49 protein-coding genes (2 of these 49 running past the window's edge) are annotated in these 57,530 nt (G+C 72.3%); 37 read left to right on the top strand and 12 right to left on the bottom strand.

What is annotated here, in order from left to right; genetic code table 11:
* On the top strand, window positions 1-155 hold the final stretch of the coding sequence (locus AB0O28_RS21870) for a lectin (protein ID WP_363642866.1). Its footprint begins 2,716 nt before the window's first position; 155 of the gene's 2,871 nt are visible here — the last part of the coding sequence; its start codon lies beyond the left edge, outside the window; its stop codon occupies window positions 153-155.
* 118 nt (window positions 156-273) lie between these two features.
* Window positions 274-2,085, top strand: a complete 1,812-nt coding sequence (locus tag AB0O28_RS21865; protein WP_363642864.1) for a ThuA domain-containing protein — start codon at window positions 274-276, stop codon at window positions 2,083-2,085.
* 166 nt (window positions 2,086-2,251) lie between these two features.
* Here AB0O28_RS21865 and AB0O28_RS21860 read toward each other — a convergent pair whose 3' ends face one another.
* Together AB0O28_RS21860 and AB0O28_RS21855 are read right to left on the bottom strand one after the other, a co-directional pair.
* Window positions 2,252-3,265: a LacI family DNA-binding transcriptional regulator gene (locus AB0O28_RS21860; protein ID WP_363642862.1), complete on the bottom strand. Its 1,014-nt coding sequence runs from the start codon at window positions 3,263-3,265 to the stop codon at window positions 2,252-2,254.
* Window positions 3,266-3,444: 179 nt separating this feature from the next.
* On the bottom strand, window positions 3,445-5,244 hold the full coding sequence (locus AB0O28_RS21855) for a ricin-type beta-trefoil lectin domain protein (RefSeq protein ID WP_363642860.1): 1,800 nt from the start codon (window positions 5,242-5,244) through the stop codon (window positions 3,445-3,447).
* Window positions 5,245-6,244: 1,000 nt separating this feature from the next.
* Between AB0O28_RS21855 and AB0O28_RS21850 the strand changes: the two genes are divergently transcribed.
* Window positions 6,245-9,790, top strand: a complete 3,546-nt coding sequence (locus AB0O28_RS21850) for a lectin (RefSeq protein WP_363642858.1) — start codon at window positions 6,245-6,247, stop codon at window positions 9,788-9,790.
* A 155-nt stretch (window positions 9,791-9,945) separates the two neighbouring features.
* Here AB0O28_RS21850 and AB0O28_RS21845 read toward each other — a convergent pair whose 3' ends face one another.
* Genes AB0O28_RS21845 through AB0O28_RS21835 form a run of 3 tightly spaced genes read right to left on the bottom strand, consistent with a single transcriptional unit; the run spans window position 9,946 to window position 14,093 of the window.
* Window positions 9,946-11,490 carry a SagB family peptide dehydrogenase gene (locus AB0O28_RS21845; protein ID WP_363642856.1) on the bottom strand — a complete coding sequence of 515 codons (1,545 nt, stop codon included), beginning with the start codon at window positions 11,488-11,490 and terminating at the stop codon, window positions 9,946-9,948.
* Window positions 11,491-11,527: 37 nt separating this feature from the next.
* Complete coding sequence (locus tag AB0O28_RS21840) at window positions 11,528-13,774, bottom strand: TOMM precursor leader peptide-binding protein (protein ID WP_363642854.1); 2,247 nt, start codon at window positions 13,772-13,774, stop codon at window positions 11,528-11,530.
* Between the two features lie 7 nt (window positions 13,775-13,781).
* Window positions 13,782-14,093 carry a hypothetical protein gene (locus AB0O28_RS21835; protein WP_363642852.1) on the bottom strand — a complete coding sequence of 104 codons (312 nt, stop codon included), beginning with the start codon at window positions 14,091-14,093 and terminating at the stop codon, window positions 13,782-13,784.
* Between the two features lie 213 nt (window positions 14,094-14,306).
* Here AB0O28_RS21835 and AB0O28_RS21830 point away from each other — a divergent pair, with 213 nt between their 5' ends.
* The 18 genes from AB0O28_RS21830 to AB0O28_RS21745 all read left to right on the top strand — a co-directional run bounded on the left by AB0O28_RS21830 (window position 14,307) and on the right by AB0O28_RS21745 (window position 33,010).
* Complete coding sequence (locus tag AB0O28_RS21830; protein ID WP_363642850.1) at window positions 14,307-15,248, top strand: 3-oxoacyl-[acyl-carrier-protein] synthase III C-terminal domain-containing protein; 942 nt, start codon at window positions 14,307-14,309, stop codon at window positions 15,246-15,248.
* Window position 15,249: 1 nt separating this feature from the next.
* On the top strand, window positions 15,250-16,560 hold the full coding sequence (locus AB0O28_RS21825) for a type III PLP-dependent enzyme (RefSeq protein ID WP_363642848.1): 1,311 nt from the start codon (window positions 15,250-15,252) through the stop codon (window positions 16,558-16,560).
* A 12-nt stretch (window positions 16,561-16,572) separates the two neighbouring features.
* On the top strand, window positions 16,573-16,827 hold the full coding sequence (locus tag AB0O28_RS21820; protein WP_363642846.1) for an acyl carrier protein: 255 nt from the start codon (window positions 16,573-16,575) through the stop codon (window positions 16,825-16,827).
* A 2-nt stretch (window positions 16,828-16,829) separates the two neighbouring features.
* Window positions 16,830-17,732 (top strand): hypothetical protein, encoded by a 903-nt coding sequence (locus tag AB0O28_RS21815; RefSeq protein ID WP_363642844.1) that lies wholly within the window; start codon window positions 16,830-16,832, stop codon window positions 17,730-17,732.
* Complete coding sequence (locus AB0O28_RS21810; protein WP_363642842.1) at window positions 17,729-18,403, top strand: acyl-CoA dehydrogenase family protein; 675 nt, start codon at window positions 17,729-17,731, stop codon at window positions 18,401-18,403. Before AB0O28_RS21815 ends, AB0O28_RS21810 begins: the two co-directional genes overlap by 4 nt.
* The gene (locus tag AB0O28_RS21805; RefSeq protein ID WP_363642840.1) at window positions 18,403-19,545 is read left to right on the top strand and encodes an acyl-CoA dehydrogenase; all 1,143 of its coding nucleotides are present in this window, start codon (window positions 18,403-18,405) and stop codon (window positions 19,543-19,545) included. Before AB0O28_RS21810 ends, AB0O28_RS21805 begins: the two co-directional genes overlap by 1 nt.
* Window positions 19,542-20,885, top strand: a complete 1,344-nt coding sequence (locus AB0O28_RS21800) for an MATE family efflux transporter (RefSeq protein ID WP_363642838.1) — start codon at window positions 19,542-19,544, stop codon at window positions 20,883-20,885. Before AB0O28_RS21805 ends, AB0O28_RS21800 begins: the two co-directional genes overlap by 4 nt.
* Window positions 20,878-21,618 (top strand): 3-oxoacyl-ACP reductase FabG, encoded by a 741-nt coding sequence (gene fabG, locus AB0O28_RS21795; protein WP_363642836.1) that lies wholly within the window; start codon window positions 20,878-20,880, stop codon window positions 21,616-21,618. The genes AB0O28_RS21800 and fabG overlap by 8 nt, the downstream gene beginning before the upstream one ends.
* Window positions 21,619-21,682: 64 nt before the next feature.
* Window positions 21,683-21,940, top strand: coding sequence for a phosphopantetheine-binding protein (locus AB0O28_RS21790; RefSeq protein ID WP_363642834.1), 258 nt, complete (start codon window positions 21,683-21,685; stop codon window positions 21,938-21,940).
* A 3-nt stretch (window positions 21,941-21,943) separates the two neighbouring features.
* The gene (locus tag AB0O28_RS21785) at window positions 21,944-23,155 is read left to right on the top strand and encodes a beta-ketoacyl-[acyl-carrier-protein] synthase family protein (RefSeq protein ID WP_363642832.1); all 1,212 of its coding nucleotides are present in this window, start codon (window positions 21,944-21,946) and stop codon (window positions 23,153-23,155) included.
* A complete protein-coding gene (locus AB0O28_RS21780) occupies window positions 23,148-24,200 on the top strand; it encodes a beta-ketoacyl synthase N-terminal-like domain-containing protein (protein WP_363642830.1) in 1,053 nt (350 codons plus the stop codon). The genes AB0O28_RS21785 and AB0O28_RS21780 overlap by 8 nt, the downstream gene beginning before the upstream one ends.
* 2 nt (window positions 24,201-24,202) lie before the next feature.
* The gene (locus AB0O28_RS21775; protein WP_363642828.1) at window positions 24,203-25,741 is read left to right on the top strand and encodes an amino acid adenylation domain-containing protein; all 1,539 of its coding nucleotides are present in this window, start codon (window positions 24,203-24,205) and stop codon (window positions 25,739-25,741) included.
* Window positions 25,738-26,778, top strand: a complete 1,041-nt coding sequence (locus AB0O28_RS21770) for a 3-oxoacyl-[acyl-carrier-protein] synthase III C-terminal domain-containing protein (protein ID WP_363642826.1) — start codon at window positions 25,738-25,740, stop codon at window positions 26,776-26,778. Before AB0O28_RS21775 ends, AB0O28_RS21770 begins: the two co-directional genes overlap by 4 nt.
* 10 nt (window positions 26,779-26,788) lie before the next feature.
* Window positions 26,789-28,291, top strand: coding sequence for a class I adenylate-forming enzyme family protein (locus tag AB0O28_RS21765; RefSeq protein WP_363642825.1), 1,503 nt, complete (start codon window positions 26,789-26,791; stop codon window positions 28,289-28,291).
* A gap of 29 nt (window positions 28,292-28,320) precedes the next feature.
* Complete coding sequence (locus AB0O28_RS21760) at window positions 28,321-29,043, top strand: 4'-phosphopantetheinyl transferase superfamily protein (RefSeq protein ID WP_363642823.1); 723 nt, start codon at window positions 28,321-28,323, stop codon at window positions 29,041-29,043.
* A gap of 27 nt (window positions 29,044-29,070) precedes the next feature.
* A complete protein-coding gene (locus AB0O28_RS21755; RefSeq protein WP_363642821.1) occupies window positions 29,071-30,492 on the top strand; it encodes a carboxyl transferase domain-containing protein in 1,422 nt (473 codons plus the stop codon).
* A gap of 13 nt (window positions 30,493-30,505) precedes the next feature.
* Window positions 30,506-32,284 (top strand): condensation domain-containing protein, encoded by a 1,779-nt coding sequence (locus tag AB0O28_RS21750; protein ID WP_363642819.1) that lies wholly within the window; start codon window positions 30,506-30,508, stop codon window positions 32,282-32,284.
* An 84-nt stretch (window positions 32,285-32,368) separates the two neighbouring features.
* Complete coding sequence (locus AB0O28_RS21745; protein ID WP_363642999.1) at window positions 32,369-33,010, top strand: response regulator transcription factor; 642 nt, start codon at window positions 32,369-32,371, stop codon at window positions 33,008-33,010.
* A 7-nt stretch (window positions 33,011-33,017) separates the two neighbouring features.
* Here the strand turns inward: AB0O28_RS21745 and AB0O28_RS21740 are convergent, their stop codons facing one another.
* The 4 genes from AB0O28_RS21740 to AB0O28_RS21725 form a co-directional block, all read right to left on the bottom strand.
* The gene (locus AB0O28_RS21740; RefSeq protein WP_363642817.1) at window positions 33,018-34,220 is read right to left on the bottom strand and encodes a histidine kinase; all 1,203 of its coding nucleotides are present in this window, start codon (window positions 34,218-34,220) and stop codon (window positions 33,018-33,020) included.
* Window positions 34,221-34,529: 309 nt separating this feature from the next.
* Entirely contained in the window at window positions 34,530-35,528 is a 999-nt protein-coding gene (gap, locus tag AB0O28_RS21735; RefSeq protein WP_363642815.1) for a type I glyceraldehyde-3-phosphate dehydrogenase, read from the bottom strand.
* A gap of 162 nt (window positions 35,529-35,690) precedes the next feature.
* Window positions 35,691-36,638, bottom strand: a complete 948-nt coding sequence (locus AB0O28_RS21730) for a DJ-1/PfpI family protein (protein ID WP_363642813.1) — start codon at window positions 36,636-36,638, stop codon at window positions 35,691-35,693.
* A 212-nt stretch (window positions 36,639-36,850) separates the two neighbouring features.
* A complete protein-coding gene (locus AB0O28_RS21725) occupies window positions 36,851-37,570 on the bottom strand; it encodes a DUF2306 domain-containing protein (protein WP_363642811.1) in 720 nt (239 codons plus the stop codon).
* A gap of 102 nt (window positions 37,571-37,672) precedes the next feature.
* Between AB0O28_RS21725 and AB0O28_RS21720 the strand changes: the two genes are divergently transcribed.
* The 15 genes from AB0O28_RS21720 (at window position 37,673) to AB0O28_RS21650 (ending at window position 52,749) form a co-directional block, all read left to right on the top strand.
* A complete protein-coding gene (locus AB0O28_RS21720) occupies window positions 37,673-38,413 on the top strand; it encodes a TetR/AcrR family transcriptional regulator (protein WP_363642809.1) in 741 nt (246 codons plus the stop codon).
* Window positions 38,414-38,547: 134 nt separating this feature from the next.
* The gene (locus AB0O28_RS21715; protein ID WP_363642807.1) at window positions 38,548-39,957 is read left to right on the top strand and encodes a hypothetical protein; all 1,410 of its coding nucleotides are present in this window, start codon (window positions 38,548-38,550) and stop codon (window positions 39,955-39,957) included.
* Window positions 39,958-39,970: 13 nt separating this feature from the next.
* Window positions 39,971-40,189: a hypothetical protein gene (locus AB0O28_RS21710; protein WP_363642805.1), complete on the top strand. Its 219-nt coding sequence runs from the start codon at window positions 39,971-39,973 to the stop codon at window positions 40,187-40,189.
* Between the two features lie 27 nt (window positions 40,190-40,216).
* The gene (locus AB0O28_RS21705; RefSeq protein ID WP_363642803.1) at window positions 40,217-40,651 is read left to right on the top strand and encodes a hypothetical protein; all 435 of its coding nucleotides are present in this window, start codon (window positions 40,217-40,219) and stop codon (window positions 40,649-40,651) included.
* Window positions 40,648-41,832: an LLM class flavin-dependent oxidoreductase gene (locus AB0O28_RS21700; RefSeq protein ID WP_363642997.1), complete on the top strand. Its 1,185-nt coding sequence runs from the start codon at window positions 40,648-40,650 to the stop codon at window positions 41,830-41,832. The genes AB0O28_RS21705 and AB0O28_RS21700 overlap by 4 nt, the downstream gene beginning before the upstream one ends.
* On the top strand, window positions 41,829-43,076 hold the full coding sequence (locus tag AB0O28_RS21695; protein ID WP_363642801.1) for an MsnO8 family LLM class oxidoreductase: 1,248 nt from the start codon (window positions 41,829-41,831) through the stop codon (window positions 43,074-43,076). Before AB0O28_RS21700 ends, AB0O28_RS21695 begins: the two co-directional genes overlap by 4 nt.
* Entirely contained in the window at window positions 43,073-43,939 is an 867-nt protein-coding gene (locus AB0O28_RS21690) for an amino acid ABC transporter permease (RefSeq protein WP_363642799.1), read from the top strand. Before AB0O28_RS21695 ends, AB0O28_RS21690 begins: the two co-directional genes overlap by 4 nt.
* 23 nt (window positions 43,940-43,962) lie before the next feature.
* Window positions 43,963-44,715: an amino acid ABC transporter ATP-binding protein gene (locus AB0O28_RS21685; protein ID WP_363642995.1), complete on the top strand. Its 753-nt coding sequence runs from the start codon at window positions 43,963-43,965 to the stop codon at window positions 44,713-44,715.
* Window positions 44,716-44,743: 28 nt separating this feature from the next.
* Complete coding sequence (locus AB0O28_RS21680) at window positions 44,744-45,745, top strand: ABC transporter substrate-binding protein (protein ID WP_363642797.1); 1,002 nt, start codon at window positions 44,744-44,746, stop codon at window positions 45,743-45,745.
* Window positions 45,742-46,392: a GNAT family N-acetyltransferase gene (locus tag AB0O28_RS21675; protein ID WP_363642795.1), complete on the top strand. Its 651-nt coding sequence runs from the start codon at window positions 45,742-45,744 to the stop codon at window positions 46,390-46,392. The genes AB0O28_RS21680 and AB0O28_RS21675 overlap by 4 nt, the downstream gene beginning before the upstream one ends.
* The gene (locus tag AB0O28_RS21670; protein WP_363642793.1) at window positions 46,389-47,999 is read left to right on the top strand and encodes an ABC transporter substrate-binding protein; all 1,611 of its coding nucleotides are present in this window, start codon (window positions 46,389-46,391) and stop codon (window positions 47,997-47,999) included. The genes AB0O28_RS21675 and AB0O28_RS21670 overlap by 4 nt, the downstream gene beginning before the upstream one ends.
* Window positions 48,000-48,115: 116 nt before the next feature.
* Complete coding sequence (locus tag AB0O28_RS21665; RefSeq protein ID WP_363642791.1) at window positions 48,116-49,114, top strand: ABC transporter permease; 999 nt, start codon at window positions 48,116-48,118, stop codon at window positions 49,112-49,114.
* On the top strand, window positions 49,114-49,953 hold the full coding sequence (locus AB0O28_RS21660) for an ABC transporter permease (RefSeq protein WP_363642789.1): 840 nt from the start codon (window positions 49,114-49,116) through the stop codon (window positions 49,951-49,953). The genes AB0O28_RS21665 and AB0O28_RS21660 overlap by 1 nt, the downstream gene beginning before the upstream one ends.
* Window positions 49,950-51,692, top strand: a complete 1,743-nt coding sequence (locus tag AB0O28_RS21655; RefSeq protein ID WP_363642787.1) for an ABC transporter ATP-binding protein — start codon at window positions 49,950-49,952, stop codon at window positions 51,690-51,692. Before AB0O28_RS21660 ends, AB0O28_RS21655 begins: the two co-directional genes overlap by 4 nt.
* 70 nt (window positions 51,693-51,762) lie before the next feature.
* On the top strand, window positions 51,763-52,749 hold the full coding sequence (locus tag AB0O28_RS21650; RefSeq protein WP_363642785.1) for an LLM class flavin-dependent oxidoreductase: 987 nt from the start codon (window positions 51,763-51,765) through the stop codon (window positions 52,747-52,749).
* A gap of 49 nt (window positions 52,750-52,798) precedes the next feature.
* Here the strand turns inward: AB0O28_RS21650 and AB0O28_RS21645 are convergent, their stop codons facing one another.
* A complete protein-coding gene (locus tag AB0O28_RS21645; RefSeq protein WP_363642783.1) occupies window positions 52,799-53,386 on the bottom strand; it encodes a helix-turn-helix domain-containing protein in 588 nt (195 codons plus the stop codon).
* 120 nt (window positions 53,387-53,506) lie between these two features.
* On the opposite strand from AB0O28_RS21645, the gene AB0O28_RS21640 reads away from it, so the two are divergent.
* Complete coding sequence (locus AB0O28_RS21640) at window positions 53,507-54,937, top strand: MFS transporter (protein ID WP_363642781.1); 1,431 nt, start codon at window positions 53,507-53,509, stop codon at window positions 54,935-54,937.
* 70 nt (window positions 54,938-55,007) lie between these two features.
* On the opposite strand, the gene AB0O28_RS21635 is transcribed toward AB0O28_RS21640, so the two are convergent.
* The gene (locus tag AB0O28_RS21635) at window positions 55,008-55,643 is read right to left on the bottom strand and encodes a hypothetical protein (RefSeq protein ID WP_363642779.1); all 636 of its coding nucleotides are present in this window, start codon (window positions 55,641-55,643) and stop codon (window positions 55,008-55,010) included.
* A 139-nt stretch (window positions 55,644-55,782) separates the two neighbouring features.
* Window positions 55,783-57,530, bottom strand: partial view of a glycoside hydrolase N-terminal domain-containing protein gene (locus AB0O28_RS21630; RefSeq protein WP_363642777.1) — the final stretch only. It continues 1,858 nt past the right edge of the window; 1,748 of the gene's 3,606 nt are visible here — the last part of the coding sequence; its start codon lies beyond the right edge, outside the window; it ends in the stop codon at window positions 55,783-55,785.

Here is a 57,530-nt window from a genome sequence, read left to right as displayed (position 1 = left end):
ACAACCAGAAGTGGCGCTTCAACTCCGACGGCACGATCACCGCGGTCGGGGCCAACAAGTGCCTGGACGTGGCGAGCAGCGGCACGGCCAACGGCACCAAGGTGCAGATCTGGTCGTGCACCGGCGGCAACAACCAGAAGTGGACCCGCGTCTGACGCCGTCCCGCGGACCACTCCTCACCACCCGACCGACCACCTGATGCGACGCCCGGCACGGCCCCGCCCTCGACGACGAGACGGGGACCGCGCCGGGCGCCGCGACGAAAGGACATCCATGCTGCGACATCTGACCTCCGCCGCCCCCGGGCGCGGCGTGGGGAGCGACCGGAAGACATCGGTGCTGCGACGCCTGTCCGCGACCGCGGTGGCGTTCACCACCGCCGCCGCCGCGATGGTGGTTCCCGCCACGCACGCCCAGGCCGCCGCCTTCAAGGTGCTGGTGTTCTCCAAGACGGCCGCGTTCCGGCACGACTCCATCCCCGCCGGCATCCAGGCCATCCGCGAACTGGGCGCCGCCAACGACTTCACCGTGGACACCACGGAGGACGCGAACGCGTTCACATCGGGCAACCTCGCGCAGTACAAGGCCGTGGTGTTCCTCAGCACCACCGGCGACGTGCTGAACGCCTCCCAGCAGACCGCCTTCCAGTCGTACGTGGACGGCGGAGGCGGTTACGTGGGCGTGCACTCGGCGTCCGACACCGAGTACGACTGGCCCTACTACGGCCAGCTGATGGGCGCCTGGTTCAACAACCACCCGGCGATCCAGCAGGCCACCCTCAAGCAGGAGGACCGCGCGCACGGCGCCACCGCCCACCTCGGGCAGACCTGGACGCGCACCGACGAGTGGTACAACTACCGCACCAACCCGCGCGCCAACGTGCACGTGCTGCAGAGCCTGAACGAGAGCAGCTACAGCGGCGGGAACATGGGCGACCACCCGATCACCTGGTGCCACCCGCAGGCGTCCGGCCGGTCGTTCTACACCGGTCTCGGACACACCCAGGAGTCGTACTCCGATTCCAACTTCCGCACCCTGCTGCTCGGCGGCATCCGTTACGCGGCCAAGGCCACGAACGCCGACTGCCGTCCCGAGACCGGTTACACGACTCTCTACAACGGGTCGACCAACGGCTGGACGCAGGCCGGGCCCGGCTCGTTCACCAACAGCGACGCCACGCTGACCTCCCAGGGCGGCATGGGCATGCTGTGGTACAACGCCAAGGAGTTCGGCTCCTACTCCCTCAAGCTCGACTGGAGGATGACCGGCGACTCCAACTCCGGCGTGATCGTCGGGTTCCCGGCCACCAGCGACCCCCAGACGGCCCTCGACACGGGGTACGAGGTCCAGATCGACGCCACCGACACCGCGGACAAGACGACCGGGGCGATCTACGGCGTCAAGTCGGCCGACCTCGCCGCACGTGACGCGGCGCTGAACCCACCGGGTCAGTGGAACACCTACGAACTGCTCGTCGAGGGCGAGCGGCTGCAGGTGTTCCTCAACGGTTCCAAGATCAACGACTTCACCAACACGGACCCGGCGCGATCCCTGCAGCAGGGATACATCGGCATCCAGAACCACGGGTCCGGCAACGTGGTGGCCTACCGGAACATCCGCATCAAGGAACTGAGCGGCCCTTCGTCCTCTCCGTCGCCCTCGCCGCCGGTGTCGCCGTCGGCGTCGCCGACCCCGCCCACGACGAGCACGACCGCGCTGCGGGGCGTGGCGTCGGGCCGGTGCCTGGACGTCAACGGCGCCTCCCAGACCAACGGCGCGACGGTGCTGATCTGGGACTGCAACGGCCAGAACAACCAGAAGTGGACCTCCACCAGCGCCAGTGAGCTGCGGGTCTACGGCAACAAGTGCCTCGACGTCAACGGCGGAGGCACGGCCAACGGCACCGCGGTGATCATCTGGGACTGCAACGGCCAGAACAACCAGAAGTGGCGCTTCAACTCCGACGGCAGCATCACCGCCGTCGGGGCGAACAAGTGCCTGGATGTCAGCGGCACCGCCAACGGCACAAAGGCGCAGATCTATACGTGTAACGGCCAGAACAACCAGAAGTGGACCCGGGTGTGAGATCACCCGCTCATCCCGAGAGAGCACACGAGGCTCCGTCCGGCACCCTGTGACCGACGGTGTGACATGACGATGTGAATGACGGTGCGACATGACGCCCGGCGCCGCCCCGATGGGCGCGGCGCCGGGCGTCACCTCGTCGATCCCCGGTCAGCCGATCCCCGGGTCAGCGCGGGCGTGCGGGTCCGGTCGTTGCGCGCAGGGAGATGGGCGGGGCGAGGAGAAGCCGGTGGTGAGGGGTGGCGGGATCCGCGATCCGCCGGATGAGCAGTTCGACGGCGTGAGCGCCGAGCTCGTCGGCCGGGACGTCGGCGGCGGTGAGCGGCGGATGCAGGTTCTCGGCCCAGTGCCGGCCCGCGACGCCGGCGATGGAGAAGTCACCCGGCACGGCCAGGCCCGCCCGTTCGAGCGCGCGGTACATGCCGGGGATGGCGGCCTCGTTGGTGGTGGCGATGGCGGTGAGATCGGGGTGCTCGGCGAGAAGCCGCCCGACGCAGGACACTCCGGCACGGGCGTCGTCGGCGCAGCACGTCTGAACGCCTTCCACACCGCGCTCCGCCGCGGCACGGCTGAAACCGGCCTGAGCACGGTGGGCGGGGCCGTACCCGGCGGCCATGAGTTCGGCGGAGCGGTTGACCAGCGCGATGCGGCGGTGGCCGAGGTCGGCCAGGTGATGCACACATTGCGCGATCAGCGTCTCGTAGTCGATGTCCACCCAGGACATCTCGTCGGGACGGCTGGTGCGGCCGATGCCGACGAACGGCAGTCCGGTCTGCGCAAGGCGGGTGACCCGGTCGTCCTCCAGCCGGATCTCCATCAGGATCACGCCGTCGACGCGCCTGCCGCCGACCACCCGTTCGAACGAGCGATCGTGCTCGCCGCCCGAGGGTGACAGCAGGACGTCGAGGTCGGCGCGCGCGGCCGCGTCGACGACGCTGGCGACGAAGCCGAGCTGCATGTCGGTGAGACGCCGGCTGGCCGGGGGGATGACCAGCCCGATCGTGCGGGTCCTGCCCTCCTTGAGCGCCCTGGCGGTGGCGTTGGGCTGGTAGCCCAGCTCGTCGATGACCGCCTGGATGCGCCGGCGGGTCTCCTCCGACACCGGACGTTTGCCGCTCAGAGCGTAGGAGACGGTGCTGCGCGACACGCCCGATCGCCTGGCGATCTCCCCGATGTTCATCCCCGCTCCTCAGCCTGCCGTCCCCACCCCGCACCATCGTAGGTCGAATCGATAGAGGCGACGAACCGGCGGCGTTCGCGCCGGATCCGTCGATGCAGGCGATTCGCGGGTCTCTCCCCGAACCGAACCGAACCGATTCGATTCGATTCGATTCGATTCGATTCAGGAGGACGCCAGGGTCAGGCGCGGGTCCATTGCTGGTTGGTGCCGCCGTGGCAGGTCCAGATGTGCACTTTGGACCCGTTGGCGGTGCCGTTGTTGGACACGTCCAGGCACTTGTTCGCCCCCACGGCGGTGATGCTGCCGTCGGAGTTGAAGCGCCACTTCTGGTTGTTCTGGCCGTTGCAGTCCCAGATGATCACGCCGGTGCCGTCCGCCGTGCCGGCGCCGTTCACGTCCAGGCACTTGTTGCCGTAGACGCGCAGCTCACCGGAACCGGTGGACGTCCATTGCTGGTTGGCCTGGCCGTTACAGTCCCAGATCTGCACCTGGGCGCCGTTGGCCTGGGAGGCGCCGCTGACGTCCAGGCACCGGCCCGACCCCACGCCCTTCAGCGCGCTCGTGCTCCCCGCGCCGCCCGTGGGCGAGGGAGTCGGCGAAGGGCCGGGCGTGCCGGGGGGCAGCAGGGTGATGGTGAAGGTCTCGTCGACATTGGTGTGCGGCAGGTTCACCGTCGTGCCGTTGTTCGACAACGTCACCACCGTGTTCTGCACCGTCACCGGGCCGGCGACCGCGCCCCCGCCGTTGTAGGGGATGCGCTCGGCCACCACCCGGACCTGGTTGTTCTGCACGATGCCGCTGGTGGCGTCGAGCCGCTGCAGGCCGACCGCCACGTTGCCGGTCGTGCGGCCCCCGCCGACCAGCACCTTCGCCTCACCGTTCGCCTTGGTGGCGAAGGCGTCGTAGTTCGAGCTGGGGGTCACCGAGGCGATCTGCCCGGTCTGCGAGCCGTAGAAGCGGTAGACCCACCATTCACCCTTCGGCGAGTACTGGCCCGCGGAGTTGTGGGTGAGGAGGTTGCCCAGGTCGTTGTGCAGGTTGCCACCGCTGGCCCAGTTGGCCCGCAGCCCGTCGGCTCCTGCCCGCTCCAGCCGGGCGATGTACCAGGCGCCGTCGGCAGGGTTCTGCTCGTTGGACGCCCCGTACTCGTTGATCTGGTACGGCCGCGGGTGCGCGATGCCGCGCGAGTCGAGGGTGGTGTTCGCCGTGGCGACGTTGGCCACCGGGTCGCCGGGCAGTGAGTGCCAGCTGACGATGTCGGGCACGACGTTGTTGGCCTTGACGTAGTCGAGATACTGCGTCCACCAGCCGCCCGTGGACGGCACGCCCGCGAGGCTCGGGCCGACGATGAGGTGAGAGGGGAACGCTGCCCGGATGCGCTGGTAGGCGCGCTTCCACATCTCGAAGTACTGCGACTGCGGGCGGTTCCAGAACAGGGTGATGTTGGGCTCGTTCCACAGGTCCCACTGGACCTGCGCGCCGGTGGCCCGCACGTCGTCGATCAGGCGGGTGAGGAAGGCGTCGTAGTCGGTCCAGTTGCCGTTGTCGCCGGGGAAACGCGTGATCGGATAGCCGTCTGCGCCCCACAGGTCGTGCACCAGCAGGACGAACTCCCCGCCGAGCGACCGGGTGCGCAGCAACTGCGCACGGGTGGCGTTCCACCGGCGGTCGTACTTGCCCGACACCCAGCCGCCCGGGCCGTCCAACTGCGCGCCGCCGGCTCGCATGTACCGGAACTTCACGTCCGTGAAGAAATGGTCCGGGGGGTTGGCGGCGTTCTCCGTCATGCCGTAGATCCAGCCGGAGGCCCGGTAGGACGGAGGGCCGCCGGCGGCGGAGAAGTTCACCGTTATCGACTCGTCGGCGGCCTGGGCCGGCGCTGCCGTCGTGAAGACGGATCCGGCGACGAGCGCACCGAGGGCGAACAATGTGGCGATCCTGCGGCGGCCCGGGGGGCGCCTTCTGTCTTTCGCGTCCACTCATGACTCCTTGGACAGAGGGGGATGGGGAGATGTGCCGGTGCGGCGGCGGTCGTCTCCCGGAAAAGCCGCCCGGACGCCTTCCCCGAGCATCCGAGACGGCGCGGCATCGCGGCACGACCGCGGAGCCGCCATGGTGGTTTCGCGCCCCACACGCCTGGTTCCGGATGCCTTACGCGTGTGCGCCGGTCACTTCGGCGGAGACGGCTGGCCTGCCATACTGGAGGTGGGTGTTATCGAATCGATTCGCCCGAAGCCTAGGTCTCGTCGGCGAGGGATGTCAACGACACGTGTCCCCGGGTGTGAATCACGTGTGGCACCGAGCGGATTCGCGGCCGTCAGGCGTGGACGGCGCCCTTCGTCGTGGCCCCGTCACCCCGGTGTGAAGCTGAAAGTTTCATACTCATCGTCCCCGTGTCCGCTGGAAGATTCGTGCCAATCGACATCCGGCTGAAAGCGGGAAACGGCGTCAGTGACGCAGTGGGGCCTCGTCCTGAAATGCGCCTATACAACAGGAGGCGGCGAGGCGCTCGTGCAGGTGTGCCGGAAAGGCACGTTCTGAATCCCTGGATAAGCATGCTTGACAGGCATAGTGAGCCAACCTATTTTCATCTCGAATCGTGATCACCTCGCCTGCCAGGTCTGGCGCCCGCACCGCACCACGCGTCGTCCACCGGGGAGGAACTCGTGCCGGTCGCGTCGGGTGGAGGCCGGTCAAGCGGCCGTGGCGTCGTCCTCGCCGGCGGCCGGATCGATCCACCGCACGGTGGGCGCGGCACGACTCCCACCCCCGCAAGGAGATCCCGTGCAGGACTGCTCACCCCGGACGGCGCGAAGACGGGTCCCGGCCGCCCGCCTCGCTGAGAGGCCGCCTGCCACCGCCGTCGTGCCGAGGGAGAGCCTGAAACCCGACCGGCCGTCTCCTGCCTGAGCCGAGTCGGCTCACGCCTTCGCACGTTTCACCTCCAACCGTCACCGGTAACCCCCCAGGAGATCCTCAATGCGAAGACCACGATTACTCCCCGCACTGGCCGCGGCCCTGCTGGGACTGCTGCTGTCCGCGGTGCCACTGGTGGCGCAGGCGGCGGCGCCACAGTTCAGGGTGCTGCTGTTCAGCAAGACCGCGAGCGGCGCCTACCGGCACGACTCCATCTCCGCCGGCATCGCGATGTTCCAGCAGCTGGCGACGGACAACAACTTCCAGCTCGACGCGAGCGAGAACTCCTCCGTCTTCACCACGTCGAACCTCAACAACTACGACGCGGTGATCATGCTCCAGACGTCGGGCATGGTGTGGGACAACGACGCGCAGCGTCAGGCCATGCAGGCCTACGTGCGCAGCGGCCGCGGCGTGGTGGCGATCCACAACGCCGTCGACATGAACATCGAGTCGCAGTTCCCCTGGTGGGACCAGACCGTGCTGGCCGGCGCGCACATGACGCAGCACTCGTCGATCGTGCAGGGCACCGCCAAGGTCGCCGACAAGGTCCACCCCTCGACCAAGGGCCTGCCGGACCGGTGGACCCGCACGGAGGAGTGGTACAACTTCGACAAGAACATGCGCGGCTCGGTGCACGTGCTGGTGACCGCGGACGAGACCACCTATGACGCGGGCCCGAACAAGATGGGCGCCGACCACCCGATCTCCTGGTGTCACAACCCGGAGGGCGGCCGGGTGTGGGCCACCGCCATGGGCCACAACGCGTCCTCCTACTCGGAGCCGCTGTTCAAGCAGCACCTGCTCGGCGCGGTGAAGTGGGCGGCGGGCGCGGAGCCCGGCGACTGCGGCGGCACGATCTCGGCCCGCTTCCAGAAGGTGACCCTCGACGGCGCGCCGGACCAGCCGATGGAGCTGGACGTGGCGGCCGACGGCCGGGTCTTCTACATCTCGCGCTCGGGCAAGGTGAACATGATCCCCGCAGGCGGCGGGAGCACGCGGGTCATCGGCACTCTGTCGGTGTACGACGGCGGTGAGGACGGCGGCATCGGGCTGGCGCTCGACCCGAACTTCGCCACCAACGGCTGGATCTACCTCAACTACTCGCCGTCCAACGGCGGAGAGGTGAACAGGGTCTCCCGGTTCACCTTCAACGGCACCAGTCTCGACATGAGCAGCGAGAAGAAGCTCATCGAGGTTCCGGCGTTCCGCAACGTCGACGAGCCGGGCCACACCGGCGGCTACATCACGTTCGGCCCCGGCGGCAACCTCTACATCGCCCCCGGTGACGACACCAACCCCAACGCCTCCAGCGGCTACGCCCCGATCGACGAGCGGCCGGGCCGGGAGCACTACGACGCCCAGCGGTCCGCGGCCAACACCAACGACCTGCGCGGCAAGATCCTGCGCATCCACCCCGAGCCCGACGGCACCTACACGATCCCGTCCGGCAACATGTTCGCGCCGGGCACGGCCAAGACGCGGCCCGAGATCTACGCGATGGGCTTCCGCAACGCGTTCCGCTTCTCGGTCGACAAGGTCACCGGCTGGATCTCGGTGGGCGACTACGGCCCGGACGCGGGCAGCGCCAACTCCAACCGCGGCCCCGAGGGCACGGTCGAGTGGAACCTGATCAAGCAGCCCGGCTTCTACGGGTGGCCGTACTGCACCGGCAACAACACCCCGTTCAACGACTTCAACTTCGCCACCAACACCTCGGGGGCGAAGTTCAACTGCTCGGCGCCGGTCAACGACTCGCCCAACAACACCGGCCTGACCAACCTGCCCGCGGCCAAGCCCGCGACCGTGTGGTACAACTACCACGCCTCGGCCGAGTTCCCCGAGATCAACTGCTGCGGCGGCGCGGCCCCCATGGGCGGCCCGTTCTACCGCTACGACGCGGCCAGCGCCTCCGACCGCAAGTTCCCCGAGTACTTCGACGGCGCGACGTTCCTGTACGAATGGAGCCGCAACTTCGTCAAGGAGATGCGTCTCGACTCCTCCGGCAACCTCCTGAAGATCAGTCCGTTCGTGGCGAACATCGCCCCGCACGCGCCGATCGACATGAAGTTCGGCCCCGACGGCGCGCTCTACATGGCCGACTGGGGCAACGGCTTCGGCCACGCGAACACCGACGACAGCATCTACCGGATCGACTACGTCGTCGGAAACCGCGCTCCCATCGCCAAGGCGAGCGCCAGCCCCGACTCGGGCGCCGCGCCGCTGACGGTGGCGTTCTCCTCGGCCGGCTCGTCCGACCCCGACGGCGACGCGATCACCTACAGCTGGGACTTCGGTGACGGCGGAACCTCCACCAGCGCCAACCCGTCCCACACCTACAACACCAACGGCACCTACACCGCCAGGCTGACCGTACGGGACGCGAGCGGGAAGACGGGCAGCATCACGCTGACCATCGCCGTCGGCAACACCCGTCCCAAGGTCGTCTTCTCGGCTCCGCCGGACGGCGGGTTCATCAGCTTCGGCGACCGGGTGTCCTACACGGTCAACGTCACCGACCCCGAGGACGGCACCGTCGACTGCTCCAAGGTCAACGTGTTCACCGCACTCGGCCACGACCAGCACGCCCATGACACCGGCCAGTTCACCGGGTGCTCCGGGACGGTCACGACGACCGCCTCGGGTCACGACGAGGCGGCCAACGTCTACTACGTCCTGGGCGCGTCCTACACCGACAAGGGCGGCCTGAAGGGCGACGCCGGAATCACCCTGCAGCCCAAGCACAAGCAGGCCGAGCACTTCAACGGCTCCAACGGCATCCGGGTCGTCGACGAGGCCGGTGCCGAGGGCGGCAGGCGCGTCGGCGACATCTCCAACAACGACTGGATCTCCTACACGCCGGTCAACCTGTCGGGGATCGACACGGTGTCCTTCCGCGTGTCGGCGCCGTCCAGCACCGGGGCGTCCATCGAACTGCACGCCGGCTCGCCCACCGGGGCGCTCGTCGCCTCCAGTTCGGTGCCGGCGACCGGGGGATGGAACACCTACGTGTCCCTCCCCGCGGTGCGGGTCACCAACCCCGGTGGCACCGGCGACCTCTACGTGGTGTTCAAGGCGCCGACGGCGAACGCGTTCGACTTCGACTCGCTGACGTTCAACGGCAAGGGTGTCGCGCAGGACGGGGGCTCGTCCTCGCCCTCTCCGTCGCCCTCCGTCTCGCCGCCCACTTCTCCGTCCGCGTCGCCGACTCCGCCCGCGGAGAGCACGACCGCGCTGCGGGGCGTGGCGTCGGGCCGATGCCTGGACGTCAACGGCGCGTCGCAGACCAACGGCGCGACGGTGCTGATCTGGGACTGCAACGGCCAGAACAACCAGAAGTGGACCTCCACCAGCGCCGGTGAGCTGCGGGTCTACGGCAACAAGTGCCTGGACGTGAACGGTGCCGGCACCGCCGACGGCACCGCGGTGATCATCTGGGACTGCAACGGCCAGAACAACCAGAAGTGGCGCTTCAACTCCGACGGCAGCATCACCGCCGTCGGCGCGAACAAGTGCCTCGACGTGGCGAGCAACGGCACCGCCAACGGCACCAAGGTGCAGATCTGGTCCTGCACCGGCGGCAACAACCAGAAGTGGACCCGCGTCTGAGGCCACCCGTTCATGCCGGGGGAGCGGCAGGAGCTCCGGAGGTCCGCTCTCCCCGGCACCACCCTGTGTGACATAACGCCCGGCGCCGCCCCGATCGCGCGGCGCCGGGCGTTCGCCTCGTCACCCCGATCAGCGCGGGCGTACCGGTCGCGGGGTCAACCGCCCCTCTTGACGCCGAGGTAGGCCGCGGCGCGCTCCGCCCAGGCCGCGTCGTTCACCGGCAGGCGGCCGGTGTCGCCGGACGAGGTCCCAGGGCGGCCGATCAGGAGCTCTCCCAGGCTCGACTCCACCCGCCAGTCCACACCCAAGGCACGGGCCGAGGTGTCGACGTCGCCGGCGCCGAGGGGGGACGCGCTCAATCCCATGGCGGTGGCGACCAGGTAGAGCGTCTGGGTCAGCGCCCCCAGGTTCTTGAGCATCAGCGCGTACGCCGGGCCGCGGTACTTCCACGACACCCGCCGGAATCGGGCGGTCATGGTGAGCAGGACGGCGGCGGTCCCGCTCGCGTCGGCGGCCGTCCTGGCGTTCTCCAGCAGCTCGGCCACGATGGCCGGGTCGGTGCTCACCACTTCCAGCCGGTGGCCGAGCGGGTCGTAATGGTAGACCCCGCCGGGCAGGTCCCGGCCGCCGGTCGTGGTCATGTAGATCTCCAGCTCATAGCTGGAGCCCCCGCTCGGATAGGGCCGGCTGCTGGCGGACGGCTCCTCGCCGTCCTGGCGCAGAACCAGGGAGCGCACCCGCGCGGTCCGGTACAGCAGCTCGCCGAGCTCCCGCAGGCTGACCGGTTCGCCGGTGTAGCGGCGGGCGGTGCGGCGGCCCTCGACGGCGACGCTGAGCGGCGGGTCGACGCCGAGGATCTCCTCCCAGGCCGGGCGATCGAGCGCGATGACCGGACCGTCCGCCGCGGGCCGGACGACCGGCTCGGGGGAGCGTCCGGTGCCGAGTGGGTAGGTCGCGCCGAAATCGTGGTCGTGCCGGCCGAGCGTGCTGCGGGTGTGGAACATCAGGTCCAGCGGCGACCACGCGGCCAGGGCGGGGTCGGTGTCCTCGGCGAACGTCGCCTTCTCCGCGGGGGCGGCGGCGTGCTCCCCGCGCACCACCAGGCCGGCCGCCGTGAGCAGCACCAGCGCGTCCACGAGGAGCCGGTCGTCCGGCGGGTCGCCCAGGGCCTCGGCCGTCGTGGTGGCGCGGGCAAGCATGCCGATCATCCGGACCGCCCCGGGATGGTGCAGAGTCGCCCGATGCAGCGAGAGCGGTGACTCCAGGATGTAGCCGCTGCCGTCCGTCCGCACCATGGCGAACCTGGACAGACGGATCGGCCGGTCCGCGGGGAGCGGCTCGGGCCGCAGCCGCGCGGCCGGGGCGATCGGCGCGACGGACACCAGCAGCCGGCCGTCGGAACGGCCGACGGTCCGGACCACCAGCGGTTCGATCCGATCCAGGACCCGCAGTACGGCCGCCGCTCCGTGGGCGCCTCCGCCATGGCCGCTGACGGCGTTCGACAGGGAGATCGGCCCCAGGCTCATCCTGTTCAGCACGCCGCGGACGACCGGATCCGGCTGCCGCAGGAGCACGTCGCCCCAGCGGCCGTGCAGCACCAGATCACCCTCGGCCGTCTCCTCGACGTGCACGTCTTCGCGGAGCGAGAGCAGGCTGCGCCACGGGCCGGAGAACATGCCCGCTTCGAATGGGGACACCATCGGGATCCTTTTTCCGCATCGGCGTGCCGGGTGCGGATCACAAGAACAGGGGAATCGGGTTGAGCCGTTCGTAGGGGGTCGGCGAAGCACGCCAGCCCATCCGGACGGGCACGTCGAACAGGCGGCCCGGCGCCAGCCGCGGCCAGAAGTGCCGCAGGCCCGGCGCCACGACCTTGACGACGGGCATGCCGACATCGGGGCGGGTCTGATCGAGCACCAGGACGTCCAGACCGTGGCGTCCGGCCAGGCGGCAGATGTCCGCGACGTCGTCACGCAGATCGTCCCGCCGGGCGTGCGGGTGGGCGCCGGCCACGCAGGGGGCCTGCCCGGGGTCCGGCTGCAGGTAAGGCTGCGGGCTGCGGGCCATCCGCCGCCACCAGGAGCCCAGCAGGGCGCCCGGCTCGCCCCCGCCGTCGGCGGCGGGCAGCAGTTGCGCCAGCTCGGTCATGGCCCGGCGTACCGCCACCCGGATGTCGAAGTGGGCTCCGAACCCGAGCAGGACTCCCGGGCCCGCGCCTCCCATCGGACGGGAGACCGCCGCGACGACCGGGACGCCCAGGTCGGAGGTGAGATCCAGCGCCCATATCTCCCGGTCCAGCGCCTGGTAGGCCGTCCGCAGTCCCCGCAACCACGGGTCGTCGAAGGACGACAGGTCGACCGCAGGCCGGGGAATCCGGTTGTACCACCAGATCGCCACCGCGTCCCGCTCCACCAGTTCCAGGAAGCCCTGCACGATCGCGTCCTCCACACTGGCGCCCGCGGCGTTGCCGTTGGAGCACGCCGAGCCGAAGCCGGCCCGCGCGCCGTAGTAGAGCAGCGCGGTGGGCATCAGCCGCTGCCGCGCCTGCGTGAGCGACCACACCGGAGTCCAGTCGACCTGGGCGTGCTCGTCGAACGGCGAGGGCACGCGCAACGCCGGCGGGTTCGCCCGGTTCCAGCGGTCCCGGTCCCGGTACTGGAGATCATGGAAAAGCTGGCAGTCGTCCGGATGCACGGCCCGACCCGTGAGGTCGCGGTAGGCGGCGCGGACGGTGGGCTCGTCTCCGGACCGGGAGCCGCAGTAACGCTCGACCGCCTCGGCCAGGGCGCTCACTTTGGCCTCCAGCTCGGTGGTCCCCTTGCCTCCGCTCGGCATCCGCAGGCTGGTCCGCAGCGACGGCAGGCTGCCCCCGCCGAGAGCCAGGTTCGCGCCGGACACGTATCGGTACAGCGAGGGGGACGCGCCGATCCTGTCGGGCCGGATCTCGGCCACGACGCCGGTGACGGGATCGGCCAGGTGGCTGTACCGCGCCCACATCTCCGCGCTGGACAGGGCGCGCCGGCCGATGCCCTCGCCGGAGGACTTGCCCCGGCTCACCGGCACCACGGGCCTGCGTACGCGCTCGGCGACCACTCCCGGGTCGCCGCAGTCGGGGCACTGGGGGCGGCGGGACAGCCGGTGACGGCGGCTGCCCAAAGTCAGCGTGTCCAGCGCCCAGATCGTGTCCTGGCCTTCGTGGCGGCTCCCGGCCAGCCACTTCGCCGCCTCCAGCACCGCCGCCTCGACGGCCAGCGCGCGGCCGGCCGGGATCGAGGCGTCCGGGGGGCGCACGCCCGTGACCGCGTACGGGCGGCGGTGGGCGCGCAGCCGCGTGGCCAGGCACGACCAGCACGGCCCGGAGCCGGGCCGGAAGACCGGTCCCACCCACACGTCGGGGCCGTGGGGACTGGCGAGCAGCCAGGGACGGCCGCCCGCCAGCTGCCGCGCGTTCACCTCCGCCAGCTCCGGGTCCAGGTAGTCCCCGCAGATCACCAGTGAGAAGGCCGCGGGCGTGCCGGCGTCGGCCACGGTCAGGCCGGAGGCGGAGCAGGCGCGCCGCACCGTGTCCGCGTCGACGCCGCCCGCGGTCACCACCTCGACCGCGCTGCCGCTCAGCGCCTCCCCGGCCCGGACCGGGTCCAGCCCGGCCAGGTCCCAGAACGCCTCGCTGCCGGGGTCGGCTCGGCGCGCGCCGCCGGGACGGCTCCGGCCGATCAGGCCGGCCTCGGCCAGCCGGCCGAGCGCCTGCCCGACCTGGCGGGGGGACAGCTCAGGCGCGGCGTCGCGCACCACCTCGGCGAGGGTGCGGGTGCCGTCCAGCAGCGACGCCAGCGTCTCGGCCGAGCGTCCGGCCAGCACGAGGGTCCGGCGCGGGGAGACCAGGCAGACCCCGTCGCCCGGGACAACCGCGGTGCGCAGATGGCGCCGGAAGCCGATCAGCGCGGTGGGCTCGGCGAGCGCGGACGGGTCACCCGTGGAGTCCACGGACGCCTCATCGCCCGGCCGGAACGGCGTGCTGAACGTCCTCGTCCACCCAGCAGAGCGTGAAGAAGGCCACATCGGTCCCGCCGTGATCGAGGTCCTCCACGACCAGGTCCCGGGCGTCCGCGGCCGGCAGCGCCGGGGGTGTGGCGTCCACCGCGAGGTGGAGGCCGTACCCGGCCAGGACCGCACGCGGATCCCGCCGGTAGCGTCCGGCCAGCCCGGGGTCGATCAGGGCGTGCAGGACGAGGTCGGCGAAGCGCCAGTCGCGCTCGACGTCACTGACGGATTCGGGGGCCGAGACAGTCTCGAAGCCGTTCATGCGCACCTCCTGGTTGACCGGCGAATCCGTCACGATTCTGCGCGCCGGCCCGCGTGGCGGGCCAGGGTTCTGATCATTCATCGACCGTGAATAAATCACATCGTTTTTGCTTAAGCGATCACTAGGCGGATAAGTCGGGACAGCTGCATTCTCGGCATGGTCCGGATTTCGGCATCAGGAAAGGAATCACCGCGATGGAAAAGGCCCGGGTCCATGACGGTCACGATTGACCGGGTCGGCTCTTTCATCCCCGAGGCCAGCCTCGGCATGGAGGAGCTGCGCGATCTCCTCGGCCTCCCCGACACCCAGCTGAGCACCTACCGCCGCTTCCTCGGATACGAGCGGGTGGCCAGCGCCGACGGCATCCCCCTGCCGGACCTGCTGGCGTCGGCCGCGCGCCGGGCGCTGGACGGCGCCGACCCCGCCGGGGTCCGCTACCTGATCTACGCGCAGACCGTCCCGCAGGCGCCGCCGCCCGGGGTGAACACCGTCGACCGGCTCCGCGCCACGCTCGGCCTGGAAAACGCCGTCGCCTTCTCGGTCAGCCACCAGAACTGCGCGACCGGCCTGTACGCGGTGCAGCTGGCCGGCCATCTTCTGTCCGCGGAACAGGACGGCCGCGCTCTGGTGGTGATGGGAGAGCGCGCCTTCTGCCCGGAGATGCGATTCATCCCCAACGTGGCGCTGCTGGGGGAGGCGTCCGCCGCTGTTCTGGTCGGCAGTGGCGGATCCGGTGACCGCGTGCTGTCCGGCGCCTTCCGCCTGCACGGCAAGTTCTACGCCGGCAGACACATCGAGAAGGAGAACATGCGGGAACTCATCGGTCTCTACGTGCGAACGTTCGCCGATGTAATCGGCGAAGCGGTGCACCGCGCCGGGCTGAAGCCCTCCGATATCGCGCTGGTGCTCCCGCACAATGTCAGCCGGCTGTCCTGGCTCGGCGTTTCGGGGGCGCTGGACATTCCACTGTCAAAGATATTTCTCGACAATGTTCCGAAATTCGGCCACCTGTTCTGTGCGGATCCGTTCGTCAACCTCGACGCCGCCCGGCGGGCGGGACTGCTCCGCCCTGGCGACGCGGTGGTCCTGGCCTGCGTGGGGATCGGGGCGGCGTTCGGCGCACTGGTCGTACGGATCGGAACGGGCGGTGACTGAAATGACCGTGATCGACGAGGTCGACCCGGAGAGCCACGGCGGAATCGACGCGATGGCCGGCGCGGCCATCGACTACGAACTCCTGGCCGCCGAGTACGGCACTCCGTTGTTCGTCTACGACGGCGATCGCATGGCCGGCTCGCTGGCCGAGCTGCGCGGCGCGCTGCCGGAAGGCGTGGAGGTCTTCTTCTCGCTGAAGTCCAACCCGAACATCAGCGTGGTCTCCCTGCTGTCCGCCCACGGTGCCAGGGCCGAGGTGTCGTCCCTGGCGGAGCTGCACACCGCACTGGCCGCCGGGGTGGCGCCGGGGAACGTCATCTTCCTCGGACCGGGCAAGAGCGAGGAGGAGATCGAGGCGTGCGTCGCCGCCCGGATCTACGCGGTGGTCGTCGAATCCCTCGACGAGCTGGCCGACGTGGCCCGCCTCGCCGCCTCGGCCGGAATCCGGCAGCGGGTGCTGCTGCGGGTCAATCCGAGCCGGCCTCCCCGGGGCGCCGGGCTGACCATGGGGGGCAAGCCGCGGCCGTTCGGCATCGACGAGGAGGTGCTGCTCGCCGCCGGCGACCTGGCCCGGCGGTATCGGGACCTGGACATCGCCGGCACCCATGCCTACCTGGGCACCCGGATCCTGGACGCGGAGACCGTCGTGGACAACACGCGGCGGGCGCTGGACCTGGCCGAACGGGTGGCCGCCGCGACGGGCGTCGACCTGTCCGCGGTGGACGTGGGAGGCGGGCTCGGCGTGGCCTACTTCCACGGCGAGTCGGACCCGGACCTCCAGGGGTTGCGCGAGGGCCTGGAACCGGTGGTGTCGGCCTTCCGCGCCAGGCATCCGGGGGTCCGCCTCCTGTTCGAGTCCGGCCGGTACCTCACCGCGCGGGCCGGCACGTACGTCGTGCGGGTCAGATACGTGAAGTCCTCGATGGGCGTGCGCTTCGCCGTGGTCGACGGAGGCACCAACCACCACATGGCGGCCGTCGGCGTGGGCTCGTTCGCCCATCGCGACTTCCCGATCGTGCCGCTGACCGATCCGTCCCGTCCCGCGACCGGCCCATGGAACATCGCCGGTCCGCTGTGCACCCCCAACGACACCCTCGGCAAGAACGTCACGCTGCCCGACCTCCGGCCCGGCGACCTGCTCGGCGTGGAGCGCTCGGGGGCGTACGGCCCCACCGCCTCGCCCGGCCTGTTCCTGAGTCACGGGTTTCCGGCGGAGGTCCTCGTCCACGACGGCCGGGCCCGGCTGGTCCGGCGCCGGGACACCCCGCACGACCTGCTGCGGCAGCAGCGCCATCACCAGTACGGACAGTGAGGAGAACAGGCAATGGACCGTCACAAGATCGTCTACCACATCAAGAACGCCCTGGAGCAGGTGCTCGGCCACAGCGTGGGGGAGGTGGCCGAGGAGACCAGGCTCTTCGACGAGCTGGCGCTCGACTCGACCAGCGTGATCGAGCTGCTGATCGTCCTCGAGGACCTGGCCGACGTGGAGATCCAGGCCGACGAGCTGGAACACGACGTGTTCGAGACCGTCGGATCGCTCGCGGACTTCCTGATGAAGACGGAGAAGGTGGGCTGAGAATGATCCTCGCCCCCGCGGACGCCCCGGCGTCCGTCCGGAAGCGGAGCGATCGGCCGGTGCTGCGGATGGGCCGGGCGGCCGGCCGGGTGTTCCCGGAACGGGGCACCTACGAGTTCGAGCCGGCCCGGCTCCAGGTCATCGCGGACCACCAGGCGTCCTTCGGCCTGCCGCCGATCGACCACGAGAAGGTGTCGGCCCAGCTGGCCTCAGGCGGCCTGCACTCCTTCATCGCCATGGGGGAGCGGCTGCTGGCGGACGTGCCCGGCCTGCCCGACCTCGATGTGGTCGTCCTGGCCCACGAGACCCCGGACCTGGACTTCTCCGCGTCGGCCGCGTGCTTCCTGGCCTACCGCTGTCGCGGTGAGAGGACCGTCGCGTTCTCGGTGTCCGACCAGGGCGTCGGTGCCCCGTTCACCGCGCTGCGGCTCGTCGAACGCATGGTGGCCGCTGGCCAGGCGCGGACCGGCGCGGTCTTCGTGTTCGACCAGAACACCCTGCCGTTCTGGGACGACAGGGTGCACGGGGCGGCCGTACGCGACGCCGGGGCGGCGATCGTGGTCGGGACCGGGCTCGACGGTCCCGCGCTCGCGTCGGTGTGGGAGGTCCCGGTTGAGCCCGGGCGGTTGGCGGCGGAGGTGGCCCGCGTACGCCGGGAGCTGCCCGCGGACCGGGCCGTGCTGCTGCTCGGATCCACCCTGGCGTCCTGCGCGCGGGAGCTCGGCGCGGGCGGCGACGAGGTGCGGGTGGCCCCGGAGCGGCACCTGTGCACCGCGACCTGGCTGGAGCTGGCCGGGCACGACCGGTGGCAGGACGCCGCCCTGCTCCTGGCCGACTACGACCCCGCCACCGGACGGCTCCACGCGGCCGGCTTCCTGCCGGGCCCTGAGGAGGACACCCCATGATCGCGCCGACCCGGCCCGATATCGGCCATGTGGAGCACGTCGGCCGCACCGAAGGGCTGGCGGCGGCGGTGACCGTGCTGCTCGGCCCGGCGCCGGACGAGGTGTGCGCCGGTCGCGGCCATGTCGCGCTGCCGGCCGGCCTGGCGGCGGGGGTCCGCCGATGGCGCGTGGACGGCACGGCCTGGGAGCGGGTGCTCCTCACACCGATCGAGCACCCGCTCGCCGCGTCCGCCGGCTTCGACCTGCTGAGCGTGACCCCGGCCGGCGCGCCGGCGGATGCACCGGGCGTGCGGCCCCCGGCCGAACTGGCGCCCGAACTGGTGGCGGGGCTGGCGGCGGCCCGCCTGGGCGTGGCCCGGCGGCTGCTGGACCTGGCGATCGAGCACCTCACCCGGCGGCACGCGGACGGGGAGCCGATCATCCGGCGGCAACTGGTTCAGGGCACGGTGGCCGACGCCCTGGCCGCCATCGACATGTGCCGGCACATGGCCCGGCAGGCCTCCGCACCCGCGGCCGGACGGCTGCACGCCAGGATCGGCGAGATCGGCTGGTGGATCGCCACGTTGTTCGGCGCCGCCGGTTACCTCACCGACCACCCGGCCGCCGAGCTGTACGTGTCGGAACTGGTCGCGGACGTGTGGGTGGAGTGGTGCCCGGGGGAGGAGGGGTGATGGAACTCGACGGACATCTGGCGCTGCTGCGGTCCGCCGCCGCCGAAGTCGCCCCCGACCTGCGCGCCAGGGCCCTGCGCATCGACGCGGACCCCGGGGGCATGGACGTGCACCTCGATTCGCCCGCGATCGGCCTGATCCGCCGGCTGTCGACGCCGTCCGCCGTCAATCCCGACCCGATCCGCCTCGGCGGCCGGGCTCTGGAGGGCGGCTCCTGCCTGCTCGTGGTGATCGGGCTGATCGAGCTGGCGTACGGCGACGCCGCCGGCGTCCTCGCCCTGCCCGGGCCCGCGCTCGCCGGGGTGGTGATGCACCTGCTCGGCGACCCAGAACAGCAGGAACGGTTCTTCCAGCGGATCGCCGACGGCCGCACCTGGACCTTCTGCGCCATAACCGAACCGGACGTGGGCAGCGACGCGACACGGATGAGCACGACTTTGGTCCCGGACCACGGGCTGGTGGGGGTCAAACGGTACATCGGCAACGGCACCCGCGGCGACGTCGGCGTGGTCTTCGCCCGCACCGGCAAGGGGCCCCTCGCCATCCGCGCCATGCTCGTCGAAAGCCCCGCCACCGGGTGGTCGGCCAGGGCGCTGCCCATGATCGGGTTACGCGGCGCCCGTCTGAGCGAGATCGAGCTCACCGGCGTGCCGGTCGCCGAGCGGCAGCTGCTCGGCTCGCACCTGCCGCCGACCCGGCGCGGCATGTGGGGCGCCATCCGGGTGTTCAGCGACATGCGCACCCAGATCGCGGCCATGGCGGTCGGGACCTCCATGGCGGTGTGCGACTACGTCCGCGCGGCCCGCACCGGCTGGACCCGGTGTGAGCGGGCGGAGCTGGACACGGCCCAGGCCGAGATCGCCGCCGTACGGGCGATGGTGTACCGGACCGCCGCCGCGGTCGACGCCGGCCCGGACCACCCCGGTCTGGCCGCCGCCGCCAAGATCGAGGGGGTCCGGCTCGCGAAGCGGATGACCACCCGGCTGCCGCGGCTGCTCGGCCGGGGCGCGCTGCCGGAGCATCCGCTCCTGGAGAAGTGGTGGCGCGACGCGTCGGCCTTCGAGTTCATGGAGGGCACCGGCAACGTCCAGCGGCTCCAGGTGGCCCGCGACCACCTCAGGCGCCGGGAGGCGGCCGCATGAGCGCGACGGCGACGGCCGGAATCGTCGACGGCAGGCCCTCGGCCCTGGGGCTGCTGCGTCTGGGGCTGCCCATGGCGGGCGCCATGGCGGCCACCCTGGCCGGGAGCTTCGTCGTGCTGGCGATCCTGGCGCGGGCGGGCGGCGACGACCTCTACCTGCGGTCGGTCTACGTGCCGATCAGCCTCGTCTACACCGCGGTCATGGCGGGCCTGTCGGTGTCCGCGCAGGTCGCCGCCGCGGTGAGGACCGGTGCGGGTGACCCGGCGGGCGCCGGACGGTTCCTCACCGGATTCCTCTACGGCGGCCTCGCCGCGTACGCCGCCCTCGGCGCCCTGCTGGTGGCCGGGAGCGCGCAGGTCGCCGGCCTGGTCGGGATGGGCGCCGCCGACGAGCCCGCCTTCCGCGCCTTCGTCCGGGCGATGGCGCTGGTCATGCTGTTCCCCCTGATCGGGGAGGTGCTGGCCGCGGCGCTGCGCGGGACGGGGGCGACCGGGCAGGGGTCGGCCGTCAGCCTCACCTATCTCGTGGTCGAGGTCGCCGGGGTGTACCTGCTGAGCTCCGTGGCCGGCTGGGGGATCATGGCGGTGCCCGTCGCCGTGGCCGCGGCCGGGATCGTCCAGTGCGTCCTCGGCGTGCTGCTGACCCGCAGGCGGGGCGTCCGCCCGGCGGCCGGGCACGGCTGGTGGCAGCCTGCGGTGGGCCGGATGTTCGTCCGGATCGGCGCTCCCGTGGCCGTCTCCTACCTGGTGCTGTTCGCGCTCAACCTCGGCTACGTGCGCATGCTGGCCCCGTTCGGGCCGCAGACGGTCGCCGGCTTCAGCCTGGCGTACACGCTGCAGACGTTGATCGTGGTGCCGGGGATCGGCTTCGGCTCCGCCGTCGCGATCGCCATGAACCAGGCGCGGGGGGCCGGCCGGCCGGAGCTGGCCCGGCGGGTGCTGTGGCTCGGGATGCGGGTGGCCGCCGCGGGTTATGTCCTGATCGTCCTGGCCGTCGTGCTCGGGGGCGACGTGCTGATGACCACCGTGGCGGCGGATCCGGCGGTGGCCGGCGAGGCGCGGAACGTCCTCGCCGTGATCGCCCCCACCTGGGCGTGCATGGGGTGCACGCTCACCGGCGCGGCGGTCCTGGAGGAGACGGGGCACGGGCTCGCGGCCCTGGCCGGGAACCTCCTGTGGGCCGTGGCCGTGCTCGTCGCCGGCTGGGCGCTCGTCTCGGCCGCGGCCGGTCCTGCGCCCCTCTACCAGACCATGGCGGTCGCCAACGTGGCGGGACTCGTCCTCGGGGCGCCGCTCGCGATGCTGCTCATGCGCGGCGGAAAGGGGCAGGGAAATGGCTGACAGGCGCTGCGCGATCGTCACCGGCGGTTCCCGCGGCCTGGGCAGGGCCATCGTCCTGCAACTGGCGGCGGACGGGTACGACGTCGCCTTCTGCTACCACAGCGCCGCCGATGCGGCCGGGGAGGTGGCGCGGCAGGCCGCCGACCTGGGCGCCGAGGTGTTCGCCGACCGGGTCGACGTGGCCGACGCCGGGGAGGTCGAGGCGTTCGTCGGCGAGGCGGAGCGGCGGATCGGGCCCGCGTACGCGGTGGTCAACTGTGCGGGCATCACCAGGGACCGGGCGCTGGCGGTCATGAAGGAAGACGACTGGACCAGCGTGTTGCGTACCAACCTCGACGGCGCCTACCACCTGACCAGGAGCGTCGTGTACCGGCTGATGAAGCGCCGGGCGGGAGTGCTGGTCAACATCTCCTCGGTGTCCGGCCTGGTCGGCAACGCCGGGCAGACCAACTACGCCGCGTCCAAGGCGGGGATCAACGGATTCACCCTCGCCCTGGCCAAGGAGGTGGCCTCGTTCGGCGTGCGCGCCAACGTGGTCGCCCCCGGATACATCGAATCCGACATGGTCGCCGGCCTGACCGGCAAGGAGCGGCAGCGGGCCGAGCAGGGCATCCTCCTCGGCCGGTTCGGCACCGCTCAGAACGTCGCGGACGCCGTTTCGTTCCTGGTGTCCGACCGCGCCGCGTACGTCACGGGGGCGATCTTCCCCGTCGACGGCGGCCTGCACCTGTAGCCCACCACCGCACATCAGTCCACCGCATCAGCCCACCGCGCAACCCACCCTGAAGGAGACATCCATGAAGACCACGGCCCCTGTCGACGAGCGGCTGACCCAGATCGCCACGATGGTCGCCGACCTGCTTGAGGCCACACCCGAGGAGGTCGAGCGGGCGACGTCGTTCGCCGACGATCTGTCCGCCGACTCGTTCCTGCTCATCGAACTCGCCGCCCGGCTGGAGCAGCGGTTCGGCGTCGAGCTGGGACAGGAGGACCTGACCCGGCTGAACGACCTGAGCGCCACCTACCGGGTGGTCGCCGAGAAGGCCGGCTGGTGACACGTGTCCACTCGTGTCGCGATCACCGGCCTCGGGCCGGTGTCCAACATCGGAATCGGCGTCGGCGATTTCCTGGACGCGCTGCGCAACGGCAAGTCCGGCACTTCACGGATCAAGAGCTTCGACACGACGGGGTTCCCGCGTGTCATGGCGGGTGAAGTGGAGGACTTCCACCCCGATGCGATACTGCACCGGCTGGACCCCGCGGAGTGGGGACGCAGCAGCCAGCTCGCCGCCGCGGCGGCCCGCCTGGCGGTCCAGGACGCCGGCCTGGATCCGGCCACCCTGGCCGCGGCGCGGACCGCGGCCGCGGTCGGCACCACCTCGGGCGAGGCGGTCATCGACGTGAACCTCGCCAGGACGTGGGCGCTGGACGGATACCCGGCGACCGAGCCCCACGACGCGCGGCTGCTGCCGGCCGGCCGCCTCTCGGCGGCGGTCAACCACGAGCTGGGCCTGACCGGCGAGGCGGCCACCATCGCCACCGCCTGCGCCGCCGCCAACTACGCCATCGGCTTCGCCTTCGACCTGATCCGGCAGGGGGAGGCCGACATCGCGTTCGCCGGCGGCGCCGACTCGGTGGCGCGGCACACACATGCCGGGTTCCTGCGCCTGGGCGCGCTGGCCGAAGAGCGGTGCAGCCCGTTCGACCGGGACAGGGCGGGCATCCTCACCGCGGAGGGCGGAGCCATGCTGGTGCTGGAGCGCATGGACCACGCACGAGCCCGCGGGGCCCGGATCTACGGCGAGGTCCTCGGGTACGGCGCCACCTGCGACGCCTCGCACATGGTCGCGCCCGACCGGAACAGCATCGCCCGCTGCTTCCGGCTGGCGCACCGCAACGCCGGCGTGCGCGCCGACCAGATCGATTACGTGTGCGCGCACGGCACCGGCACGCCCACCAACGACCTGACCGAGGCGCTGGCGATCCTGGAGGTCTTCGGCGACGACCCGCCCCCGGTCAGCTCGATCAAGTCGGCCCTCGGGCACAGCATGGGCGCGGCCAGCGGCTTCGGCGCGATGGCCTGCGCACTGGCGATGACCCACGGGTTCCTGCCGCCGACGATCAACCACGTCACGCCGGACCCGCAGCTCGCCGGCATCGACCCGGTGCCGAACCAGGCCCGGCCCGCCGACCTGTCGATCGTGCAGAACAACGGGTTCGCGTTCGGCGGCAACAACGCCGTCGTCATCCTCGGGAGGGGCGATGCCTGACACCTTGCTGATCACCGGCTGGGGCCAGGTCGGCCCCGCCGGCGCCGGCTCGGCCGGTTGCCGCCCCGAGGCGGCGGTCCCGCTCCCGGTCACCCGGGCCTTCGTGGACCCGGGGCTCGACCCGGTGAAGCGGCTCGGCCGCGGGACGGCCAGGTTCATCGACCGGACGACCGCGCTCACGCTGATGGCCTGCGACGAGGCGGCGGCCGACGCGGACCTGCGGATCGAGCCGATGGCCGAACGCGTCGGAGTCACGCTCGGCACCAGCTGCGGCAGCGTGGCGGGCACGGCGGAGTTCATCCGGGACAGCTTCGTCAACGAGCGGCCGCACATGGTCAATCCGATCAAGTTCCCGAACACGGTGATCAACTGCGCCGCCAGCCATGCCGCCATCAGGATGGGCGCCAAGGCGATCAACACCACCGTCTCCGGCGGCAGGGTGAGCGGGCTGCTGGCCATGCGGCACGCCCAGCTGACGCTGCGGGCCGGTCACGCGGATGCCCTCCTGGTGGGGGCGGTGGAGGAGTTCACTCCGGAGAACGCGTGGACGGCCGTCCGGGGGCGGCCCCGGGGGGACGACACGCCCCTGGGCGAGGCGGCCGCGATGCTCGTCCTCGAGCGGGCCGCCGCGGCCCGGCCCGGCCGGCGATCCTGGGCGGAGCTGCTCGCGGTGACGGTCCAGACATTCGGGGACCCCGATGACCGGGCCGCGAGCCACCGGCTCGGCCGGGCCGCCCTGGCGGCGGCGGGGGTGCCCGCCGAGGAGGTCGCCGTGGTGTCGCTGTCGGGCACCGGCGATCCGCACGCCGACGCCGACCGGCGGCGGGGCCTGGCCGGCCTGTTCCCCGATCCGGCCATGCGCTGGCGCGACGCCGAGAGCATCGCGGGCGACTGCTACAGCGCGCTCGCCGCGGTGCAACTCGCCGACGTCCTCACCCTGCGCCGCCGCGATCCCGGGCTGGCCGGGCGGTCCGCCCTGGTCGCGGCCTTCGACGAGACGGGGGTCGCCGCGATGGCGGTCCTCAGGTTCTCCGGGAGCGAGTGACCATGTCAGCACAGCCATTTCACACCCTGCACGACCGTTTCTCCTGGGGCCTGGAGCTGGGGGCCGGCAATCCCGCGCTCGTCGTGGACCGTCGCCGTCTCACCTTCGGCGAACTCCACGAACTGGCCCTCACCTGGGCAGGCACGATGCTGGCCGAGTCGGGCGGCCGGCTGGACCGGGTCGGCATCCTCGCCACCCGGAGTGTCGAGGCCTACGCCGGCATGCTGGCCGCGCTGTACGCCGGGGCGACCGCCGTGCCGCTCAACCCCCGTTTCCCGGCCGAGCGCACGCAGCGCATGCTGGACGCGGCCCGGCCGGACGCGATCATCGCGGACGCCCAGGGGGCGCGCGTGGCCGCGGAGCTCGCGGGCGCCTTACCGGCAGATCTGCCGGTGCTCCAGCCGTCGGCGGATCGCGGCCACGCGCTTCGCCCCGACCCGGCCCTCGCCCTGGCCGTCCCCCGGCCCGCGACGCCCGGCGACGTCGCCTACATCCTGTTCACCTCCGGCTCCACCGGGCGCCCGAAGGGGGTGCCGGTCACCCATGGCAACGTCGACCACTACCTGCGGGCCGTGCACGCGCGGTACGGCTTCACCACCGCCGACGTCTTCTCCCAGACCTTCGACCTGACCTTCGATCTGGCGGTGTTCGACCTGTTCGCGGCGTGGGGGGCGGGCGCCTCGGTGGTGAGCACGCCGCAGCAGGCCTTCTTCGACCTGCCCGAGTTCGTCGCCAGACACGGCCTGACCGTCTGGTTCTCCACTCCGAGCACCATCGCCGCGGTCCGCAGGCTCGGCCACCTGCGCCCCGAGGCGTTCCCCTCGCTGCGGTGGAGCCTGTTCTGCGGCGAGCCGCTCACCCTGGCCGACGCGGACGCCTGGCTGGCCGCCGCCCCCAAGTCGACGCTGGAGAACCTCTACGGCCCCACCGAGCTGACCATCTCCTGCAGCGTGCACCGGTACGAGCCCGACATCTCACCCGGCCTGGCCGTCAACGGGTTCCTGTCCATCGGCGCGGTGCACGAGGGCATGGCCCACCTGATCTGCGACGAGCACGACCGGCCGGGGATCGAGGGCGAGCTGTGCGTGACCGGCCCGCAGATGTTCCCCGGCTACCTCGACCCCGCCGACGACACCGGGCGCTTCCTGGAGTACGGCGGGCGGCGCTGGTACAGGACCGGTGACCGGGTCCGCCGGCTGCCCGATGGCGAACTGGGCTTCCTCGGCCGCCAGGACAGCCAGGTGAAGATCCACGGGCAGCGGGTGGAGCTGGCCGAGATCGACTGGGGGATGCGGCGCTGCCCCGGCGTGGCGGAGTCGGCCACGGTCGTGGTGGAGGTCGACGGCGCCTGCGAGCTCTACACCTTCTACACCGGGCAGGCCACGCCCCGCGCCACGCTGGTCCGCGCGATGCGGGGGATCTTCCCCGACTCGCTGGTTCCCCGCTATCTGGAGCACGTCGCAGAGTTCCCCCTGAACAGCAACGGCAAGACCGACCGCAAGGAGCTGGCCTGCCTGGCGCGGCAGCGGGTGGCGCGGTGAGCGCCTTCGCGAGGCCCGCCGGCACCCCGCCATCGGGCGAACGCCCGGGACGAGACGGCGTCGTTCGTCCGGCACTCTGCGGTCGCGGCGCCGTCCTGGAACGGGTGCGCGCCTGCCTGCCCGGCACCGAGCTGTCGGGGCCCGCGCTGCGCGCGTACACCGGCCTCGCCGAGCAGCGGATGAAGATGTACACCCGCTTCCTGGGCTTCTCCAGCGTGCGCGTGGCGGACGGCGCGCGGTTGCCGGACATGCTGCTCGAAGCCACCCGCGCCACCCTCGCGGGCGTCGACCCGCAAACCGTCCGCTATCTGCTGTACGCGCACACCACCCAGCAGGTCGCGCCGCTCGGCGTCAACCTGGCCGACCGGCTGCGCCGGACGCTGGGCCTCCACCGGGCCTCGGCCTTCTCGGTCAGCCAGCAGAACTGCGCCTCGGGACTTTTCGCGCTCGACCTCGCGGCGACGCTGCTGGCCGGCGAGCCGCCGGCCGCCCGCGCGCTGGTCGTCACCGGCGAGTGCGGCTTCACCGAGCTGTTACGGCACATCCCCGGCATCGCCCTGATCGGCGACGGGGCCGCCGCCGCTCTGCTGGGCCGCAGGGACGACCACCCCATCGGCGACACGGTGCTGGGCTCGCACTTCGTGACCCGGGGCAGGTTCTACCGGGGTGTCGGACTCGGGCCCGACGACGAGCGCGAGTACCACCAGACCTACGCTCCGGTCTTCTGCGAGGTCATCCGCACCGCGGTCGGCTCCGCGGGACTGGACCTGGACGACGTCGCCATGGTGGTGCCGCACAACGTGAACCGCCTGTCCTGGAAAAGCGTGGCCAAGGGCCTCGGGCTCCCGATGGAGCGCGTCTACCTGGACGCCCTGCCACGGATCGGCCACCTCCAGGCCGGCGACCCGCTGGTGAACCTCGCGGCGCTGAAAGCCGCCGGCCGGTTGAAGCCCGGAGACCGCTACGTGCTGGCCGCGGTCGGCTTGGGCGCGACATTCGGTGCGGTCGTCCTGCAGGCAGGCGACCTCGGAGACTAGGGAGTTCCCCATGATCGACCTTCTGCACGGTCTGCTCGACGAGGCCGCGAGCCGGTTCGGCCCGTCGCCGGCGATTTCCTGCGGCGGCCGCACCCTGAGCTATTCGGAACTGGACGCCGCCAGCCACGGCGTCGGCCGTCTGCTGCTGGAGCGGGGCGTGCGGCGGGGCGACCGGGTCGTCGTCCTGCTGCCGCCGTCCCCGGTCACGCCGCCCATCCTGTACGCGTGCGCCCGGATCGGCGCGGCCTTCGTGATCCTGCACGAGCAGGTGCGCGGCGCCGGTCTGGCCCACGTGCTGTCCGACGCCGAGCCGCGCCTGCTGGTGACCGGCGACGAGGCCGTGCTCGCCCAGGCGAAGGCCCGCGGCGTCGCCGTGGCCACCCCCGGCGAGATCGCCGAGGCGGCGGCCGTCCCCGGCCCTCCGGCCGACCCGGCGGAGCCCCCGCTCCCGGTGGACCCGGTCTGCCTCATCTACACCTCCGGCAGCACCGGCATGCCCAAGGCCGTGGTCTCCACGCACGCGCAGATGGTCTACGCCGCGCGGGCCATCCAGGCCAGGCTGGCGTACCGGCCGGGGGACGTCGTCTTCTGCGCGCTGCCGCTCGCCTTCGACTACGGGCTCTACCAGCTCCTGCTCGCCGCCCTGGGCGGGGCCCACGTGCAGCTCCGCTCGGCCGCGCAGGCCGGCGGCAGCCTCGCCCGGGATCTGTGCGAGAGCGGGGCCACGGTGCTGCCGGCCGTGCCCTCGCTGGCCCAGAACCTGGCCCTGCTGCTGGACCGGCTCGGCGGGCGGCCGCCGGCGCTCCGGCTCCTCACCAACACCGGCGCCGCCATGAACGTGGAGGTCCTGGCGACCCTGCGGCGGCACATCCCGGGGATGCGCGTTCAGCTGATGTTCGGGCTCACCGAGTGCAAGAGGGCCACCATCATGCCGCCGGACGAGGATCTGCGCCGGCCGGGCGCGTGCGGTCTGCCGCTGCCCGGCACGGAGGTCTTCGTCGTCGGCGACGACGGCCGCCGCCTGCCCGCGGGGGAGACCGGGGAGATCGTCGTCCGCGGGCCCAACGTGATGGCCGGATACTGGCGGCGGCCCGGACTGACCGAGGCGCGTTTCCTCAGGGCCGAGGGCCTCTTCCCGGAGCTGCGCACCGGCGACTACGGCCGGCTCGACGCGGACGGCTACCTCTACTTCGCCGGCCGCCGCGACGACGTCTACAAGGAGCGCGGCTTCCGGGTCAGCGCCACCGAAGTGGAGACGGCCGCGCAGCGGGTGCCGGGAGTGCGGGCCGCGGCCGTGCTGCCGCCCGCCGCCGGTCGCCCCGATGCGGTGCTGGTGGCCGCCACCGACCTGCCCCCGCACGAGGTCCTGCGCCTGCTGCGGGGGGAGCTGGAGCCGTACAAGGTGCCGGCCAGGTGCCTCACCCTCGGTGCTCTCCCGCTCAACGGAAACGGCAAGACCGACAAGCGGGCGCTGGCCGAGCACGTCCCCGAGCTCACCGGGGCCCCGGCCTGAGCCCCGCGCGCGACCGGAAGGAGACTCCGTTGACCAGCACCGGCCCGGCCGTCTGCGAAGTGTGGTGGGCCGGCGTCCCCGACGCGGCGCCCGCCCACCTGGAGCGGCTGCTGTCCCCGCCGGAACGGGCCCGGCTCGACGGGTTGCGGCGCGGCCGGGACCGGGCCAGGTTCGTGGTGGGGGTGGCGCTGACCCGCCTGGTCGCGGGCGCCCGGCTGGGGACCGCGCCCGACCGTGTGGCTATCGACCGCACCTGTCCCGACTGCCCGCGACCGCACGGCAAGCCCTGCCTTCGAGGCACCGGCATCGGCCTGTCGGTCTCCCACTCCGCGGGCAAGGTCGTCCTGGCCGTGGCGGACGTCCCGCAGGTCGGCGTCGACGTCGAGCGGGTCGCCCTCGACCGTCCGATCCAGGCGATGGCGGCCCGGGTGCTCGCCCGGCCCGAGCTGGCCCAGCTGCGGCGGCTGGGGGAGGACGGCCACGGCTTCACCCGCTACTGGACCCGCAAGGAGGCACTGCTCAAGGCCACCGGAGACGGGTTGCGCGTGGCCATGCGCGCGCTCACCGTCTCCGCCCCGGACGAGCCGCCCCGGCTGCTCGATTGGGTGGGCCGGCCCGAGCTGACCTCCCGGTTCGCCCTCCGCGACCTCGACCCGGGAGAGGGCTACGCGGCGGCGCTGGCGGTCGCCGGCGCCCGCGATCCGGTGGTCGTCGAGACAGACGCCGGCCCGCTGCTGGCCGGCCGCGCGTGAGGCTTCGCGACAGAGAGGAATGCCGTCATGACGATCGAGATGACCGCGGCGATCCCCCCGCCTCCGGTGGCGGACGCCGATCCCGAAGACCCGTCGGCACGCCTGGCCGCGCTGCTCGACCCCGGCTCGGCCCGCCCGCTCGGCCCGCCCGGCCGGAGCGGTGTGCAGGCCGCCACCGGGCTCGTGCACGGCCTGCCGGTCGTGGCGTTCTGCACCGACGCCCGGACGCAGGGCGGCGCCATGGGCGCCGCGGGCTGCGACCGTATCGTGGCGGCCTACGAGCTGGCCCTACGGCAACGCGCGCCGATCATCGGCCTGTGGCACTCCGGCGGGGCCCGGCTGACCGAAGGCGTCGCGTCGCTGCACGGGGTCGGGCGGGTCTTCGCGGCCATGACCAGGGCCTCCGGGGTGGTGCCCCAGGTGTCCGTGGTGCTCGGCCCGGCCGCCGGCGGAGCCGCGTACGGACCCGCCCTGACCGACATCGTGATCATGTCGGAGGCCGGTCGCATCTTCGTCACCGGCCCCGAGGTGGTCCGCAGCGTCACGGGGGAGAGCGTCGACATGGCCGCGCTCGGCGGTCCCGAGCCGCACAGCAGACGCAGCGGCGTGGTCCACGTGGTGACCCGGACCGACGAGGAGGCGTTCGCGCACGCCCGCCGGCTGGCCGACCTGCTGGGCCGCCAGGGCACGGTGGCGCCCGAGCGGGTCGGGGAGGTGGACTTCTCCCCGCTGCTGCCCGAGTCCGACCGCCGTGCCTACGACGTGCACCCGCTCGTGCGGGGGCTGCTGGACGAGCCGGGCGTCGAGCTCCACCCCCGCTGGGCACCCAACATGGTGACCACCCTGGGCCGCCTCGGCGGACGCACGGTGGGGGTCGTCGCCAACAACCCGATGCGCCTGGGCGGGTGCATCGACGCGGCCGCCGCCGACAAGTCCGCGCGGTTCGTCCGCATGTGCGATGCCTTCGGCATCCCGCTGATCGTCCTGGTCGACGTGCCGGGGTACCTGCCGGGCGTGCAACAGGAGCACGACGGGGTGGTGCGCCGCGGGGCGAAGCTGCTGCATGCCTTCGCCGCGGCGGCCGTGCCCCGCCTCACCCTGGTGACGCGTAAGGCGTATGGCGGGGCCTACATCGCGATGAACTCCCGATCGCTCGGCGCGACCCGCGTCTTCGCCTGGCCGGCCACGCGGATCGCGGTGATGAACGCCACGGCCGCCGTGCGCGTCCTGCGCCGCCGCGAGCTGGCGGCGGCGCCCGAGGCGGAGCGCGCCGCGCTGACGGCCGGGTTCGCCGAGGAGCACGAACGGGACGCCGGCGGCCTGGAACGGGCGCTCGGAATCGGGGTGGTGGACGAGGTCATCGAGCCGGACCGGACCCGCGGCGCCCTCGCCAGGGCCCTGGCCGACGCGCTCCCCGGGCGGGGCGCACACGGAAACATCCCTCTCTGACACGGAGCGACACATGACCACAGACACGACGGCGGCCACGCGTCACCGCGTCCCGGTGCGCTTTCGCGGCGACCGGGCCGAGACAGGGCCGCTCACACACGGGCAGTTGAACATCCTGGCGTGGCTGCGCGAGGCCGGAAACGAGGCCGGGCTCGCGCACGCCACGCTCGAGTGGGCCTTCGACATCCCGGCAGACTTCCCCGGCGGGGTGACCGTGGCCGACGTCGTCGAGATCCTCTCCGCCCTGATCGGCCGCCACGAAACGCTGCGGACCACCTTCTCCGGGCAGGACAAGCCCCTCCAGCGGGTGGCCGCCGCCGGCGAACTCATGCTCGACGTCTACGAGGCCGGCCCGGACGACGCCCGAGATCCGCAGGAGCTGCTCGACGAGATCGGCGACTCGCTGCGGGCCGATCCGTACGATCCGGAGACGCAGTTACCGCTGCGGGTCGCCGCCGTCGTGAGCGGGGGTCTGGTGCGCGCGGTGCTCGCCGGATACTCCCACCTGGCGGTGGACCGGCAGGCGATAGCCGTGCTCAAGCGCGAGTTCACCCGGATGCTCCGCGACCCGGCGGGCCGCCGTCCGGGGCCGCCCGTCCACCAGCCGCTGGATCAGGCACGGGCCGAGGCCGCCCCTCGGGGACGGCGGCGGGCCGAGGCCACCCTGCGTTATTTCGAGGAGCAGTTGCGGCGCCTGCCGCAGTGCCTGTACCCGGCTCCGCGCCCCGGCGGGCCCGGCGCCTCGGTCGCGGTCGAGCTGTGGTCGCCGGCCGCGGCCCTGGCTCTGCCCTATGTGGCGGCGCGCACCCGGGCGAGCCGGTCGAACGTCGTCCTGGCGGCGGCGTGCGCCGTGATCGCCCAGCGCACGGGGCGCACCCGCTGGCCCTTCACCGTCCTGGTCGGCAACCGGTTCGGGGACCGGCTGGCGAACTACGCGGGCACGCTCGTGCAGGCCGGGCTCCAGCTGGCGGACGCCGACGCGGACGGCTTCGACGAGCTGGTGCGGCGGGTCTGGACCAGCGGACTGCTCGCCGGCCGGCACGGCATGTACGACGTTACGCGGCGCATGGAGCTCGCACGGCGCATCGAGCGGGACAGGGGGGTCGCCTTCTGCTTCGAGCCGTTCTTCAACAACGTGATCATCGACGCCAGGGACCCGGGCATCCCCGGGCCGCCTCCCGCCGACCGGCTGATCGACACCCTGCCGCGCACCCGGCTGCGCGCGCGGCCGATGCCGCCCACGCCCGCGACCGTGCGCTTCGACCTGTGGGAGGCCGACCGGGCGCTCCGGCTGGACCTGTGGACCGGGGACAGCGGCCGGGTGCCGGAAGGTGAGCTCGAGTCCATGCTGCGGGCCGTGGAGCGGCTGATCGTGGCGGCGGCGGCCGGCGACCTCGACCGGGCCGGGATGCGTCATCTGATAGGCCTGCCGCCGATCGGGGACGGCGGAGGCCGGCTACTGCTGGACCACTGTCTCATCGAGCCGGCCGAGGTGCAGCGCCTGGTCGACGACGCGCTCGCGCCCTGCCCGGCCCGGGTCTTCCCAGCCGTCGACGGCCGCGAGCTGGTGGCGTTCGTGGCCGCCACGGCGGAGGGGACCGCGCACCCATCGGGACCGCCCGGCGTGACGTCGGTCGTCCAGGCGCACGACCGGTGCATGGCGGCGCTGCCGGGCCGTCCGACCGCGATGACGCCCCGCCACTACGTCCTGTGCGAACGTCCCCCGCGCGACCTCGCCGACCCGGCCGCCTGGCGGCGCGAAGGGGTTCTGGACGAGGGGCCGGGCCGCTGAGCCACACAATTGGTGAAAATGGTAGGGGGAAATACCAGAAAAATGGACGTATCTGCTTCACGGTGATAGAAAGTGGCTCTGCTTATGCCTTCTCCGTGGGACGGAACGGGATTGCGGACGCTGAGAATTCTCCTTGCCGAAGACGTGCACATGGTTCGGGGAGCACTGGTGGCGCTGCTCGAGCTGGAACCCGATTTCTCCGTGGTGGCCAGCGTGAGCCGCGGTGACGACATCGTGCCCACCGCGCTCCGGCTCACCCCCGATGTCGCGATCATCGACATCGACCTGCCGTACGTCGACGGTCTGACCGCCGCCGAGATCCTCTCCCGGGAACTGCCGTCCTGCCGCACCCTGATCCTGACCAACCTCGGCCGTCCGGGAACGCTGCGGCGCGCGCTGAGCGCCCACGTCGCGGGCTTCCTGCTCAAGGACGCGCGGCCCGAACGCCTGGCCGAGGCGGTACGCGGGGTGGCGGACGGGCGGCGGGTCATCGATCCGCAGCTGGCCCTGGCCGCCTGGGACGGCGCCGCCAATCCGCTGTCCCGGCGGGAGATCGAGGTGCTCCGCCTGGCCGCGACCGGCAGCGAGGCGCGGGAGATCGCCGCCTCCCTGCACCTGTCGGTGGGAACCGTGCGCAACTACCTGACGACGATCGTGACCAAGCTGAACGCGCGCAACCGCGTGGACGCCATCCGGATCGCCGAGGAGGCCGGCTGGATTCCGTGATCCGGGATCAGACGGGCTGCGCCGCCGGCGCCGCGGCGGGCAGCGGCGCCTCCGCGACCAGGCGGAACCAGCCGTCCTCGCCGTCGGCCGCCGAAAGGAACCCGCCGATGACGGTCAGCCGCGTCGAGAGGTTGTGCAGTCCGCTCCCGCCGGTGGCGCCGGTGGCCGGCTCGACGTCGGCGCCGTCGTTGGAGATCTCCAGGCGGATCGCGCCGGCCCTCTCGGCCGCCCGGATCACGCAGTGCTGCGCCTTGCTGTGGCGCAGGATGTTGGTGACCGCCTCGCGCAGCACCGTGGCCAGGGTCGTGTCATGCGTCTGCGGCAGCGGGCCGCACGTTATCGACAGCTCGGTCTCCACGTCGGCCGCGGCCAGCACCGACACCGCCGAGTTCGCCTCCTCGGCGAGCGACATGTCCCGGTAGCCGCTGGCCACCAGGCGCACGTCGGACAGGGCCTGGCGGGCCGTGCCGAGCAGGTCGGCGACCTCCTCCCGGGCGCGATCCGGGTTGGCCGGCAGTAGCCGGTACACCAGCTCGGCCTTGAGCGTGATCGCGGAAAGGTTGTAGCCGAGCAGGTCGTGCAGGTCGCGTGCGACCCGCAGTCGTTCCCGCGTCACCGCCAGGCGGGCCAGCTCGCCCCGGGTGGCGTGCACCTCGGCGACCAGGGCCGCCAGACGGCGCAGCCCGTAGACGACCAGGCCGGTCAGCACCGTGGACACGGTCAGATAGGCGGTGTCCTCCACCGTCATGCCCGCCAGCAGGGGCGGCAGCATCACACTGACGATCACGCCGGCGAGGAGCGCCCACCGCCACCCGCCCCCCGCCGCGAGCAGGATCGATCCCGCCAGGAAACCGGCCATCCCGCCCCACACCTTGCCGAGCCACAGGAACGGCAGATAGGTGGCGAGCGCCTGGAGGGAGACGGTCAGCGCCCGGTAGCGGGCCGGCCACCGCTGCACGTCCACTGCCGAGTGCAGAGTCTGCAGCGTGAAAACCATCGCCAGGAACACCAGGGAGGCGAATAATTCGAGCCCGCTCGGGTGCAGCGCGAGAATATTTAGGAGCGCGATGAAATCGAAACAGAACAGCGCGGCAATGGTGATGACGAATGCCACCCGAGGTGCCCGCGTTTCCCCCTCGACGTTCTCGTCGTGCGGCCCCGGCGGCGTATTCGACAGCACGCCGAAGCGCGCTGGATTGTCTTCGTCCACTCCGCACCCATCTGCCGGCCCGTGGGCAGGGGAGGCATGCGTCACGCTCGTTCGCCGCGTCCGATCCGGCCGGGTGCCCGTCCCCGGCCGACGCGTTGCGTCTGCTGCCCCGCCGTCCGCCGAGGGCCCGGCCGAAAGTTTCGATAACCGATCGAAACTTCTCGAGAAGATGATGGGGTCCCGGCGCGGGAGCGTCAAGGGGCATTCCGCGTGACAGACGCCCGGCGGGAAAGGTCCGAGCTCCCGCCGATGTCCGGGGCCGGTCGCGGCCCGGCCCCGGGCGGTCGGTCGCAGGCGTTCCGGTGACGCTCAGCCGCGTGCGAGCAGCTCGAGCGTGTCGACGACGCGGTTCGAGAAGCCCCACTCGTTGTCGTACCAGGCCACCACCTTCACGTGCCTGCCGTGGACGCGGGTGAGGGCGGCGTCGAAGATCGACGACGCCGGCTGGCCGGTGATGTCGCTGGAGACCAGCGGCTCGTCGGCGTAATCGAGGATGCCCTTGAGCCCGCCGTCGGCGGCGGCGCGGTAGGCCGCGAGCACCTCGTCGCGGGTGACCTCGCGTGAGACGGTGGTGTTCAGCTCCACGAGCGAACCCACCGGGACCGGCACGCGGATCGCGTCGCCCGACAGCTTGCCGTCCAGGTTCGGCAGCACCAGGCCGATGGCCTTGGCGGCCCCGGTGGTGGTGGGCACGATGTTCACGCCGGCGGCGCGGGCGCGGCGCAGGTCGCGGTGCGGGCCGTCCTGCAGGTTCTGCTCCTGCGTGTAGGCGTGCACCGTGGTCATGAAGCCGTGCTCGATGCCGGCCAGGTCGTCCAGTACGGACGCCAGCGGAGCCAGCGCGTTCGTGGTGCACGACGCGTTCGACACGATCACATGCCGGGCGGGGTCGTAGGCCTCGGTGTTCACGCCGTAGGCGATCGTGACGTCGGCGCCGTCGGAGGGGGCGCTCACCAGCACCCGCCCGGCGCCGGCGTCGATGTGCGCGCGGGCGGCGTCCGCCTTGGTGAACCGGCCGGTGGATTCGAGCACGACGTCGACGCCGAGCTCGGCCCACGGCAGCTTGGCGGGCTCGCGTTCGGCGAGCACCGCGATGCGGCGTCCGCCGATCACGAGATCGGTTCCGTCGACCTCGACCGAGTGGCCGAGACGGCCGAGCGAGCTGTCGTACTTGAGCAGGTGGGCGAGGGCCTCGGGAGCGGTGAGGTCGTTGACGGCGACCACGTCGAGGTCGCTGTCACGCTCCAGCAGGGCGCGGAGGGTGTTACGTCCGATGCGGCCGAATCCGTTGACGGCGATGCGGGTCATGGAGATTCCTTTCGTTCCGCACTCCATGATCGGCACTCTGCGGCCGCGCCGACAGTGGCTTGAACGACACTGGGCGCAAGGATCTCGCCAGAACTTTCGCCATGGGTCGCAAGGATCTCGCCACCCTGGCGATGCGTGCGTGCGCGAGGCGTCCCGGGGAGCTCAGGCGGAGAAGGTGTGGCGATACTCGGTGGGAGAGGTGCCGAGAATGCGCTGGAAGTGCAGGCGCAGGTTCGCGCCGGTGCCCAGGCCGACCCGGTCGGCGATCTGCTCCACGTTCAGATCGGTGCGTTCGAGCAGTTCGCGCGCCAGGTCCACCCGCGCCCGGAGCACCCACTGCATCGGCGTGTAGCCGGTGTCCTCCACGAACCGCCGCGAGAAGGTGCGCGCCGACACCCGCGCGTGGCGGGCGAGCGTCTCGAGGGTCAGCCGTTCGGGCAGGTGGGCCAGGGCCCACTCGCGGGTGCTCGCGAACAGGTCGCCGAGCGGCTCGGGCACACTCCGGGGCACGTACTGCGCCTGCCCCCCGCTGCGGTAGGGCGCCGCCACCAGCCGTCGCGCCACGTGGTTGGAGAGCCCGACTCCGTGGTCGCGCCGCACGAGGTGCAGGCACAGGTCGATGCCGGACGCCGCGCCCGCCGATGTCAGCACGTTGCCCTCGTCCACGAAGAGCACGTTCTCGTCCACCCGCACGAGCGGATGCTTGTCGGCGAGAGCCTTCGTGTAGTGCCAGTGGGTCGTCGCGCGCCTGCCGTCGAGCAGGCCCGTCGCCGCCAGCGCGAAGGCTCCCGTCGAGATGGCCGCGAGCCTGGAGCCGCGCTCGTGGGCGGCGATCAGGGCGCCGACCACCGCCGCCGGAGGTTCGGTGGCCGCCGGCTCCCGGTAGCCGGGGATGAAGACGGTGTCGGCCTGCTCGAAGGCCTCCAGGCCCTCGGCCACGTGATAGGAAAGGCCGTCGCCGCCGGTCACCAGCCCCGGCGTGGCACCGCACACCCGCACCTCGTACGGCATGCTCGGCCGGTTGGAGAACACCTGCGCGGGGATGCCGACGTCGAGCGGTTTCGCGCCCTCCAGCACGAGCACGGCGACACGGTGGTTCCTCGGGCCCATCGGCCTCCTCCCGCTCCGCGCGATCAACCGGCATCTTTCGCACCCTGACCGCGATGACATCTATCGCAAGCATCCTGCCATCGCCGCCGAAGCCGGCGCGGGGGAGCCGTTCACCCGTGCCGGCCGAGACGGTGGAGTCGCTGGGTGCCCGGGGATTTGGCCGAGGCGGAGGCCGACCCGGGCCGGGGTCGTTCCGGGATCGGTCTCCTGCGTCAGGTCGCGAGCTCGGTGCGGCGGCCGCGGCGGGCCACCTCGCGCTCCAGGTACCACTCCACGGCCAGCAGCGGGATCGTCCAGCCGAGCCAGCCGGACAACCCGGAGATCGTCCACGCCATCAGGTCGGGGTCGCCGTGGAAGACGGTGTCCTGCAGCGGGGGCAGGGCGATGATCAGGATCCCGGTCCACACCCGGTTGGTGATGATGGAGTAGGTCAGCACGGCGCTGCGCAGCATCCAGCGCCGGTGCCCGGCGTACCGGCGGGCGCGGGCGGCGCGCCAGCCCGCCGCGGTGAAGGCGAGCCACAGCAAGGCGAGGAGCACGTCGCTGACCGCGAGGAACGGCCCGAACGGGGTGCGTGCCCCGATGACCAGGGCGGTCAGCCCGGCCGGCAGCACCCCGGCGAACACATAGACCCGCCCGGCGCGCCGGTGCCACACCGGGTGCCGCCGGCGGAACCACGGCCACACCTGGAAGAACGCGGTGACCATGGCGACCGAGGCGAACAGCACGTGCGCCACGAGCAGCGGGTAGTGCAGGCCGAACCCCTCGGGCTGCGGCACCCGGGACAGAGACGGGTCCCCGGTCAGGTACGGCGGCAGCGAGAACGCGAGGAACCCGGCCGTGACCAGGCCGAGCGGCACCGTCCAGCGGCGCCGCCACCACGGACGCCGGCGGACCTGCGCCGGCCGAGGACTGTCGATCGTCGTGCGCATGGCGACTCCAGGAGAGATGGCGAGTAGATGCGTATGGCATACGCTTAATGCGTACTCTATACGCAATGCGTAGCCCATACGCAAACTGGTAAGCTCTCTGAAGTGCCGGATGACAACGAAGACGAGCTGCCGCACGCGCTGAACGTGCTGTGGGGGCGAACCAAGCCGAAGGGGCGGGGACGCACGCCCGCGCTCAGCCTGGAGCGGATCGTGGCGGCGGCCATCGCCCTCGCCGACGAGGAGGGCCTGGCCGCGCTGTCCATGGCCCGGCTCGCCGAACGGCTCGGCTGCGCGCCCATGTCGCTGTATCGGCACGTGGACGGCAAGGACGACCTGCAGCTGTTCATGCTGGACGCCGCGCCCGGCCCGCCGCCGGAGTTCGGCGCGGCGCCGGCCGACTGGCGCGGCTCACTCACCCGGTGGGCCGTCGAGCTGTTCGGCGTCTACCTGCGGCACCCGTGGATCGTCCAGTTGGTGAGCTCCCCGCCGATGGATCCCGGCCAGCTCGCCTGGCTGGACGCCGCGCTGCGCGCCCTCGGTGGCACACCGCTGGGCTGGCGGGCCCGGTTCTCGGTGGTCATGCTGGTGCTGCACTACGTACGCGGCGCGGCCCAGCTTTCGAGCTCCAAGACCGCCGAACCAGAGGAAGGGTCCGACGGGGCGTACGCCGCCCTGCTCACCGAGCTCGCCGATCCCGACCGGTTCCCGGCGCTGGCCCGCGCCGTCGAGGCTGGAGTGTTCGCTCCCCAACCGGGCGCCGGTCCGGACGACGATTTCCACGCCGGCCTGGACCACCTGCTCGACGGGGTGGAAGTGGCGATCGAACGCGCCGCCCGGGCCTGAGCCGGGGCCGCCGGCCGGTGCCGCTGTGGTCACGGCCGGCACGGGGCATCGGCGTGGAGACTGCGCCGGGGCTGGTTCGGCGGATAGGCGTTAGGCTGCCCCGACCCCCCGTGAGTCCTCAGGAAAGTCTTCCGATGCGCGCAGTCGCGTTCTTCTGGTCGGCAGCAGTGGTGTTGTCGCTGTGGGAACTGCTGGCCGAGCCCATGTTCGCCGAGGTGGTGACGGTGGTCTGCGGCGGTGGCCTGCCGCTGGACATGCCGCCGCCCGGCCCGGCGGAGCAGGCGGCGGAGTTCGTCGGCGACTGGCTGGCCCTGCTCCAGCCCGCGTTGCTGGCCCTGGCCGCGGCCTGGGCGCTCCGTTCGCGGCCGGAAACCGCGCCGACCCGTTCGCGGGCGCGGGCCGGCGCCGCCTGGCTGGGGCTGGCGGTCGCCCTGCTTCCCACCGCGCTGGCCGAGGCCGAGGACCGCCTTGCCCCCGAACCGCCCTTGTGGTGGCGCGAGTGCCTGGAGGACCAGGTGACTCCGCCGTCCCTCGTGGCTCCGCGCCTGATCCTGGCCTGGCTGTTCTCCCCCGCCACAATGATCCTTCTGGCCGGTCTCGCGGGCGCGGGGATCCGGCCCCGCCTGACCGATCTGCGGAACGCCGCGACGGCGGCGGTGGTCGTCGTGCTGGCCGCGCTCCTGCCCGGCGTGCTCATCGGCCCGCCGCGCAACGCCGACGGCACGCCGCGCTACGCTCTGGCCGGGCGGACCCTGCCGTACGTGCTCGATCTGGAGACGGGGGAGCCGGTGAGCAGACTGCCTCGGGCGACCCGCACCTATGGGCAGTACGGCCTCGTCGTCCGCGACACGGAGCCCGGTCACTACGTGGCGGCGTTGACGAGCCCGTCGGGGCGTTATTTCCGCCTCTACCGGCTGGCGATGGAGGCCGGCGGCCGGGTCACGGTCGGCGAGCGGCTCACCCCCACGCGCGAGGGCACCGTCAACGGCCTGGCCGTCTCGCCCGAGGGCAGCATCGCCTACGGGCGGATGACGGACGAGGCGAGCTACGTGGGCACCCTGGAGCGCGAATGGCCCACCAACGGCTACGGCCTCCAATGGCTGGACACCAGGACGCTCGCGCTCCCCTCGCACAACACACCGGGAAACACCCTGGCCACTCTCGACGTCGGCACGGGTGCGATCCGAGGCGTCGCCGCCCCGGCCGTGCACGAGCTCACCCGCCCGCTCCGGGTCCTTCCCGGTGGGCGGCAACTGCGCGCCCTCGGCTGGCCGGTCCGAGCGCTCGTCCTGCACGAGGGGACCCGGCTGATCAAGAATGTGCTCACGCTCGACTGCGGCCACATCGAGTCGCTCGCGCTCGCCCCGACCGGCCGCCACCTGCTGGTCGGCGTCGACAGGGAGGCCGACGAGATAGACAGGTCGCCCCTGGCCGGACTGCCGCCGTGTGGCGGCGCCGCCGCCCAGATTCTGCGTCTCGACCTCGAATCGGGCGAGATCCGAGTCGTTCCCGGCCGGCAGGAGCCCTACGTCCAGGCGTGGTGACCGTCCTGCCGCCATGCGAGTCCGCTCCTCGGCGTCAGGGGCACGGGCGTCGCTCGTCACCGGCACCTTCGGCCATTTCAGCGAGTCCACCGTCTCGGCCGAGAGGATCATGCGGGCCGTCTTCGGCCACGGTGTGCTCTGCATCGTGCCGGCCAACCTCGCGCTCGCGATCATCCTGGCCTTCCAGCGTGTCCACGCCGCCCCGTTGACAAACTATGCTTTTCCTACATAGTTAGTGGGTAAACGTAAGGAGGAGCACGTGACCGCTCCCGCACACATCCCACACGGGCGGCCGCGCAGGAGAGCGCACCTCGCGGCGCACTTCCCCGGCGTCGACAACACGACCGTCTGGTCCGGCCCCCGCTCCGGCAGCCAGCTCGACTTCACCTCCTTCCGTCACCTCGCGCGTACGGCGGAGCGCCGCAGATTCGACCTCCCCTTCCTCGCGAAAGGGCTGCGGCAGCGGGAGCCCTGCGAACCGGCTCGGCGCCCGGCGACCCTCGATCACCTCAGCGAGGGCGGGGCGGCCTGGAACGTGGCGACCACCTCGGACGCCGAACCTCCGCCGCAGCGGCTACCTCGACAGGTCGGAGCCCTGCACGAGGACCGAGGAGTTCGTGCGGGTGGCCCGCGAGCCGCCTCGGCCTGCCCCCGTCCCGCGGACCGATCCTCCGAGAGGTGGACGACCACGTGAAATTCCTCGCCATCACCCTCATCGCGCACGGGCCCGACCCGTTGACCGGCCGGACCGCGTCCACCACCGAGCGGTTCCGGGAGGTCGTGGACACCGCCGTGCTCGCCGAGGAGCTGGGCTTCGACGGCTTCGGAGTGGGGGAGCGGCACGAGCGGCCCTTCATCTCCTCCTCCCCGCCGGTCGTGCTCAGCCACATCGCCGCTCGGACCTCCCGCATCCGGCTGTTCACCGCGGTCACCACACTCAGCCTGCTCGACCCCGTGCGGGCGTACGAGGACTACGCGACGCTCGACCACCTGTCGGGCGGCCGCCTCGAACTGATCATCGGTAAGGGGAACGGATCGGCCCAGGCGCGGCTCTTCCACGTCACGCCCGAGGACCAGTGGGACCGCAACCGGGAGGCGTACGAACTGTTCCGCAGGCTGTGGCGGGAGGACAAGGTCACCTGGGAGGGCCGCTTCCGGCCGTCCCTCACGGAGGCGGAGACCTGGCCACGCCCGTTGCAGCGGCCCATCCGCATCTGGCACGGCAGCGCCACCAGCAAGGACTCGGTCGATCTGGCCGCCCGCTACGGCGACCCGCTGTTCTCGGCCAACGTCACCAACCCCATCGAGCCGTACGCCGAACTGGTCGACCACTACCGCGAACGCTGGGCGCACTACGGGCACGACCCGGCCGGCACGCTGGTGGGCGCGGGCAGCGCCGGCTTCTACGCGGCGCGCACCTCCCAGGAGGCGATCGCGACCTACCGGCCGATCTACGAGGCCCGCGTCGCGCTGTTCCGCAGGGCGGGCGTGGAGCCGGTCTTCCACTCGCTGGAGGACGCCATCGAGCGCGGGTCGATCCTCGTCGGCAGCCCGCAGCAGATCGTCGACAAGGTCCTCCGTTATCACCAGCGGCTCGGACACGAGGTCATGCACATCGGCGCGGACGCCGACGGCCTGACCCGGGCGCAGCACCGGACGGCTCTGGAGCTGTTCCAGAGCGACATCGCGCCCGTGCTGCGCGAGGAGATCCCGAGCCGGCCGTTCCCCGCCCCGCCGGACACTCCGCGCGGCGCCGCCGTGCCTCCGCACGACACCGCCCGAGCCTCGCGGAGCGGCGTCACGCCCGCCCAGACAACCGCTGCGCAGAGCACCGCCACGCAGAGCACCGCCACGAGCAATGGAGTACCGGCATGAGCGTCCCGCGATCGGCAGCACAACCGGCACCACGGCCGGACCCCCAACCGGCCGGCCGCCCGGTTCCCCTGTCGATCCTCGACCTGTCCCCGATCCCGTCCGGCGGCGGCGCGGCGGACGCGCTGCGCAACAGCATCGACCTCGCCCGCAACGCCGAACGCCTGGGCTACCTCCGCTACTGGGTGGCCGAGCACCACTTCGCGGCCGGCGTCGCGAGTTCGGCCCCGGCGGTGCTCATCGGTTTCATCGCGGCCGCGACGAGCCACATCAGGGTGGGCTCCGGCGCGGTGCAGCTCGGCCACCAGACGCCGATCGCGGTGGTCGAGCAGTTCGGGCTGATCGACGCGCTTCATCCGGGCCGGCTCGACCTCGGGCTCGGCCGTTCCGGGCAGCGCAGGGCCGAGATCGTGGCGGAGGCCCATCAGACTCCCCAAGGCGCCCAGGCCCCACAAGGCGCCCTGGCCGCCACGGCCGCCGCGCCGCGTGAGTCCCGCGTGGTGGACGGGCTGCTGATCCCGCCCGCGTTCTCCTTCGCGGAGGTCGCCCGCTCTCCGCGGCTCGCCCTCCAGGCCGCGCTGCTGCAGCAGCCGGGCGCGCGGACCCCCGACTTCGCCGATCAGGTGGACGAGGTCATCGCCTTCATCGAGGGCACCTACCGGTCGCGGGACGGGATCGAGGCGCACGCCGTACCGGGCGAGGGCGCCGAGGTGGAGCTGTGGATCCTGGGCAGCAGCGGCGGGCAGAGCGCACGGGTGGCGGGGGAGCGCGGACTGCCGTTCGCCGCCAACTACCACGTCAGCCCGTCGTCGGTGCTGGAGGCCGTGGAGGCGTACCGGGAGGCGTTCATCCCCTCCAAGGCGCTGTCCGAGCCGTACGTCGTCGTCTCCGCGGACGTGGTCGTGGCCGAGGACGACGCGACGGCCCGGGAGCTGGCCAAGCCGTACGGCCTGTGGGTGCGCGGCATCCGCACGGGCCAGGGGGCGATCCCCTATCCGACACCGGAGGAGGCGGACGCCCACGTCTGGAGCGACGCCGACCGGGAGCTGGTGGCCGACCGCGTGGACACCCAGTTCGCGGGCTCTCCGGAGACGGTCGCGGAGCGGCTGCGCGTGCTCCAGCGGGTCACGGGCGCCGACGAACTGCTCGTCACCACGATCACGCACCGGCACGCCGACCGGGTCCGCTCCTACGAGCTGCTCGCGGAGGCGTGGCAGGCGGGACGCGGGCCGGGGGCGGGGTCGTGACCGTCTCCGACCTCCGCGCGCCGGAGCTGGAGCGGGAGGACCCGCCGCTGCGGGTGGTGACCGCGCGGCGGCGGCTGCGCCTGGTCGCCGTGCTCGTGGTGCTGGTGCTGCTCGCGATGGCCGGCAACGCGCTCGTCACCAATCCCGCCTGGGAGTGGGAGGTGGTGGGGGAGTACCTGTTCGCCCCGTCGGTGGTGCGCTCGGTCGCGCTGACGCTGGAGCTGACCGCGCTGGCGATCGTCTTCGGCTTCCTCCTCGGCACGCTGCTCGCGCTGGCGCGGCTGTCGCCCAACCGCCTGCTGTCGAACGTCGCCAGAGGCTACGTGTGGGTGTTCCGGTCGGTGCCGCTGATCCTTCAGCTGCTGTTCTGGTACAACCTCGCGCTGCTCTACCCCCGGCTGACGTTCGGCGTCCCGTTCGGCCCGTCGTTCTTCGGCATCGGGACGATGGACCTGATCGGCCCGCTGACGGCGGCCGTGCTCGGTCTCACCCTGCACGAGGCGGCGTACGCGGCGGAGATCGTGCGGGGCGGGTTGCTGTCGGTCGACCACGGCCAGCGCGAGGCGGCCGCCGCGCTGGGCATCCCGCCCGTACGGCGGCTGCTGCGGATCATCCTGCCGCAAGCCATGCGGAGCATCGTGCCGAACGCGGGGAACCAGGTCGTCGGGCTGGTGAAGGGTACCTCGGTCGTCTACATCATGGCGCTGCCCGAGCTGTTCTACCAGGTCCAGGTGATCTACAACCGCAACGGCAGGGTCATGGCCCTGCTCCTGGTCGCGGCGATCTGGTACCTGATCCTGACCACCGTGCTGTCGGTGGCGCAGCACTACGTGGAGCGGCACTACGGCAGGGGCCACCGGTGAGCGCGGCCGGGACGGACACCGCCATGGTGGAGCTGCGGGGTGTGCACAAGAGCTTCGGCTCTCTCCACGTGCTGCGCGGCGTGGACCTGAGCGTGGGCCGGGGCGAGGTCGCGGTGATCGTGGGTCCTTCCGGCTCGGGCAAGTCCACCCTGCTCCGCACGATCAACCACCTCGAGAAGGTGGAGCGCGGCTCGGTGCGGGTGGACGGCGCGTTGCTGGGCTACCGCAGGGTCGGCGACCGCCTGTACGAGCTGCCGGAACGCGAGATCCTGCGCCAGCGCACCGCGATCGGGTTCGTCTTCCAGGCGTTCAACCTCTTCCCCCACCTCACCGTGAGGCAGAACGTCACCGAGGCGCCGCTGTCGGCGCAGCGCAGGCCGCGTGCCGAGGTCGAGGCGCTGGCCGCGCACCTGCTCGACCGCGTGGGCCTGGCCGACAAGGCGGAGGCGTACCCCGCGACGCTTTCGGGCGGGCAGCGGCAGCGGGTCGCGATCGCGCGGGCGCTCGCGCTCGAACCCAAGCTGCTGCTGTTCGACGAGCCGACCTCCGCCCTCGACCCCGAGCTCGTGGGTGAGGTCCTGGAGGTCGTCAAGGACCTCGCCCGCAGCGGCACCACCATGATCGTCGTCACTCACGAGCTGGGCTTCGCCCGAGAGGTGGCCGACACCGTCGTCTTCATGGACGGCGGCCGGATCGTCGAGCACGGCCCGCCCGCCCAGGTGCTGGACGATCCCCGCCACGAACGGACCCGCGCCTTCATCGGCAAGGTCCGCTGACCTCCCTTCCGACCAATAGGAGACACACGTGCACGCCACAGCCCGGCGGGCCCGCGTCCTGCCCGCCCTCGTCCTCCTGCCCGCACTGGCCGGCCTGGTCGCGGCCTGCGGGACGGATCCGTCCGACGGCACCGCCGGTGATCGGCCGCCGGCCGCGGCGCCCGCCACCGGTGCCGGTCCGAACCTCGGCCCGGACCAGAACAGGATCCGCGCGGAGAAGGTGCCCGCGATCGCCGCCGAGGTGCCCGCGGCCGTCGCGGCCGACGGCGCGCTCACGGTCGGCTTCAGCGCCGACGGGGCGCCGCCGCTCGCGTTCCCCGCGACCGACGACACCACGCTGATCGGGGTCGAGACCGACATCGCCCAGCTCGTGGCCGACGTGCTGGGGCTGCGCCTCGACGCGCGAACGAGCTCCTGGGAGAACCTGTTCCTCGCGGCGAAGTCGGGCAAGTACGAGGCGGTCCTCAACAACGTCACGGTCACCGAGGAGCGCAAGGACGTCTACGACTTCGCCACCTACCGCGTCGACCAGCTCGCCTGGCAGGTGCCTGAGACGAGCCCGATCAAATCGATCACCAAACCCGCCGACATCGCGGGTCTGCGGGTGTCGGTCGGTGCCGGGACCAACCAGGAGAAGATCCTGCTCGACTGGGACCGGCAGAACAGGGCGGCCGGCCGGAAACCGGCCGAGATCCAGTACTACCAGAAGTACGGCGACGTGCTGCTGGCGCTCAAGTCGGGGCGCATCCAGGCGTACTTCGGGCCCAACCCCACGATCGCGTACAACATCGCGGTCAGCGGCGGATCGCGTGTCGCGGGCACCTACTCGGGTGCGGGGCCGGACCTGCAGGGCCTGATCGCGGCGATGACGAAGAAGGGGAACGGCCTGGTCAAGCCCATCAACGAGGCACTGAACACGGTGATCGCCAACGGCAGGTACCTGGAGGTGCTGAAGCGGTGGGGCCTCGCCAACGAGGCCGTCCCCAAGTCGCAGATCAACCCTCCGGGCCTGCCCAGGCAGGCCGCGTGAGCGCGAGCGCGGGGGAGCACGGCCGCACCGGCGGGGGCGTGCCCGGCGACGAGGCGCCGGCTCACGGGGCGCCGGACTACGCGGTTACGGACTACGGGGCGCCGGACTGTGCGGTTACGGACTACGCGGTGCGCCATGTCGGGGTCGGCGATCCCGAGGCGGAACCGCTGCTGCGCGGCCTCAGTGTGGAGTACACGGCCCGGTACGGCGCCAACGACGAGCTCGCCCGCTTCCCTGCGCACGAGTTCGCCCCGCCGCACGGGGCGTTCCTGGTCCTCGTCGCCGGCGGCGAGACCGTCGCGGGCGGCGCGTTCCGCAGGTACGACGCGGTCACGGCGGAGCTGAAGCGCATCTGGTCCCACCCCCGCCATCGGCGGCGAGGACTCGGCCGGGCCGTGGTGCGCGCCCTGGAGCGAGAGGCGGCCGCGCGCGGGTACCACCGGGTCTACCTCACGACCGGCCCCCGCCAGCCGGAGGCGGCGGCGCTCTACCTGGCCGCCGGATACACGCCGCTGTTCGATGTGGACGATCGTCCCGTCAACGGCCCCCTTCCCTTCGTCAAGGACCTCTCCGGCGCCGCGGTTCGTGGTGAGCCGGTGCCGGAGGCCGGAGCGTTCCACGCGGGCACAACAGGAGGACCACTTTGAAGGTCATCAGGGGCGTGCTGCCTCTCGTTCTCGTGGCGGCCCTGGCCGGGTGCGGCTCCCAGACGCCGGCCGCGCCGGCCGGCGGCACCTCGCTCACCTGGGCCGTCGAGACCGAGCCCATCACGTTCAACCCCCATCAGTGGGCGCAGAACAAGGCCAGGCTGCTGGTGTTCGACCAGTTCGACGCGCTCCTCGCGCGCGGCGAGGACGGGTCGTTCGTCCCGTGGCTCGCCCGGTCGTGGCGGGTCTCCGACGACGGGCGCACCTACACCTTCGAGCTGCGCGACGACGTCACCTTCCAGGACGGCACGAAGTTCGACGCGGCGGCGGTGAAGGCGAACCTGGACAAGCTACGCGAGCCCGGCTACAACCCGACGGTCGCCGCCATCCAGTTGCACGCCTTCGACAGGGCGGAGGTACTCTCGCCCACCACGCTCGAAATCCGGCTCAAGGAGCCGGACGGGCTGTTCCTCGACTTCCTCGCCTCGCCGTACGCCGGGCAGGTGTCCCCGAAGTCCCTCGGGGAGGCCAAGGACCTCAAGGCCGGCGGCCCGGACGTGGTCGGGACCGGCCCGTTCATCCTCGACCGGTACGTGAGGGGCCAGGAGGTCCACTACCGGCGCAACCCCCACTACAACTGGGCGCCGCAGGGCAGAACGCACCAGGGGCCGGCGTACCTGTCGGAGATCACCTATCGTTTCCTGCCGCAGGCGGCCGTCCGGGCCGGCGCGCTCACCTCCGGGCAGGTCCAGGTGGTCGAGGGCGTGGCGGCCACGGACATCCAGGCGATCAAGCAGGACCCGGCCCTGTCCTTCCGGTCGGCGCTCAACTCCGGCACGGCGTTCTCCTACTACTTCAACACCTCCCACCCGCCCTTCGACGACAGGCGGGTGCGGCAGGCGTTCCGGGAGGCCGTCGACCTCGACGCCGTGCTGGCCTCCGTCTATCAGGGCACCGCCACGCGGGCGTGGAGCGTCGTCGGCAAGACCAGCCCCTTCTACGACCCGACCCTGGAAAGGACGTACGGCGGGGACGCCGCGAAGGCGAACGCGCTGCTCGACGCGGCGGGCTGGACCGGGCGCGACGCCGAGGGCTACCGGACGAAGGACGGCAAACGGCTGACGGTCCGCTCGGTGGCGTCGGCGCCGTTCGTCCGCGACCGCAGGGACATCCTGGCCCAGGCCATCCAGGCGCAGGTCAAGCAGACGGCGGGGATCGACTTCCAGGTGAAGATCGTGGACCAGGGCTCGGCGCAGAAGGCGCTCGACGACGACGCGTACGAGATCTTCGAGAACTCGCGCGGCGACTCCGACGTCGGGGCCGCGCTCAACCTCATCCTGCCGAAGGGCGGCGCGATCAACCGCACCCACTACGACGACGCCCGGCTCGACGGATGGCTCGCCAGGGCGTCGGCGAGCTCCGACGCCGCCGAGCGTAAGGCGCTGTATGCCAAGGTCCAGCGGAAGGTGGTGGCCGACGAGGCTGTCGTCTTCCCCGTCTACGTCCCCTCTGACCAGATCGCCGCGAGCAGGAACGTGCAGGGCCTGGGCTTCGATCCGGTGTCCGGGACGCCGCGCGACGCCTACGACGTGCGGATCGCGGCATGACAGCGGCAGTGCCGGCCCGGCAGCCCACCGATCCGCCGCCCACGACATCGCCTCCCGGAGCCCGGGCGTCCGTGACACAGGCATCCGTGACACAGGCATCCGTGACACCGGCGCCCGTGACACCGCCGTCCGCGACATCGCTCTCCGGGACCCGGCCGCCCTCGCGGCGGCGTGCGACCCTGCGCGCGCCCGCCTGGCTGAACGCGCCGGTGCGGAGGCTCGTCTCGGCCGTGGCCGTGCTGTGGGCGGCCGCCACGACCGCGTACGGCGCCCTGCTGCTGGCGCCGGGCGACACCGTCGACATCCTCGTGGGCGACGGCGCGGACACGCCGCAGATCCGCGCGCAGATCACCGCGGAGTGGGGGCTGGACCGCCCCGAGGCCGTGCGCTACCTGAGCTACATCGGCCGTCTGCTGCACGGCGACCTCGGCCGTTCCTACCAGTTGCAGCGTGACGTCGGCGAGGTGCTGGCCGGGCAGGTGGGGCCGACGGTACGGCTGACCCTGGCGGCCGCCGCCGTCGGCGTGGTGCTGGCGCTGGTCCTGGCGGTGGCGACGGCGGGCAGGTCTGCCTGGCCGCGCCGGATCGTCTCCGCCGCCGAGCTGGTGGCGGTGTCGGTGCCGCAGTTCGTGATCGGCATCGTGCTGCTGTTCGTGTTCTCGTTCTCGCTCGGCTGGTTCCCCGTCTCCGGCGCGGCCGACCCGCAGGCGCTGGTCCTTCCCGCGCTGGCGCTCGGCCTGCCTGTCGCCGGCGTGCTCGGGCAGGTGCTGAGGGAGGGCCTGGAACGCGCGCTCGAGCAGCCGTTCGCGGTGACGGCGCGCTCGCGCGGCCTCAGCGAGCGGGCCGTGGTGGCCCGGCACGCACTGCGGCACGCGCTCCTTCCCGCCGTCACCCTCACCGGCTGGTTCACCGGCGTCCTGCTCGGCGGGGCCGTCATCACCGAGGCACTCTTCGGCCGTCCGGGGCTCGGCCGGGTGACCATGCAGGCCGTCAGCGGCAAGGACATGCCGGTCGTGATGGCCGTCGTCATCCTGTCCGCGGCGGTGTACGTCACGATCAGCGCCCTGCTCGACCTGGCCTACCGGCTCATCGACCCCCGGCTCAGGAGCATCTGATGGCCGTCGCCGCCCCCGCCCTCAGGCCGGGCGCCCGCCCGCGTCCCGGCCTCGTCCTCGCCCTGCTCGTGCTGGCCGTCCTGGTCGTCGCCGTCGCGGCGCCCGGCCTGGTCACCGGGGCCGATCCGCTGGCGGCCGACCCGCTGCGGGCGCTGGCCCCGCCCGGCGCGGGCCATCCACTCGGCACCGATCACCTCGGCCGCGACGTGTTCGCCCGCGTCGTGTACGGCGCCAGGCACTCGCTCGGCATCGGGGTCCTCGCCACCGCGCTCGCGGTGGGCGCGGGCTCGCTGCTCGGCCTGGCCGCCGGGCTGGCGGCCCGCCTGGCGGGCGAGGCGCTGGCCCGCCTGTTCGACGTGCTGTCGACCTTCCCCGAGCTGCTGCTCGCGCTCCTGGTGATCGCGATCACCGGCCCCGGCACGTGGAACGTCGTCGCCGCGATCGGGATCGCCCAGATCCCCACGTACGCGCGGGTGGTCCGGGCGCAGACGTTCGTCGTGCGCCGCTCCGGCTACGTCGAGCAGGCGGTGACCTTCGGCCACTCGCGGGCCCGCGTCGTCGCGCGGCACGTGCTGCCGGGCGTCGTCGGGCCGGTCCCCGTGCTGGCCACGATGGGGCTCGGCCAGGCCGTCATCGCCACGTCCGGCCTCAGCTTCCTCGGCATGGGCCCCCAGCCGCCCGCCCCCGAGTGGGGCGCGATGCTGGCCGAGTCGCGCGACTACCTGCGCGTGGCGTCGTGGGTGGCCTTCGCGCCCGGGGTGGCCCTCACCCTGTCGGTCGTGTGCCTCACGGTCGCCGGGCGGCACCTCCAGCGGCGTTTCGAGGGAAGGACACCATGACAGAGCTCGCGATCACCCGCACCGACTCCGCGCCCGCCCCCGGCCCTGCCGCCACTGCGCCGCTCGTCGCGGTGGAGGACCTGCGGGTCTCTTTTCCCACCGCCGGTGTCGAGGCCGTACGCGGGCTGTCGCTGTCGATCGCGCCGGGGGAGTGCGTCGCCCTGGTCGGCGAATCGGGGTCGGGCAAGAGCGTCACGGCCCGCGCCCTCATCGGCCTGGCGGGCCCGGGCGCGCACGTGCGGGCGTCGGCCTTCCGCGTCGGCGGCGGCGACGCCCTGACCTTCGGCCCACGCGAGTGGCGCCGTCTGCGCGGGCGGTTCGCCGGGCTGGTCCTGCAGGACGCCCTGGTCTCGCTCGACCCGTTGCGGACCGTGGGGGCCGAGATCGCCGAGGTGCTGGCCGAGCATGACGTGGTGCCCCGCCCGCAGCGCCCGCAGCGCGTCCGGGTGCTGCTGGAGGCGGTGGGCGTGCCCGACCCCGAGGTTCGCATGCGGCAGCACCCGCACCAGCTTTCCGGCGGATTGCGGCAGCGGGCCCTGATCGCCTCCGCCATCGCCGCCGAGCCCGAGCTGATCATCGCGGACGAGCCCACCACCGCCCTCGACGTGACCGTGCAGGCTCAGATCCTGCGGCTGCTCGCGGACCGGAAGGCGGCGGGGACCGCGCTGCTGATGATCAGCCACGACCTCGCCGTGGTGGCCGCGGTCGCCGACCGCGTCCTGGTCATGAAGGACGGCCTGGTGGTCGAGGAGGGTCCGGCGCGGGAGGTGCTGACGGCTCCGCGACACGAATACACCCGGACCCTGCTGGCCGCCGTGCCCTCCGCGTCCCCCCGGCCCTCCGCGTCTCCCGTGCCTTCCATATCTCCCCGGTCTTCCGGGTCTCCCGTACCCTCCGCGTCTTCCTCGCCGGCCGCCTCCGCAGTGCCGCGCCGGCCGCGACGCTCCACCGGGGCCGGCCCGCGCGGCCCGGTGCTCACCGCCACCGGGCTGTCGGTCGCGTACGGCCCGCGCAGGGCCGTGGACGACGTCTCCTTCCATCTCCAGGCGGGGGAGACGCTCGGCGTCGTCGGCGAGTCGGGGTCGGGCAAGACGACCCTCGCCCGGCTGGTCCTCGGACTGCTCGCGCCGGACGCGGGTGAGGTGACCCTGCGGGGCGGCCCGTGGAGCGGCCTGCCTGAGCGGGAGCGGCGCCCCCTCCGCCCGGCGGTCCAGGTGATCGCGCAGAACCCGCTGGACTCCTTCGACCCGCGTCACACGGTCGGCCGCCTGGTCGCCGACCCGCTCTCCGCGCTGCCGAGGGGGCGGCGCGGAGAGCGGGCGGCCGAGCTGCTGGGCAGGGTCGGCCTGCCGCCCGAACTGCTCGGCCGGCGTCCGCGGGAGCTGTCCGGCGGCCAGCGGCAGCGCGTGGCCATCGCCCGGGCGCTCGCGTTACGGCCCGAGGTGCTGATCTGCGACGAGCCGGTCTCCGCCCTCGACGTGTCGATCCAGGCCCAGGTGCTCGACCTGCTGGCCGGGATCCAGGCCGAGGACGGGACGGCGTTGCTGTTCATCTCCCACGACCTGGGAGTGGTCCGCCATCTGAGCCACCGGGTCCTGGTCATGAAGGACGGCCGCGTGGTGGAGGAGGGGGACGCCGGTGAGGTCTTCCACCAGCCCCGGCACCCGTACACCCGGGAGTTGCTCGCGGCGGTGCCCCGGCTTCCCGAAGTGGACGAAAGGCGGCGGTTGACAACCTGAGGCATCCTCAGGTTGACTTCGGTGAACCTGAGGAAACCTCCGGATATCCCCCTTTGTGAAGGAGAGGACGTTGGCCGAGGCGATCGCCGTCTCCGTGCACGACACCGCGCCCGTCTGGCGTGGCGACACCGCGGGCGACGCGCTGCGCCGTTCCGTCCACCTGGCCCAGGCCGTCGAGGCTCTGGGATACCGGCGCTACTGGGTGGCCGAGCACCACAACACGCCCGCGCTGGCGACGTCGAGCCCGGCCGTGCTCGCCGGGTCCATCCTCGCGGCGACCTCCGCCATCCGCGTCGGCTCCGGTGCGGTGCTGCTGCCCAACCACTCGCCGTACGCGGTGGCCGAGCAGTTCGGCGTGCTGGCCGGGCTCCACCCGGGCCGGGTCGACCTCGGGCTCGGCCGTGCCTCCGGCGGGTCGGGGGAGGCCGCGGCCCGTCTCGGCGACCCACGCCGGCTCGACTTCGGCGACGCGCTGCGCGAGCTGGGCGAGTACTTCTCCGGCGGCAGCGGCGGCGTGCGCGCGATTCCCGAGCCGGGCGTCCCGCCCGAGATCTGGCTGGTCGGGTCCAGCGCCTCCAGCGCAGCCGCCGCCGGCCGCCTCGGCCTGCCGTACGTGTACGCGCACGCGATCGTGGGCGGCGGGGCGCCGGAGGCGCTGGAGGCGTACCGGCGGGCGTTCCGGCCGTCGGCGGCCCTGGCCGGGCCGCACGCCTGCGTCGCGGTGATCGCGGTCGCGAACGACAGCGACGAGCGCGCGCACCGGCTCGCCGCCTCGTTCGTGTACGGCCAGATCCTCATGCGCACGACCGACCCGGCCACCGTGCTGCCGACGGAGGAGGAGACGGCCGCCCACCGGTTCACCGCGGCCGAGGAGCGGTTCCTGCACGAGAAGATCGGCCCGCAGTTCGTCGGCGATCCCGAGCGCATCGCCCCCCGCCTCGGCGCATTTCTGCGCCGCACCCGCGCCGACGAACTGTTCGTGCTCACGCAGGTGCCCGACCATCTGGCCAGGATCCGTTCCTACGAACTGATCGCCAAGATCGTCTCGTCTCTGTAGTCGTGCGGTGCCGCTGGAGGACGGGCGGCGGCGGGCGGCGCGGCGAGGGTCAGTCGTCGCGGGTGGTGATGCCCTCCAGGACCAGTTGCAGGAAGCGCGTGCTGCCGTCTCTGCCGGAGGCGGCCTGCTCACGCACCCAGGCCGCGCCGCTGAGGAGGTCGAACAGCTCCTCCGGCGTGAGGTCGGGCCGCACCCTGCCGGCCGCCTGGGCGGCGCGCAGCAGGTCGGCGCCGCTGCGGTGCATCGCGCTGCACATGGCGTGGGAGGGGGTGCCCTCGTCGTACATGCTCTGGGCGAGGATGCCGACCAGGCCGCGGAAGGTGCTGAAGTGCACGACGGCCTCGCGCATCCACGCGGTCAGGGCGTCGAGAGGGTCGGGTCCGGCGGTCAGTCGTTCGGCGTGGGCGACGAGGTTCTCCAGGCCGTCGCGGGTGGCGGCCTCCACGAGTGCGGCGCGGGTGGGGAAGTGCCGGTAGAGCGTGCCGATGGCGACGCCCGCCTGGCTCGCGATGTCCTCCAGCGAGGCGTCGGCGCCGGAGGCCTCGAACGCCTTGCGCGCGGCGGCGAGGATGGCGTCGTAGTTGCGCCGGCCGTCCGCGCGCTTCGGGCGCTGGGCGATGTAGGGCTTGGCGTCCACCGGTACCTCCGCTTGACATCCTGAGGGTGCCTCAGCTTAAATTGCGGCCAATCAACCTGAGACGACCTCAGTATAAGTGCGCGCTCTAACCTGAGGCGGCCTCGCCCTAGAGGGGGTTTCATGACCACCGAAAGCGCCTCCGGCGACGTTTCGGCCGGGGTGCCCCGGGACGTCCCCGGCCGTACGCGGGCCCTCATGCTCGCCGCGATCGTCGGCGCCGAGTTCATGCTCCAGCTCGACGGCACGATCGTGAACGTCGCGCTCCCGGCCCTGCAGTCCGACCTGCACCTGACGGTGGCAGGGGGATCGTGGGTGCCGAACGGGTTCTTCCTCGCCTTCGGCGGACTGTTGTTGTTCGCCGGCCGTCTCGGCGACGTGCTGGGACACCGCAAGGTCTTCCTCGCCGGAGTCGGCCTGATCGTGGCGGCCTCCCTGGTCGCCGGCCTCGCGCCGAACCTGGAGGTGCTGCTCGCCGGGCGGGTCCTGCAGGGCGCGGGCGCCGCGATCGCCGGCCCCACCGGCCTGGCACTGCTGGCGATCGTCTTCCAGGGCGAGCGGCGGCAGCGGGCCTTCGGGCTCTACTCCACGGTGACCGGGCTCGGCGCCTCCGCGGGAATGGTGCTCGGCGGCCTGCTCACCTGGGCGGGAGGCTGGCGCTGGAGCCTGCTGGTCAACGTGCCTATCGGGCTGGTCATCATGGTGCTCGCCGCCCGTGTCCCCGGTAAGTCCAGTGCTCCTGGTATGCCTCGTGTTCTGGGTATGCGCAGCGCGCTGCTGAGCACCGCCGCTCTCGGCGCCGCTGTGTACGGCCTGGTCCACGCCGCGGAGCGGGGCTGGGGCGACCGCTGGACGCTGACGGCGCTCGGCGCCGCGGTCGTGCTGGCCGCCGTGCTGCTGCTGGTGGACCGGCGGGCCGCGGAGCCGCTGCTGCCCCCGGCGGTCTTCGCGGGCCGCGAGAGGGCCGGCGCCTTCCTGAGCCTGCTGCTGCTCGCCGCCGTCCTCACCGGCTTCCTGATCTACCTGGTCCAGTATCTCCAGGGCGTACTCGGCTTCAACGCGCTGCAGAGCGGCCTGGCCATCCTGCCGTTCGGCCTGGCGCTGCTCGTCAGCACCCAGCTGCTCACCAAACACATCGCGAAGGCCGGACTCGAGACCCGCGCGGTGCTCGGCCTGGTGGTCGTGCTGGCCGGGGTGGCGTGGCTGACCCGGCTCGACGGCGGCAGCGTCTACGCGGTGGACGTGCTTGCGGCCCTCGTGGTGATGGGGCTGGGCGTCGGCGTGGCGATCATTCCACTCAACATGATCGTGCTGACCACCGTTCCGGCGGAGTACGCCGGAGTCACCGCGGGAGTGCTGCAGACCGCGCTCACCATCGGGGGCTCGCTCGGCCTTGCCACGATGCTGATTCCGCTCGGCACGGGGAGTCTCGCCGAGGCCATCTCCTCGGTGTTCGCCTGGGCGTGCGGCGCGCTGGTGATCGCCCTGGTCGTGGCCCTGGTCTTCTGGTACCGCCCCCGAAGGCGAGGAGCCACCCCCGTCGCGGGGAGCTGACGGGGTCGTCCGGGCAGGCCGGCGCGCCCGGCCTGCCCGGAACAACATCGGGTGGTGTCCTGCCTTCGGGTCAGGTCTGGTTGAACAGCGAGAGGGTCAGGGTGGAGTGGTACTCGCCGGCGGCGACGTCGACCGGGGTGCGCAGGGCGAGGTCGGCGTTGACCTTCGAGGTGCCGATCTCGTCGGAGGAGTTGGCGGTCGACACCAGCAGCTCCTGACCCTGCAGACCCACCTGGGGGGCTCCAGTGCCGTCGGAGATGACACTGGAGACCGGCTCACCGGCCGACACCGCCCCGGTGGAGGAGTCGCTCAGCAGACGCGGCTTCCATCCCAGGTACTGCGGGCCGATGGTCTTGGCCGGGTCGTCGGAGGCGACGAACTGGCTCGACTGGCCCACGACCGCCCAGAACTCACCGGCGGGGATGTCCTCGGGGTTGCGGGTGTCGGACACCGTGACCGTCGGCAGGGTGCCGGTGAACTGACGGGCGGCCGCGTCGGAGCCGTTCTCCGTCAGGGACACCCCGTTGTTGTCGGCCACCGTCATCGACAGCTGACCGGGCGTGGTCGTGGGCTCGATCTTCACCGACACGTCGATGCCGCTGCCGGGGTTGTCGTCGGCCAGCGCGGGACCGGCCACGCCGGCACCGGCGAGCGCGAGGCCGAGCACGGCCGCGGCGAGCAGCTGCGTGGTCCTGTTGATTCTCATGTTCGCTCCATTTATGGGGGGCGGGGCCGGCCGGCTGTTCGGCCGGCCGGCCCTGGCGTGCGATGGCGGTGTCCCCGGCGCGTGAGCGATGGTCACCGCCGACGCGGTCAGCGATCGGCCGGGGACGCCCCTGGTGTCGTCAGCAGCTGGCCGCGGTGTAGGCGGCGTCGTAGGTCGAGGTGACCTGCTTGCCGCCGATCGTCGCGGTCGCCGTCACGGTGACCTTGCCGGCGTCGATCCGGGGGGCCCGGGTGTTGAAGGACTGGTAGGCCTGCTTGCCCGGAGCCACGTCGGCCACCGTCTTGGTGCCGTACGGCGTGGTCAAAGTGATCGTGGCCGGCACGTCGGAGTCGTTGACGGCCGTGACCGCGAGATACGCCGAGGTGCCGATGCAGCGGGTGGTGGCGGTGACGGTCAGCTTGACCGCGGGGGGCGGCGTGACGGCGTCGAGCGCGACCGCGAAGATGTGCATCGTCGCGACTCCGTTCGCCGCCCGTGCGCTGATGTTGGGCAGGTCGACGCGGGAGATCTCCTTGTTCTGCAGAGCCACGCCCGCGTAGTAGATGGTGGCGGCCGTGTTCTGCCGCTGGTTGTTCGGCCGGTTCTGGTAGGCGGCCACGACGGCGGCGTCGCCCTCCGGCCTCGGCGCGCCGTACCAGTCGGGCGAGCTGAGGGTGAAGGTCTGCCTCGTGCCGTCCTTGTAGACGATGGTGGCCGGGCCGGACACCGCGCCGTAGGTCCCGGTCAGTAGGAAGCCGAGCGTCTTGCCGGTGCCGGTCACCTTGAGGGACTGCCCCGAGGCGATGGCGTTGTCGGGGGTGCCCACCGCGACGTTGGGCCACTTGAAGTTCAGCCCGTTCTTGGTGACGGTGGCCCCGGGGGTGACACCGACCGCCGCCAGCGCCTGGGCGGAGATGCTGGCGCCGTTGCCGTCGATGCTTCCGGGGGCGGTGTTGGTGTCGTCGGTGACACCGACGTTGCTGAAGAGCTCCTCCAGCGTCTTCTCCCCGCCGCCCCACACCTGCACCGTGGCCTTGGTGGACGTGGTCCAGGCCTCGCCCGCCTCGGTGCCGCTGACGACGGCGGTGAGGACCGCGGCGCCGGACGCCGCGCCGGTCGCGGGAGTGAGGGTGAACTCCACCGTGGCCTTCGCGTCCGGCGCCAGGGGGCCCACGTTGGCCTGCGCGGGGGCGACGGTCCACCCCTCCGGTGCCTGGAGGGCCACCGTCGCCGACGCCAGCGACGCCTCGACCGCCCGGACCGTGACCTGAACCTTGGCCCCCTGCCCCGGTGTGACCTCGACGGGCGCGGTCACCGAGACCTTCTGCAGCACGTACGCCCGGTAGGTGTGACCGGCCTGCGCCGTGATCGTGACGGCGTCGGGCTCGGTCTTGTCCACCTTGACCGTGCCGCCGGCGACGTCGACGAGCTTGTGGCGGCCGGTGAAGATGCCGCCGCGCACCTTGACGGCACCGTCGCGGTCGGGGGTGATGAGGTACTCGTCGGCCTGCCCGTCGCTCCAGGCCGCGCCGACGGTGTGGCCGCCGCGGCCCCGCAGGCCCCGCACCTTGCCGTTGCGCCAGGCCTGCGGGAGCGCCGGCAGCACGTGCAGTTCGCCGGTGTGGCTCTGCAGCAGCATCTCGGCGATGCCGGAGGTGGCGCCGAAGTTGCCGTCGATCTGGAACGGCGGGTGCAGGTCGAACATGTTCGGGGCGAGCCTGGCCGGCGTCACGAGGAGACGGACCAGGTCGTGCGCCCGCTTGCCCTCCTCCATCCGAGCCCAGTAGTTGATCTTCCAGGCGAGGGACCATCCGGTGCCGTCGTCGCCGCGCAGCTCCAGCGTGCGCCGGGCGGCCTCGTAGAGCTCCGGGGTGCCGCGCTTGGTGA

Source organism: Microbispora sp. NPDC088329, from assembly GCF_040685655.1.
GTDB lineage: Bacteria > Actinomycetota > Actinomycetes > Streptosporangiales > Streptosporangiaceae > Microbispora.
The sequence above is the reverse complement of the archived record's forward strand: the minus strand, read 5'-3'. Positions and strand labels throughout refer to the sequence as shown.

What these genes read in the sequence shown, in the direction of transcription:
- AB0O28_RS21865 (WP_363642864.1), top strand. Translation starts at nt 274, where the DNA reads ATGCTGCGACATCTGACCTCCGCCGCCCCCGGGCGCGGCGTGGGGAGC.
- AB0O28_RS21860 (WP_363642862.1), bottom strand. Translation starts at nt 3,265, where the DNA reads ATGAACATCGGGGAGATCGCCAGGCGATCGGGCGTGTCGCGCAGCACC.
- AB0O28_RS21850 (WP_363642858.1), top strand. Translation starts at nt 6,245, where the DNA reads ATGCGAAGACCACGATTACTCCCCGCACTGGCCGCGGCCCTGCTGGGA.
- AB0O28_RS21845 (WP_363642856.1), bottom strand. Translation starts at nt 11,490, where the DNA reads ATGGTGTCCCCATTCGAAGCGGGCATGTTCTCCGGCCCGTGGCGCAGC.
- AB0O28_RS21835 (WP_363642852.1), bottom strand. Translation starts at nt 14,093, where the DNA reads ATGAACGGCTTCGAGACTGTCTCGGCCCCCGAATCCGTCAGTGACGTC.
- AB0O28_RS21830 (WP_363642850.1), top strand. Translation starts at nt 14,307, where the DNA reads ATGACGGTCACGATTGACCGGGTCGGCTCTTTCATCCCCGAGGCCAGC.
- AB0O28_RS21825 (WP_363642848.1), top strand. Translation starts at nt 15,250, where the DNA reads ATGACCGTGATCGACGAGGTCGACCCGGAGAGCCACGGCGGAATCGAC.
- AB0O28_RS21820 (WP_363642846.1), top strand. Translation starts at nt 16,573, where the DNA reads ATGGACCGTCACAAGATCGTCTACCACATCAAGAACGCCCTGGAGCAG.
- AB0O28_RS21815 (WP_363642844.1), top strand. Translation starts at nt 16,830, where the DNA reads ATGATCCTCGCCCCCGCGGACGCCCCGGCGTCCGTCCGGAAGCGGAGC.
- AB0O28_RS21810 (WP_363642842.1), top strand. Translation starts at nt 17,729, where the DNA reads ATGATCGCGCCGACCCGGCCCGATATCGGCCATGTGGAGCACGTCGGC.
- AB0O28_RS21805 (WP_363642840.1), top strand. Translation starts at nt 18,403, where the DNA reads ATGGAACTCGACGGACATCTGGCGCTGCTGCGGTCCGCCGCCGCCGAA.
- AB0O28_RS21800 (WP_363642838.1), top strand. Translation starts at nt 19,542, where the DNA reads ATGAGCGCGACGGCGACGGCCGGAATCGTCGACGGCAGGCCCTCGGCC.
- fabG (WP_363642836.1), top strand. Translation starts at nt 20,878, where the DNA reads ATGGCTGACAGGCGCTGCGCGATCGTCACCGGCGGTTCCCGCGGCCTG.
- AB0O28_RS21790 (WP_363642834.1), top strand. Translation starts at nt 21,683, where the DNA reads ATGAAGACCACGGCCCCTGTCGACGAGCGGCTGACCCAGATCGCCACG.
- AB0O28_RS21780 (WP_363642830.1), top strand. Translation starts at nt 23,148, where the DNA reads ATGCCTGACACCTTGCTGATCACCGGCTGGGGCCAGGTCGGCCCCGCC.
- AB0O28_RS21775 (WP_363642828.1), top strand. Translation starts at nt 24,203, where the DNA reads ATGTCAGCACAGCCATTTCACACCCTGCACGACCGTTTCTCCTGGGGC.
- AB0O28_RS21765 (WP_363642825.1), top strand. Translation starts at nt 26,789, where the DNA reads ATGATCGACCTTCTGCACGGTCTGCTCGACGAGGCCGCGAGCCGGTTC.
- AB0O28_RS21755 (WP_363642821.1), top strand. Translation starts at nt 29,071, where the DNA reads ATGACGATCGAGATGACCGCGGCGATCCCCCCGCCTCCGGTGGCGGAC.
- AB0O28_RS21750 (WP_363642819.1), top strand. Translation starts at nt 30,506, where the DNA reads ATGACCACAGACACGACGGCGGCCACGCGTCACCGCGTCCCGGTGCGC.
- AB0O28_RS21745 (WP_363642999.1), top strand. Translation starts at nt 32,369, where the DNA reads ATGCCTTCTCCGTGGGACGGAACGGGATTGCGGACGCTGAGAATTCTC.
- gap (WP_363642815.1), bottom strand. Translation starts at nt 35,528, where the DNA reads ATGACCCGCATCGCCGTCAACGGATTCGGCCGCATCGGACGTAACACC.
- AB0O28_RS21730 (WP_363642813.1), bottom strand. Translation starts at nt 36,638, where the DNA reads ATGGGCCCGAGGAACCACCGTGTCGCCGTGCTCGTGCTGGAGGGCGCG.
- AB0O28_RS21725 (WP_363642811.1), bottom strand. Translation starts at nt 37,570, where the DNA reads ATGCGCACGACGATCGACAGTCCTCGGCCGGCGCAGGTCCGCCGGCGT.
- AB0O28_RS21715 (WP_363642807.1), top strand. Translation starts at nt 38,548, where the DNA reads ATGCGCGCAGTCGCGTTCTTCTGGTCGGCAGCAGTGGTGTTGTCGCTG.
- AB0O28_RS21710 (WP_363642805.1), top strand. Translation starts at nt 39,971, where the DNA reads ATGCGAGTCCGCTCCTCGGCGTCAGGGGCACGGGCGTCGCTCGTCACC.
- AB0O28_RS21695 (WP_363642801.1), top strand. Translation starts at nt 41,829, where the DNA reads ATGAGCGTCCCGCGATCGGCAGCACAACCGGCACCACGGCCGGACCCC.
- AB0O28_RS21685 (WP_363642995.1), top strand. Translation starts at nt 43,963, where the DNA reads ATGGTGGAGCTGCGGGGTGTGCACAAGAGCTTCGGCTCTCTCCACGTG.
- AB0O28_RS21660 (WP_363642789.1), top strand. Translation starts at nt 49,114, where the DNA reads ATGGCCGTCGCCGCCCCCGCCCTCAGGCCGGGCGCCCGCCCGCGTCCC.
- AB0O28_RS21655 (WP_363642787.1), top strand. Translation starts at nt 49,950, where the DNA reads ATGACAGAGCTCGCGATCACCCGCACCGACTCCGCGCCCGCCCCCGGC.
- AB0O28_RS21640 (WP_363642781.1), top strand. Translation starts at nt 53,507, where the DNA reads ATGACCACCGAAAGCGCCTCCGGCGACGTTTCGGCCGGGGTGCCCCGG.
- AB0O28_RS21635 (WP_363642779.1), bottom strand. Translation starts at nt 55,643, where the DNA reads ATGAGAATCAACAGGACCACGCAGCTGCTCGCCGCGGCCGTGCTCGGC.